Annotated in this window: 39 protein-coding genes and 1 pseudogene; 17 read left to right on the forward strand and 23 right to left on the reverse strand. The window is 50.5% G+C overall.

Annotated elements, in window-relative coordinates; genetic code table 11:
- Nucleotides 1–176: 176 nt before the first annotated feature.
- The 3 genes from PHQ97_04985 to PHQ97_04995 all read right to left on the reverse strand — a co-directional run bounded on the left by PHQ97_04985 (nt 177) and on the right by PHQ97_04995 (nt 2,246).
- Nucleotides 177–689 (reverse strand): GGDEF domain-containing protein, encoded by a 513-nt coding sequence (locus PHQ97_04985; protein ID MDD4392091.1) that lies wholly within the window; start codon nt 687–689, stop codon nt 177–179.
- 229 nt (nt 690–918) lie between these two features.
- Nucleotides 919–1,737: a nucleoside triphosphate pyrophosphohydrolase gene (gene mazG / locus PHQ97_04990; protein MDD4392092.1), complete on the reverse strand. Its 819-nt coding sequence runs from the start codon at nt 1,735–1,737 to the stop codon at nt 919–921.
- A complete protein-coding gene (locus PHQ97_04995) occupies nt 1,719–2,246 on the reverse strand; it encodes a CvpA family protein (GenBank protein MDD4392093.1) in 528 nt (175 codons plus the stop codon). The genes mazG and PHQ97_04995 overlap by 19 nt, the downstream gene beginning before the upstream one ends.
- 479 nt (nt 2,247–2,725) lie before the next feature.
- Between PHQ97_04995 and PHQ97_05000 the strand changes: the two genes are divergently transcribed.
- The 6 genes from PHQ97_05000 (at nt 2,726) to PHQ97_05025 (ending at nt 9,263) form a co-directional block, all read left to right on the forward strand.
- On the forward strand, nt 2,726–3,718 hold the full coding sequence (locus PHQ97_05000; protein MDD4392094.1) for a PhoH family protein: 993 nt from the start codon (nt 2,726–2,728) through the stop codon (nt 3,716–3,718).
- A 41-nt stretch (nt 3,719–3,759) separates the two neighbouring features.
- A complete protein-coding gene (locus tag PHQ97_05005; protein MDD4392095.1) occupies nt 3,760–6,162 on the forward strand; it encodes an HDIG domain-containing protein in 2,403 nt (800 codons plus the stop codon).
- Nucleotides 6,062–6,505: an rRNA maturation RNase YbeY gene (ybeY, locus tag PHQ97_05010; GenBank protein MDD4392096.1), complete on the forward strand. Its 444-nt coding sequence runs from the start codon at nt 6,062–6,064 to the stop codon at nt 6,503–6,505. The genes PHQ97_05005 and ybeY overlap by 101 nt, the downstream gene beginning before the upstream one ends.
- Nucleotides 6,506–6,576: 71 nt before the next feature.
- Nucleotides 6,577–7,296 (forward strand): pyridoxine 5'-phosphate synthase, encoded by a 720-nt coding sequence (locus PHQ97_05015; GenBank protein MDD4392097.1) that lies wholly within the window; start codon nt 6,577–6,579, stop codon nt 7,294–7,296.
- A gap of 44 nt (nt 7,297–7,340) precedes the next feature.
- Complete coding sequence (gene tsaE / locus PHQ97_05020) at nt 7,341–7,838, forward strand: tRNA (adenosine(37)-N6)-threonylcarbamoyltransferase complex ATPase subunit type 1 TsaE (GenBank protein MDD4392098.1); 498 nt, start codon at nt 7,341–7,343, stop codon at nt 7,836–7,838.
- A gap of 207 nt (nt 7,839–8,045) precedes the next feature.
- Complete coding sequence (locus PHQ97_05025) at nt 8,046–9,263, forward strand: aspartate kinase (protein ID MDD4392099.1); 1,218 nt, start codon at nt 8,046–8,048, stop codon at nt 9,261–9,263.
- 162 nt (nt 9,264–9,425) lie between these two features.
- Here PHQ97_05025 and pyrF read toward each other — a convergent pair whose 3' ends face one another.
- Entirely contained in the window at nt 9,426–10,160 is a 735-nt protein-coding gene (gene pyrF, locus PHQ97_05030; GenBank protein MDD4392100.1) for an orotidine-5'-phosphate decarboxylase, read from the reverse strand.
- Nucleotides 10,161–10,735: 575 nt separating this feature from the next.
- On the opposite strand from pyrF, the pseudogene PHQ97_05035 reads away from it, so the two are divergent.
- From PHQ97_05035 to moaA, 8 genes and pseudogenes are all read left to right on the forward strand, one after another.
- Nucleotides 10,736–11,704: pseudogene (locus PHQ97_05035) on the forward strand (IS4 family transposase).
- A gap of 118 nt (nt 11,705–11,822) precedes the next feature.
- A complete protein-coding gene (locus PHQ97_05040) occupies nt 11,823–13,187 on the forward strand; it encodes an HDOD domain-containing protein (protein MDD4392101.1) in 1,365 nt (454 codons plus the stop codon).
- Between the two features lie 169 nt (nt 13,188–13,356).
- Complete coding sequence (gene selA / locus PHQ97_05045; GenBank protein ID MDD4392102.1) at nt 13,357–14,787, forward strand: L-seryl-tRNA(Sec) selenium transferase; 1,431 nt, start codon at nt 13,357–13,359, stop codon at nt 14,785–14,787.
- Entirely contained in the window at nt 14,781–16,139 is a 1,359-nt protein-coding gene (locus PHQ97_05050) for a tetratricopeptide repeat protein (protein ID MDD4392103.1), read from the forward strand. Before selA ends, PHQ97_05050 begins: the two co-directional genes overlap by 7 nt.
- A 136-nt stretch (nt 16,140–16,275) precedes the next feature.
- Entirely contained in the window at nt 16,276–16,506 is a 231-nt protein-coding gene (locus tag PHQ97_05055) for a zinc ribbon domain-containing protein (GenBank protein MDD4392104.1), read from the forward strand.
- Nucleotides 16,503–17,438: a hydroxymethylbilane synthase gene (gene hemC, locus PHQ97_05060; GenBank protein MDD4392105.1), complete on the forward strand. Its 936-nt coding sequence runs from the start codon at nt 16,503–16,505 to the stop codon at nt 17,436–17,438. Before PHQ97_05055 ends, hemC begins: the two co-directional genes overlap by 4 nt.
- Nucleotides 17,439–17,442: 4 nt before the next feature.
- Nucleotides 17,443–18,972 (forward strand): uroporphyrinogen-III C-methyltransferase, encoded by a 1,530-nt coding sequence (gene cobA / locus PHQ97_05065; protein ID MDD4392106.1) that lies wholly within the window; start codon nt 17,443–17,445, stop codon nt 18,970–18,972.
- A gap of 96 nt (nt 18,973–19,068) precedes the next feature.
- Nucleotides 19,069–20,064 carry a GTP 3',8-cyclase MoaA gene (gene moaA / locus PHQ97_05070; protein MDD4392107.1) on the forward strand — a complete coding sequence of 332 codons (996 nt, stop codon included), beginning with the start codon at nt 19,069–19,071 and terminating at the stop codon, nt 20,062–20,064.
- Between the two features lie 209 nt (nt 20,065–20,273).
- Here the strand turns inward: moaA and PHQ97_05075 are convergent, their stop codons facing one another.
- The 13 genes from PHQ97_05075 to PHQ97_05135 form a co-directional block, all read right to left on the reverse strand.
- Nucleotides 20,274–21,581, reverse strand: a complete 1,308-nt coding sequence (locus PHQ97_05075) for a TRAP transporter large permease (protein ID MDD4392108.1) — start codon at nt 21,579–21,581, stop codon at nt 20,274–20,276.
- A complete protein-coding gene (locus tag PHQ97_05080; GenBank protein ID MDD4392109.1) occupies nt 21,578–22,078 on the reverse strand; it encodes a TRAP transporter small permease in 501 nt (166 codons plus the stop codon). Before PHQ97_05080 ends, PHQ97_05075 begins: the two co-directional genes overlap by 4 nt.
- 38 nt (nt 22,079–22,116) lie before the next feature.
- Nucleotides 22,117–23,142, reverse strand: a complete 1,026-nt coding sequence (locus PHQ97_05085) for a TRAP transporter substrate-binding protein (protein MDD4392110.1) — start codon at nt 23,140–23,142, stop codon at nt 22,117–22,119.
- A 59-nt stretch (nt 23,143–23,201) separates the two neighbouring features.
- Nucleotides 23,202–24,509 (reverse strand): phenylacetate--CoA ligase, encoded by a 1,308-nt coding sequence (locus tag PHQ97_05090; protein MDD4392111.1) that lies wholly within the window; start codon nt 24,507–24,509, stop codon nt 23,202–23,204.
- Nucleotides 24,490–25,092 (reverse strand): 2-oxoacid:acceptor oxidoreductase family protein, encoded by a 603-nt coding sequence (locus PHQ97_05095; protein MDD4392112.1) that lies wholly within the window; start codon nt 25,090–25,092, stop codon nt 24,490–24,492. Before PHQ97_05095 ends, PHQ97_05090 begins: the two co-directional genes overlap by 20 nt.
- 86 nt (nt 25,093–25,178) lie before the next feature.
- Nucleotides 25,179–26,996 (reverse strand): indolepyruvate ferredoxin oxidoreductase subunit alpha, encoded by a 1,818-nt coding sequence (gene iorA / locus PHQ97_05100; protein MDD4392113.1) that lies wholly within the window; start codon nt 26,994–26,996, stop codon nt 25,179–25,181.
- Nucleotides 26,997–27,329: 333 nt separating this feature from the next.
- Entirely contained in the window at nt 27,330–28,967 is a 1,638-nt protein-coding gene (locus PHQ97_05105) for a response regulator (protein MDD4392114.1), read from the reverse strand.
- 395 nt (nt 28,968–29,362) lie between these two features.
- A complete protein-coding gene (locus tag PHQ97_05110) occupies nt 29,363–29,833 on the reverse strand; it encodes an ATPase P (GenBank protein MDD4392115.1) in 471 nt (156 codons plus the stop codon).
- A gap of 334 nt (nt 29,834–30,167) precedes the next feature.
- Entirely contained in the window at nt 30,168–31,328 is a 1,161-nt protein-coding gene (alr, locus tag PHQ97_05115; protein MDD4392116.1) for an alanine racemase, read from the reverse strand.
- Between the two features lie 776 nt (nt 31,329–32,104).
- Nucleotides 32,105–33,112: an ATP-binding cassette domain-containing protein gene (locus PHQ97_05120; protein MDD4392117.1), complete on the reverse strand. Its 1,008-nt coding sequence runs from the start codon at nt 33,110–33,112 to the stop codon at nt 32,105–32,107.
- 43 nt (nt 33,113–33,155) lie between these two features.
- Entirely contained in the window at nt 33,156–33,851 is a 696-nt protein-coding gene (locus PHQ97_05125; GenBank protein ID MDD4392118.1) for an ABC transporter permease, read from the reverse strand.
- Between the two features lie 234 nt (nt 33,852–34,085).
- Nucleotides 34,086–34,979, reverse strand: coding sequence for a substrate-binding domain-containing protein (locus PHQ97_05130; protein ID MDD4392119.1), 894 nt, complete (start codon nt 34,977–34,979; stop codon nt 34,086–34,088).
- Nucleotides 34,980–35,138: 159 nt separating this feature from the next.
- Nucleotides 35,139–36,053, reverse strand: a complete 915-nt coding sequence (locus PHQ97_05135; protein ID MDD4392120.1) for a substrate-binding domain-containing protein — start codon at nt 36,051–36,053, stop codon at nt 35,139–35,141.
- Nucleotides 36,054–36,483: 430 nt separating this feature from the next.
- On the opposite strand from PHQ97_05135, the gene PHQ97_05140 reads away from it, so the two are divergent.
- Nucleotides 36,484–37,341, forward strand: a complete 858-nt coding sequence (locus PHQ97_05140) for a uridine kinase (protein ID MDD4392121.1) — start codon at nt 36,484–36,486, stop codon at nt 37,339–37,341.
- Between the two features lie 121 nt (nt 37,342–37,462).
- On the opposite strand, the gene PHQ97_05145 is transcribed toward PHQ97_05140, so the two are convergent.
- Nucleotides 37,463–37,675: a hypothetical protein gene (locus PHQ97_05145; protein MDD4392122.1), complete on the reverse strand. Its 213-nt coding sequence runs from the start codon at nt 37,673–37,675 to the stop codon at nt 37,463–37,465.
- A gap of 156 nt (nt 37,676–37,831) precedes the next feature.
- Here PHQ97_05145 and PHQ97_05150 point away from each other — a divergent pair, with 156 nt between their 5' ends.
- Entirely contained in the window at nt 37,832–38,221 is a 390-nt protein-coding gene (locus PHQ97_05150) for a PadR family transcriptional regulator (GenBank protein ID MDD4392123.1), read from the forward strand.
- Nucleotides 38,222–38,280: 59 nt separating this feature from the next.
- Here PHQ97_05150 and PHQ97_05155 read toward each other — a convergent pair whose 3' ends face one another.
- The 5 genes from PHQ97_05155 to PHQ97_05175 form a co-directional block, all read right to left on the reverse strand.
- On the reverse strand, nt 38,281–39,021 hold the full coding sequence (locus tag PHQ97_05155; GenBank protein MDD4392124.1) for a hypothetical protein: 741 nt from the start codon (nt 39,019–39,021) through the stop codon (nt 38,281–38,283).
- Nucleotides 39,022–39,090: 69 nt separating this feature from the next.
- A complete protein-coding gene (locus tag PHQ97_05160) occupies nt 39,091–39,684 on the reverse strand; it encodes a hypothetical protein (GenBank protein ID MDD4392125.1) in 594 nt (197 codons plus the stop codon).
- Nucleotides 39,681–40,349, reverse strand: coding sequence for an energy-coupling factor transporter transmembrane component T (locus PHQ97_05165; GenBank protein MDD4392126.1), 669 nt, complete (start codon nt 40,347–40,349; stop codon nt 39,681–39,683). Before PHQ97_05165 ends, PHQ97_05160 begins: the two co-directional genes overlap by 4 nt.
- 21 nt (nt 40,350–40,370) lie before the next feature.
- Nucleotides 40,371–41,765, reverse strand: coding sequence for an ATP-binding cassette domain-containing protein (locus PHQ97_05170; protein MDD4392127.1), 1,395 nt, complete (start codon nt 41,763–41,765; stop codon nt 40,371–40,373).
- Nucleotides 41,766–41,795: 30 nt separating this feature from the next.
- Nucleotides 41,796–43,802, reverse strand: coding sequence for a TonB-dependent receptor (locus PHQ97_05175; protein MDD4392128.1), 2,007 nt, complete (start codon nt 43,800–43,802; stop codon nt 41,796–41,798).
- A gap of 687 nt (nt 43,803–44,489) precedes the next feature.
- Here PHQ97_05175 and PHQ97_05180 point away from each other — a divergent pair.
- On the forward strand, nt 44,490–45,489 hold a 1,000-nt coding region (locus tag PHQ97_05180), incomplete at its 3' end, for an aconitase family protein (GenBank protein MDD4392129.1).

Raw genomic sequence — 45,489 nt, forward strand, 5'->3', positions numbered from 1 at the left:
ATCAAAAGTTGTGTTTGAGAGATGACTTTAGTCACAATATATTGACAATGTAACGCTATCTTGATGCTACATACCGTATCCGTATACACATGAAGGGCTGCAGGGATAATGAAGGGTCAAATCGTCATCGGACAGTCATAACGGCGGCCCGGTGTGAATAAAAACATACGGCCGCATTAACGGTTACCCGGTATATCCCCGCCCGGTCGGGAGCCTTCAAGCGAGCCCTTGGCCTCGTACAATCTTTCATCGGCTTTTTTTAAAAGAACTGCCGCGCTTGTGACATGGGCTTCCTCGGTTGAAGCGATACCGAAACTCATCGAAACGGGGATAGACTCATCTCCAATGGCCATGGGATGGCCCTGAAAATACTGTTCAATCCGTTTCATGGAATTTGTGGCATTCTGCATGCCGGTTTCGGGAAAAATAACGACAAATTCATCTCCCGCAAACCGGGAGACAATATCCGATTCACGACTCATCCGAAGCAAATTATCCGCAACATGCTTCAGCAGACTATCCCCCTGATCATGGCCATAGACATCGTTGATACGCTTAAAATCATCCATATCCAGAAAGGCCACAGAAAGCGGTACGTCATAGCGTTTTGCCCGACTGAACTCCCGTTTCAGCTGCATTTCCATAATCCGCCGGTTAAGCAACCCGGTCAGCGGGTCATGAAACGCCAGATATTTGAGTTTTTGGGCTTGATCATATCAAAAAAGTTATCTGTAATATCACTGCGTCCCGGTCCTGCCAGTATGTCCAAGCGCTGAATCAGATCAGAGACAGGTTGATTGACACGACAGATCATTCTGAATCTTCAAAAAAGCAGTTTGGATTTCAATCCTCATCTGACGGCTTTCACCGCTTCCGGAAAACCCGATTTGATTTTTCCTCCGGATTCACCACCTGCCCTCAACCAACCGCTGCCTTTGTTTTTTTCCACAACGCTTCCTTGTCGGCCCGGGAAACAGACTCCAGGGTTTTACCACTGTTCAGAATTTTTTCTTCCATATGTCTGAAACGCTTTTCAAATTTGTTAATGGAATCGATCAATGCCGTTTCCGGATGAATTCCGGCAAAACGGGCCACATTGGTGAGTGTAAACAACACATCGCCAAATTCCATGGCAATCCGGCCTTCATCCGGTCCTTCCGGCCCGCTTTGTTTCAGTTCATCCTTGAATTCATCCCATTCGTTCTCGGCTTGATGCAGTACTTCCGGCATATCATCCCAGTCGAAACCGGTTCTGGCGGCTCGTTCAGAAACCCGGTATGCCCTCATCAGCGGCGGAAGCCTGGAAGGAATCGAATCCAGAACGGATTGATGAGCGGCATGGTTTTTCTCGGTTCGCTTTATCTCATGCCAACGCTGCTTAATCTGCTCCACGCTGTCGACCTTATCACCGGCAAACACGTGGGGATGTCGCGAAATCATTTTCTCACAGTTCAACCGGGCAACATCCCTTATACTGAAGCAACCCGTTTCCTGATAAATTCTGGCAATAAACAGGACCTGAAACAGCACATCCCCAAGCTCCTCGCATATTTCTTCCGGACTGCCGGATTCTATCGCTTCGAAGAGTTCATACATCTCCTCTTTCAGATACAGCGCCATGCTTTTGGACGTCTGTTTTTTATCCCATGGACACCCGTTGTCTCCCCTCAGGGTTTCGATCAATCCGGTTAACCGGTCTATATAATGTTCGTTATCTCTCAACGGCTTTTTTCCCATTCTTTTTTAATTTCATCGATTTTTCCGACAAAATTCTGCTTCATTTTTTCCGGCACAATCAACACCATCTGCTCGGATATGCTGGTTACATGAGGCGCCAATCTGGAATTTTTTACAATCCGGACATTCGGGGGCAGGAATGCCGTAAGAATAATCAATAGAATTGAGGCGATCAGCACGCCTTTCAGAACCCCGAACACCGCCCCGAAAATCCGGTCAATCCAACCCAAAAAGGCGATATTCATAATATATTTAATGATAACGCCGAGTATGCTGATCACAATAAACACCAGGCAGAAGACGATTAAAAAACTGACGATATCCAGATAGGTACGGCTGTCAATCCATTCCCCCAGATACGTTGAAACCTGGCTGTAATAGGTGTATGCCGCATAAAACCCCCCGAACACACCGACAATCGAAGACAGCTCCTTGATAAGCCCTCTGAATATTCCCCGGATCAAACAATACCCCAGTATTACGATTATAACGATATCAAACGGATTCATTTTTTTCCCTCTTTATCTGGCAGACTCAACATCTTTGACAAAACTTTTTTTCAGTGGGTGACGTTCCGGAAATGATACAGGTTTTTAAAATTCTCTGTATGAACACCGGTTTACATATATTACGATCTTACCGATCCATAAATGAGAATTTTCACCCGAGGTCAATCAATCTGCTGACATTACCGCAGAACTTTAACAGACAAGCGCAGACTTCGAAAAGGTCATTTATGAATGAAAATCACTCTAATAGCAGCAGGCGGATTGAGTCAAGGTGTTTTTTACCAAAAAACCAGGGGCCACGAAACGCATTTTTTATCCGATTTAAACAACAAATTGAGGTTTGCAATCACAGAAACAGTTATGGTATGTATTGCCAAATATTTTCCTGAGAGTTAAATTGTTAACATGTATTTTACGTTAAACAGACTCCTCGATCATTCTCAGTCGTTTTTTACGGACAACGCCTGTATCGGAGCATCATGACAGAACTTATTGATAACCACAGCATCAAGCTGACATATTCAGATATCGAAATTGCACGACAGCTTTTCGGAGAACGAAACGGCAATTTAAAACTGATTTCCGACGCACTGGATATCAGCGTCCACGCCAGGGGAAATACGGTTTTCATTCAGGGAGATCCGGTCGTATCCGAACTTGCCGCAGACATACTGAATCAACTTTATCACTTAATCCATGAGGGATATCCGGTGTTTCCCCGGGATGTGGATTATGCCGTAAAAATTTTAAGCGAAAATAACAAGGCACAGCTGAAAGAAATCTTTCTTGACAAGGTGTACCTTACGGCCAGGAAAACGTTTATAACACCCAAAAGCCCTGCGCAGAAAGATTACATCGACGCAATACGGCAAAATGATATTGTCTTTGGCATCGGGCCGGCCGGAACCGGGAAAACCTATCTTGCGATGACCATGGCGGTGTCCGCACTGTCGAAAGGAATCGTCCAGCGAATTATTCTGACACGCCCGGCGGTGGAAGCCGGTGAATCGCTTGGCTTTTTACCGGGAGATCTGGCAGAAAAAGTCAATCCGTATTTAAGGCCTCTTTATGACGCCCTTCATGACATGATGAAATTTGAGAAAATTTCAAGTCTGATGCAACAGGGCACTATTGAAGTCGCCCCCCTGGCGTTCATGAGGGGACGTACGCTGAACGATTCCTTTATCATTCTCGATGAAGCTCAAAATACAACCACCGAGCAGATGAAAATGTTTCTGACACGGATTGGATACAATTCCAAAGCTGTTATCACAGGGGATATTACTCAGGTCGATCTTCCATCAGACAGGCCTTCCGGGCTCATAGAATCAATGCATATTCTTCAGGAAATTGAAGGGATACAATTTATCTTCTTTACGAAATCAGATGTTGTCCGCCATCGGTTGGTCCAGAAAATCATCAAGGCATATGAAGACCTGGAAGCAAGCAAGGGCAAACCCCATAAATTCTGACTCAGTTTAATGTATATCCACGCTGGTTTTTGAATATGAACATGAAAAAGTATAAAGAGCCCCTGACCGATTTTGTGTGTAACAGCACCTGCATTCGCTGGATTATCCTGATTTCGGTCACCCTGATGTTTACGGTTCTCAATTACCCGAATCTTGTAATCACAAAGCATTCGTATTCTATCGGCGATGTCGTGGAGCGGGATATCAAGGCCCCGAAAGATTTTTTTATCGAAGACTCCACAGCTACTGAACAAAAGAGAAGACAGGCGGCTGAATCTGTTCTGACAGTTTATGATCATGATACAACGCTTTCCGATAAACTGGCCCGCAATCTCGATGAGGCCTTCAGCCTTGTGAGATCCGTTTACGATTCTGACGACCCGTCTTCCCCGGAAAATTCAACGGAAGCTCCGGCAGAGTCCACAGGCGATACCGAAAGTAACCTGTCGAACCATAATCAGATCTTGCAGATGAAAGAGGCGTTTGAAGGCAAACTCGGCCTGCCGGTCAATGACGGGGCCTATAAGGTTCTGGAAAAGGAACGGTTTCCAAAAGAAATTCCCCAGCTTATTGCCCAGCTTCTTGCGGATATTCTGGATAACGGGGTCGTCTCAAACAAGGAACTTCTGTTAAAAGAAGCCGACAAAGGGATTACGTTACGAAATCTGGAATCAAAATCGGAAAAAACGCAATTCTTACTTAAGCATTTATACAGCCTTGATCAATCCAAAGCAATGGTCAGAATCATCGGACAGCCCCTGATGAAGGAGCTGAATTACAATCTGAGGAATCTGGTCGTAGATTTTACCCAATCGCTGATTCAGCCCAATATCACGATGAACAGAAGCGAAACCGAGGAACGGAAAAAGCAGGCGGCAGGAGCCGTCAAACCCATTTTATATCAGATAAAAGCGGGCGAGATGCTCCTGCGTGAAGGCGAACGGGTAACGGAAATGCAGCTGTTGAAGCTGGGCTCGCTTCAGGATCAGATCAACCAGAACCAGATGGTTGCAAATGTGATCGGTGCCGCTGGCATCATATTGTGTCTGTTCAATATATTTTATTTTGTATATTTCAGTCACCAGAAGGAATTCAACACTCAGCCAAACAAAAATCTGCTGTTTATCGCCACCATATTTATCCTTTTTTGTTTTATCACTGAAATTGTGCCATCGTATTCCATATCGTTCAACCGGGCGACAGAGTTTTCCCCGCACATGTCATCCGTTATCTTCGGCATTCCCTTGGCGTCATCGTCCATGCTGATCTGCATGTTTCTGGGCATTGATGTTGCCATGGCCTTTTCTATTCTGATTGCAACCGGATCGGCAATCATACTGCAGAACCGTTTTGAAGTTTTCATCTATGTGCTGCTCAGCTGCCTGATGGCGGCTTACTGGATTCATCACTGCCAGCAGCGCAAAATGATCATCCAGGCCGGACTTAAAATAAGCGTTCTCAACATGGTGCTGGCTATCGTCATCAATACTTATTCAGGCAACATATCCAGCTTGAAACTTCTGTGGGACACCGGCTTTGCTTTTCTGGGAGGCGTCGGCTCCGGCATTGTTACGCTGGGGCTTGCACCTCTGATCGAAGTCGCATTCGGATTTACAACCGAAATTACATTTCTGGAACTTGCCAATCTGGAGCGTCCGATTTTACGCCGTCTTATGATCGAAGCGCCCGGGACCTATCACCACTCCGTGGTCGTCGGAACCATGGTCGAAGCCGCCGCAGCTGAAATCGGGGCAAATTCTCTGCTGGCCAAAGTCTGCGGATATTACCATGATATCGGCAAAATCAAAAAGCCGCTGTATTTTATCGAAAACCAGATTAACTGCAAAAACAAACACGACAAACTGGCCCCGTCCATGTCCAGCCTGATCCTGATTTCCCATGTTAAAGACGGCGTGGAAATAGCAAAAAAATATAAACTGGGCCAGTCGATTACCGATGCCATCAAACAGCATCATGGAAACAGCCTGATCAGTTTTTTTTATGAAAAGGCCAAGCAGCTGAAAGGAAAGGAAGCGGTCAACATCGATAATTACAGATATCCGGGTCCCAGACCGCAAACACGGGAAGCCGGTCTGGTCATGCTGGCCGATGTGGTGGAAGCCGCTTCCCGAACGCTTGAAAACCCGACACCGGCAAGGATACAGGGACTTGTTCAAAAACTTATCAATAAAATATTTTCTGACGGTCAGCTTGACGACTGTGAACTGACCCTGAAAGATCTGCACCTGATCGCCAAAAGTTTTCACACCATATTAAACGGAATCCATCACCACAGAATAGAATACACGGAAAGCATCGTACCGATAACCGGAAAGGTAAAAGATGGCCATACTGATAAACAACAGCCAAAGCAAACTCCAGATACATCCGGAGACGATCAAAAAAAAGGCCAAAGTCATCTTAAACGCCTTGGGTTGTCCTGAAGGCGAGCTGTCCATACTGATCGTGGATGATATGCAGATCACACCGCTGAACCGGCAATATCTGCAAAGAGAAGGCCCCACAAATGTCATAGCGTTTCCCATGAGAGAGGGCGATTTTTCGGATATAACCCCTCATCTTCTGGGTGATGTCGTCATTTCAGTGGAAACAGCCCAGCGGGAAGGCCAGGAATCGGGAACAGATATGGAACAACGGTTTATGCAGCTTCTTGTGCACGGAATACTCCACCTTTTTGGCTATGATCATATCGATTCCGAATCTGATGCTCAACAAATGGATGAAAAAAGTTCGGCGCTGTTGACACTTATCGATCACATCGACTGATTCGCTATATTTGCCCCGTAGACGAAGTGGTCATTATTTAATATTTTTTATTGAACGACGGAGGTTAATCAATGGCTGGATTAGCTGTAAATGTTGATCATATTGCAACATTGAGGGAAGCCAGAAAAGGAAGTTACCCTGACCCTGTAGGCGCGGCCATTTTTGCGGAACTTGCAGGGGCAGACGGCATAGTGGTTCATTTACGGGAAGACCGGCGTCATATCCAGGACCGTGATGTAAGGATACTCCGGGATGTGGTTCAGACCAAACTGATTCTGGAGATGGGAGCGACGACGGAACTGATCGGAATCGCATTGAATATAAAACCGGACCTGGTTACACTGGTACCGGAAAAGCGGGAGGAATTAACCACCGAAGGCGGACTTGATCTTGTTGTACATCACAACGTCATCGCTGAAGCAGTCAATACCCTCCAAAACAATGGAATCCCGGTCAGCATTTTCATCAACCCCGATCCGGACCAGATCAAACTGGCACATCAGATCAACGCCAGTATGATTGAAATCCATACCGGAGAATTTTGCGATTCAGCAACACTGAAAAAAAGGACCCTGGCGTTTTCAAAGATTGTCGATGCCGCCAAGCTTGCCCACAAGCTCAAACTCGGAGTCAATGCCGGTCATGGCATAAATTACGATACGATCAAGGCGTTCAAAGGACTGGACGAAATCGATGAATTCAGTATCGGCCACAGCATCATTTCAAGAGCGGTCTTTGTCGGGATGGAGCAGGCCGTCAAGGAAATGATCGATCTGATAAACGCTCTGTAAAAAATGCTCAACCCATTTGACTGAAAGCTCACGACTGACTTTTTATGGATATCGCACCGACCAAACAGATTCAGATCATCACCCGCAGTCTTGATGAAACGCAGGCACTGGGGCAAAAGGCAGGTTCACTATTGAAAGCCGGTACCGTCATCGCTCTCACGGGAGATCTGGGCAGCGGAAAAACCACGTTTGTTCAAGGACTGGCCAGAGGGCTCGCAGTGGCGGACGACTATTATATCACCAGTCCGACCTTTACCCTGATCAATGAATATCCCGGACGCTGCCCCCTGTTTCATATTGACCTGTACAGACTGTCAGGTCCGGACGATTTTGAATCGATCGGACTTTATGACATTTTAGACAGTGACGGTGTCGTTGCGATCGAGTGGGCCGAAAAACTCTGCGGGGATGTCCCATCGGATTACGTCTCGATTGATTTAACCATTCTGGAAGACGATTCAAGACAAATCCGGATAACCGCCTATGGACAGGATGCCATTGATTTGCTAATACAACTTGAATCTGCATATCATGTCCATTGATAAGGCAGATCGTTATTTTTAAATTTCAACACCGTGAAGATCCGAACCTGACAGAAAAACCAGTCCTGTCACGAAGCAATCATAGCCAAGCTCCGGTAACAGAGGCAGTCTCCGTTACCGGAGCTTTTTATAAATCATTCAAAAAAACAGGCCGATGCCGGGACACTGTACGATAAAAAAATACAATCCACTTGTTAAGGGGTTAACATGAGTCTAATTGTTCAAAAATTTGGCGGCACATCCGTAGCGGATCTGGACCGTATCCGGAATGTTGCCAGACGGATCGCAAAAACCTATGATCAGGGTCACAATGTGGTGGTTGTTTTATCCGCGATGGCGGGAGTTACCAACAGTCTGATGGATATGGCCTACAAGATAACGGATTCACCGGCAAAACGGGAACTGGATGTCCTGCTGGCTACAGGTGAGCAGAGCACGATCGCCCTTCTGGCAATGACCCTCAATTCGATGAACTATCCTGCCAAATCCCTTCTGGGCTGTCAGGCGGACATCATCACCAACACCGCGCATGGCAATGCCCGGATTCTTGAAATCGGGGCACGGCGCATAAAAGAGCTGACCAACCAGCGCCAGATTGCCATTATTGCCGGATTTCAGGGCTGCGATTCAGATGGGGACATTACCACCCTTGGCAGGGGCGGATCAGACACGTCCGCTGTTGCGATCGCCGCAGCAATCAAGGCGGACACCTGCGAAATCTATACGGATGTGGATGGCGTATACACGGCTGATCCCAATGTCTGCAGCAAAGCCATGAAACTGAGCCGGATTTCCTACGACGAAATGCTGGAAATGTCGAGTCTGGGAGCAAAAGTTCTGCAGATCCGCTCCGTTGAATTTGCAAAAAAATATAATGTGACCGTTCACGTAAAATCATCATTCTGTGAGGAGGAAGGAACCATGCTTGTGGATGAAGATTCAGACATGGAACGACTGGTCGTTTCTGCTGTCACGCATAATAAAAACGAGGCCCGGATTACGTTGAAAAACGTTCCGGATCAACCCGGCATTGCCGCCAAAATTTTTACACCGGTTGCCGAAGCCGGCATCGTGGTCGACATGATCATCCAGAATACCCAGCCTGGCGGGCTTACCGACCTGACGTTCACTGTCCCTGAAACCGAATTCAACAAAGCGATGGAAATTGGAAAAATAGTGGCAAAAAAAATCAGGGCAAGCGAAGTGATGGGAGACAAGAATATTGTCAAAGTGTCTGTCATCGGGGTCGGCATGAAAAGCCATTCCGGGGTGGCGTCAAAAATGTTTTCGACACTGGCAAACGAAAACGTCAACATTATCATGATCAGCACATCGGAGATCCGGATTTCATGCCTTATCGAAGAAAAGTATGCTGAACTGGCGGTACGCGTGCTGCACACCGCGTTCGGGCTCGATAAAGAATAGGGTTAAAAAAGGGGTGACGGGGTGATGGATGAAACGGTTTAATACCGAGCAGATGGTATTTACGCTTTTTCTGACTGCTGTCATTCTGGTGGTTTTGATGGCGAGGCTTTTTTTTGCTCCTTAATCGGGCGGTCTTTTTGACCGCCCGACCATGTTAGAATTTCAGGGTTCCTCTTTCCTTAAAACAGAATCGATTTCCTCCGCAATTTTGTCAGCCGCATCCTTTGGGTCTGCGGCATCCCGAATCGGTCTTCCGACCACCAGATAATCCGACCCGTTTTGAATTGCCTCGGCAGGTGTGGTGATACGCCGCTGGTCATCGGCTTTCACCGAATCCCAGGCCGGACGGATTCCGGGGGTCACGGTCACAAAATCCTTTCCCAGAACCGGCTTGATCATCTGCACCTCCTGACCCGAACAGACCACGCCGGAACAGCCGGCGGCCCTGGCCATGAGCGCGCGTTTGATCACCAGCGTTGACAGATCCGTTGAAAATTCTTCCCTGAACCCGGAATCCCGTATATCTTCCTTTGAAATACTGGTCAATACGGTCACGCCCAGGATACCGACACTTCCGCCCCCCCCGGCGACAGCAGCTTCCAGCATCTTCGAAGATTCCCCGCAGTGAACCGTGGCAAACGTCACGCCATAGCCGGCAATGACCCGCATGGCCCGGGATACAGTAGCCGGTATGTCATGAAGTTTTAAATCCAGAAAAATCCCGGCATTTCCCGCAGACTTGATTTGTTTGATAATATCGGGTCCGCTCCGGATAAACAGTTCGAGTCCGACCTTAAACATTCCGACGTGGCTTGAAAGCAGTTCAATATACTGCCGGGCCTCGGTAACCGAGGGTACATCCAATGGGAAAATGATATAATCTTTAGCGCATTTCATTCACAGTCCTCCATGAGAGCGGATTGTGGCAATCCATTCTGGTTTAGGGTCACGGCCGGCCCTTGGTTCTCAGTCAATTCGGCTTTCTAATGGTTCACCGACCGGCCGGTAACCGTTCTGTGATATGGATCATTCAGCCTGAATAATCGGATAAACCCGCACCTGTCGATAACGAAAATATATTCCATACCGGTCTCAATAACAAACACGAATATCGCTTCCGACAAGGATTTTAAAGCCTTCCAATCAAGATTAGCAAAGAAATCTGTTGAAATAGACAAATTTTAGATGCTATAAGCATTTGTTTAAATGCTTTTTTTTGTTAATCTTATATACCCGTTCAGTAGTGTCCGGTTAGGTTTTTGCATGTAACGTGCTGAAAAAATTATCATCTAAATCATTTTTTTCTTGACATACAGGGTAAAAAATTTTTCGCGCCTCCTTGTTAGAATAAATAATAATAACAAGGAGATATAAATATTTTGCACCCAATCGAAACACCCAAGAAAAAAATTGATTCTAAAACCTTTTATTCGTTTGTTTTACCGATGCTCAAAGTATTACCTTATGCTCCAGAGCTTTTATCCAAAGGAGATCGACCGTTAAAAATGAACTTCGAAGATCAGTTGAAAACTATTATATATTTCCATTTACAGGAGCATGAATCCGGGCGTCATTTAATCCAGGACCTTGCTGAAGATGAATTTGCCAAACAACACATTGCCCCTGAAAACGGTATCGGTAAAAGCAGCTTTTTCGAAATTCAAAACACTCGCGGTCTTGAACAGCTGCAATTTGTTTTTGAACAACTCTGTAAACAAGCCCATGGTGTTTTGCCTAAAGACTTTGAAGAACTCGGTGATCTTGTTGCCATTGATGGTTCATTAATTGATGCGGTCTTGTCCATGTATTGGGCTGATTACCGGAAAGGCTCAAAAAAAGCCAAAGGGCATTTTGGATTTGATATCAATCGAGGCATTCCTAATAAAGTGTATCTCACAAACGGCAACGGTGCGGAACGTCCCTTTGTCGGTCGCATTCTTTCCCCGGGTCAAACCGGCGTTATGGATCGCGGATACCAAAGTCATAAGGATTTTGATCTTCTTCAGCAAGATGGCAAACATTTTATTTGCAGAATCAAAATTAAGACAACACGAACTGTCGTAAAGCAAAATCCTGTCGATCCAGACAGCTATGTCTTTTATGACTCTGTGGTTCTTCTGGGAACCCCGCGAATCAACCAATCTGAAAAATCCGTTCGGGTTGTCGGCTACAAAATCGATGGCGTTAAATATTTTATTGCTACTGATCGACATGATCTTACAGCTGAGCAAATTGCCACAGCATACAAACTCAGATGGAGAATCGAAACGTTTTTTAAATGGTGGAAAAAGCATCTGAAGGTATATCATCTGATTGTTCGAAGCGAATACGGCCTGATGGTACAAATCCTTGGCGGATTGATCACATATCTGCTGATGGCTATATACTGCCGGACAAAATTCAACGAACCGGTCTCCATTAAAAGAGTACGGGAACTTCGCGCCACAATTCGTAATGAATTGTACGGCACGCATTCACAGGTTGATGATAAAATTTTCAAAGAACACGAAAAATTATTCGCACATGCAAAAACCTAACCGGACATCATTGATACCCGTTATGAAAAAACTAAAAAGATATCATATTCCTGCCGGAAGTTATTATGTGGGCAAAAAAAGTTCAACATTGCTTCAGGCATATCTGGGAACCTGCGTAGGGGTTGCATTATATGACACCCGGGCCGGCGTGGGGGGATTGATACACCTGCTGCTTCCGGCCCCTGTATCTGCCGCCAGCACCTTTGACTCGCCTGAAAAATATGCCTCTACCGGACTCCCTCTCTTCCTCGAGGCCCTGTATGAGGCGGGAGCGGATCGGGACCACCTGACAGCCTGCATTGCGGGAGGGGCTCTTGTCGGCCAGGTAAACGAGCAGGACCTGGCACTGGATATCGGTGGCCGGACGGCAGAAGTTGTCATGCAGATTCTCGAAGAGGAGCATATCCGCATCGAGGCCTCTGAAACCGGCGGGGGATTCACCTGCTGTCTCGGTCTGAATATGCACAGTTTAACCCCCCTGATCGACCCGGTAATTCACGACTATCCGGCTCCACCCCGTGACATCTCACCGCCGGCATCCAACGACATTGATCGCGTCATCAAAACACTTCAGCCGATCCCTCAGATTGCATTGAAAGTAATGAGGCTGATAAACCGGAATGCATACAATATTGATGAGGTGGCCAAAGAAATATGCAAAGATCAGGTGATCAGTGCCAGAATATTAAAATTCTGCAACTCCGTGATGTTTCCCACGATATCCAGAATACGATCGCTGGATGAAGCATTGGTCCTCATGGGACAGGATTTTCTGGTTCAATCGGTACTGGCGCTGTCCATCAAGCAATTATTCAACCAATGCGATATGGGTTATTCTCTGTGTAAAGGCGGATTGTTTTATCACGCCATCGGGACCGCGGCTGTCGCCGGAAAAATAGCTCAGGCCACGGGAAAGGCCAGCCCGTCCGTCGCCTATACGGCCGGACTCCTTCATGATATCGGCAAAGTGGTGCTGGATCAATACATCGTAGCGGCGCATCCGCTGTTTTATCGGAAACTCATGGAAGAATCCGACATTCTGGACACTGAACATCATATCCTGGGTATCACGCATACCGAAGTGGGCCGCCGGCTGGCCGACCAATGGAAATTTCACGAATCTTTAAAGGAGGCGATCTATTATCATCACAATCCTGAGGAATCCGGCAATGACACCATTCTGACCCATATCGTATATCTTGCCGACCTGCTGATGTCCAGATTCAATACCGGTCTGGAACTGGAACGTATAGGCATTCAACATTTATCATCACGCCTTGAGATGATCGGTCTTTCCATTTCACAGTTGGAAGAGACGATTGATCTCATCCCCCGACATGCCTTACAGCCTTTTTCCGGATCGGCAAATAAACGGACGGATTTTTAAGATGGACCGAACCCGACGACAATTTCATCGGGACTGAGAACCGGGTAACGGATAAACCGGAAGCCCGCTTCACAGCGGCATTCACCCTTGGCATCTATCCCTTCAGCTGGCCTGAGAGGGATGATGTCCGGCTCAGAAAACAGATTTTTATACGAAACGACATTATCCTATGGAACTGAACCAGACCCGACAGGCAATGTTAAAGCAGCTACCCGGCATTGATCGTATCCTTGAACTGTCAAAAAATGATCCGGACCTGAGCCTGCTGTCAAAATCCATTGTGACTCGAGGCGCACGGCGCGTTGTTGACCGGCTCAGAGCAGCCATTCTTCACGGAGATGAAACCGTTTCATCCATCGCATTGACCGATGAAGCCATTATCGAATCGGTCAGATCTGCCGTATCAGCGGACATGTCCCCCAATCTGAAGCACGTGGTCAATGCCACCGGCATCGTGATTCATACCAATCTCGGACGATCTCTGCTGGCACCCGAGGCCGTTGCCCATATGGCCGTCATCGCATCCGGGTATTCCAATCTGGAATTCAATCTGGATACCGGAAAACGAGGGCTCAGATACGACTGCATCGAGGAGCTTATATGTGAAATCACGGGGGCACAGGCGGCCATGGTCGTCAACAACAACGCAGGGGCTGTCCTGTTATGCCTGGAAACCATGGCTTCCGGCAGGCAGGTGATTGTATCACGGGGAGAACTGGTGGAGATTGGCGGATCATTCCGCATCCCGGATGTCATGACCAAGAGCGGGGCCATCCTGAAAGAAGTGGGGACCACAAACCGAACCCATATGAAAGATTATGAATCCGCCATCGATCAGGATACCGGCCTTCTGTTGAAAGTTCACACCAGCAATTACACCATTCAGGGGTTTACGGCCGAAGTGCCGCTCCGGGATCTGGTCCAGCTCGGCCACTCCCGGCATATCCCCGTCATGGAAGATCTGGGCAGCGGGATGTTCATGGATTTTTCCCGCTATGGCCTGCCCAGGGAACCCACGGTTCAGGAATCGGTGGCTACCGGCGCCGACATCGTAACCTTCAGTGGGGATAAGCTTCTCGGCGGCCCTCAGGCCGGTATCATTGCAGGAAAAAAAGAGATTATCCGGGAAATCGGAAAAAATCCGCTGACCCGGGCGCTCAGAATCGACAAACTGACCCTTGCCGCGCTTGAAAGCACCCTTCGCCTGCACAGAGACCCTGAAAGAGCGCTTCGTGAAATCCCAACCCTTCGCATGCTGACACTGCCGATGGACACCCTGAAGGGCAAAGCCGAAACACTGGCTCAGCTGCTTGAGCAAATTGACGACCCCCGCCTGCAGATTCAACGGTTGGATCGACCCTCACGGGTGGGAGGTGGTTCGCTGCCACTGGTCGAACTTCCCAGCAAATGCCTCGGAATAACGATCGAACACATATCCGCCGGTTTCATTGCCGAATTTATGCGGAGGTATTCCTCCCCTGTCATCGGAAGGATAGAAGAGAATGTATTTGTCATGGATCTGAGAACCGTTCAGGATAATGAATTTCCCATCGTTAAAACCGCTTTTTCCACCTTGTTGGCCAAGGGGATATCATGTTAAAACACCCGCAGAATGTATATCACCACCGATGTTCCACCAGCGACTTTCTCTGTAATCAAGCCGATGCCCTCATGCCGGATCAGCAGACCGGCCAAAGCGGACTTAACGCACTGGAGGAACTGAACACGGTTTTTCCGGATCTTATGACCGATCAGGCCTTTATCGAATATGCCGATGAGCATCTGGCCGCCGTCTCAACGTTCACTGCCATGATCATCCGGATCGATACGACCGGATCACCGCACCCCGAAGCCGCCGTCACCCACCCGGATTCAAAACTGCTTATTGATATCGCCCGGTCCATTGATACCATCTGCCAGCCGGTAAACGGGATCTGGGGACAATTGAACCGCATCACATTTGCGGCCTATCTTCCGGGAACCGCTCCCGGCGAATGCGAAAAAATTGCCGGTCACATCCAGGATCACATCCGGCAGCACTGGCGCCAAAGCGTCAGCATCGGAATTGCAACCTACCCCACGATCCGTTTCAACAAAGAGCACATCCTTGAAAACGCCGAAAAAGCCCTGGACCATGCCACATTTTTCGGCCCGGACTCCGCAGTGATATTTGATGCGGTCAGTTTAAACATCAGTGGGGATAAATTATATCAGAACGGGGATATCAACGCCGCCATCGAAGAATATAAAACGGCGCTTCAGATCGATCCGGCCAATGTCAATGTTCATAACAGTCTGGGGGTCTGTTACGGGGTATTGAACGATCTGGACCAGGCACTTATGGAATTTGAGGAGGGCATCCGGCTTGCTCCGGAGGAAGTCATGCCTGTTTATAATGCCGGATTGATTCATATGCTCAAAAAAAACAAGGCACAGGCCCTGGAATACTATTTCAAAGCCGAACAGATGGGAGAAGATATATTTGAAATCAAATTCCAGATCGGAAGGCTTTATCTTGAAACCGGTCGGCCTGAAAAGGCGCTCGCCTATCTGAGCAGAGCCAGTGAGCTGAAATCCGAATCCGCTCCCGTATACCGGTATCTGGGGGAATGCTATCTGACGATGGGGCAGACGGACGAAGCGGTCTCTGCTTATAAAAAGGCTGTCAAAATCAATCCGAACGATTCCGATTCCCTTTCTGCGCTTGGCTATTTATTTGACATTCAAGACGAAAATATCGATATTGCCACCATGTTCTGCGAAAAAAGCATTGAATTATCACCCTCAAACGGTTTATTCAGATACCGGCTTGGCCGTCTTTATCTCAAGCAGAACCGGCCTGAACAGGCGATAGCCGAATTCCGGGCAGCCAGTGAACTGGGCCATGATGCGGCTGATGACATCCGGCAGATCGAAGAGAGTCCCGGCGTCCCCCGACCGGGCACGCGTTAAGATCCGTTCTCCCAACGCCCGGAACCGCTGCGAGGGTTGTCTTGACCGGATAAATGCTTATTGTCAGTGGCGTGCATCCGGAATCAAACGAACGAAGCTTTACACAAAAATACCAACGTAAAAAAAGGATTAAATCATGCCGATTTATGAATACCATTGTGACAGGTGCGGAAAAGACTTTGAATTTCTGGTCCTTGGCAAAGATCAGGCGGCCTGCCCCTTCTGTAAGAATAAAACGGTATCTAAACTGATGTCAACCTGCGGTTTTGTCAATAAAGGCAGGGGGGGTGAAACGCTTTCGTCTTCAGCCGCTTCGTCTTCATGCAGGGGATGTACAGCCGGCAGTTGCAGGAGTTGTGGACACTGATGAAAAACAAACTGATTATCGGAACCAGAGGCAGTCAACTGGCAGTATGGCAGGCCGAGTGGGTAAGATCCGAGTTGATGGTTCAACACCCATCCCTGACAGTTGCGCTTGAAATCATCAAAACAAAAGGGGACAAAATACTGGATGTCCCGTTAGCCAAAGTCGGCGGCAAAGGCCTTTTTATCAAAGAAATTGAAGAAGCGCTTCTGGAAGGCCGCGTCGATCTGGCTGTCCACAGCATGAAGGATATGCCGGCGGAAATACCGACGGGGTTATGCATCGGTGCGATTCCTGAACGGGAGACACCGAAAGACGCGCTGATTTCCCGAAACGGACTGAGCTTTTTACAGCTGCCCCATGGCGCCCGAATCGGGACCAGCAGTCTTCGCCGGGGGGCTCAGCTCAAGCATATGAGGCCGGATGTCCAAATCCGCTCTCTCAGGGGCAATGTAGGCACGCGGCTGGACAAGCTTGGGACCGATCAACTGGACGCGATCATTCTGGCGGCTGCCGGAATCAAACGTCTGGGGTTTGAAAACAGGATCACCGAATATCTGGATGAAGACATCATGCTCCCGGCCGTCGGTCAGGGCGCATTATGTATCGAATGCAGAGGAAATGATCCGGACGTTCACCAGCTCATCGAATATCTGAATGATCCCCTCACCCGTTCGGCTGTTCTTGGCGAACGCGCATTTTTAAAGCGTCTGGAGGGCGGGTGTCAAGTTCCGATTGCCGGCCACGGGACGGTTGTCAATGGCGAATTTTCCCTTTGCGGTCTTGTGGCGGAAATCGACGGTTCAACGGTGATAAAAGAAACCATTTCCGGCTCCTGGACCGAATCTGAAACGCTTGGGCTTGAACTTGCCAATCGTCTGCTGGCAAAAGGGGCAAAGGAAATTCTGGACAAACTTAATACGGATGGGTGCTGAAAATATGAAGACGGGTATAGTGTATCTGGTTGGGGCCGGACCTGGCGATCCGGAACTCATTACGGTTAAAGGATTGGAATGTATCAAAAACGCCCAGGTGCTCATCTATGATTATCTGGCGTCACCTGCGCTGCTCAAATATGCTGCAACCGATGCCGAATGCATATATGTCGGAAAAAAAGGCGGCAACCACACCCTGTCCCAGGACGGCATAAACGCCCTGATCGCCGACAAGGCCAAACAGGGTCTGATTGTTACACGGCTGAAAGGAGGAGATCCGTTCATCTTCGGCCGGGGGGGTGAAGAAGCCGAGGTGCTCATCGATGAAGGCATTGCTTACGAAATCGTCCCGGGCGTGACATCAGCTATCGCAGCGCCTGCCTATGCCGGTATTCCTCTGACGCACCGGGATTATACAGCCACCGTCGCTTTTGTCACCGGCCATGAGGATCCGACCAAAACCGAATCCAACATCGACTGGCAATCGCTGGCAAAAGGCATCGGCACCATCGTATTTCTGATGGGAGTCAAAAATCTTCCGAACATCACCCGAAGGCTTCTGGATAAGGGCATGGCGCCGGACAAACCCGTTGCCGTCATCCGGTGGGGGACCACCCCCAGGCACCAGTCGGTTACCGGAACCCTGACCACGATTGCCGAGGTGGTTAAAACAGCCGGCATCAAAGCGCCGGCCATCATCATTGTGGGCGATGTCGTCAAATTGCGGGAGAAAATGACCTGGTTTGAAACCCGACCGCTCCTGAGGAAAAAAATTGTGGTTACCCGTGCACGGGAACAGGCCAGCGATCTGGTCAAGCAACTGTCCGATCTCGGAGCCGAGTGCGTGGAATGCCCGACCATTGAAGTGGTTCCCCCCGATGACTGGAACCCTCTGGACACGGCTGTCGGGCGACTCAATACCTATGACTGGCTGATATTTACCAGTGTCAACGGCGTGCGGTTCTTCTTTGACAGACTCTTTGCAACCGGAAGGGACGTTCGATCCCTCGGGCATATACGCACCGCCTGCATCGGACCGGCCACCGCGGAAAAACTGCGGTCATTCGGTATCAAAAGCGACATTATCCCGGAAAGTTACCGTGCCGAATCCATCGTGGACGCATTCACCCGGGAAAAGATCAAGGGCAGGCATATTCTGCTTCCGCGGGCCATGGAAGCCAGGCCCATCCTGCCGGTGGCGCTGAAAAAAATGGGGGCGATTGTCGACGAAATCAGCGCATACCGCACCAGACAGGTGTGCGACCATGCCGGCACCCTGCTATCTGAGCTGGAAAATAACGCCATCGATATGGTGACCTTTACCAGCTCTTCCACCGTAACGAATTTCAAAGCGTTTCTGCCAGCCGAAAAGCAGCAGGCGTTGATGAAAGATGTTGCGGTCGCATGTATCGGACCCATCACTGCCGACACAGCAAAGCACGCCGGCTTCAATGTCGATATTATCGCTGAATCCTTTACGATACCCGGATTATGTGACGCCATTGAAACGTATTACAGCCGTCGTGAGTCGTGAGTCGTGGGGAAAAACCGTACGCTATTGCCCCAGAATTTTTATAAAAGGCAGGGGCCTATTATTTCAATCTGTTTCAAGAATTACAGGACTGATATCATGAATCCGAATTCCAGACTGATCGATACGTTCAACCGCCGGCTGAATTATCTGCGCGTTTCCGTTACGGATCGCTGCAATCTGAAATGTCTTTACTGTGTCCCCGCCCAGCCGTCAGATAAACTCATGCACCGGGAGGTGCTCAGATATGAGGAGATGCTTCGCATTATCCGGATCGGCGCCTCCCTCGGCATTACAAAAATCAGAGTCACCGGTGGTGAGCCGCTGGTCCGGAAAGGGATTTATTCCTTTCTCGAAGAATTAAATCAAATCGAAGGAATTAAGGACGTTTCTCTGACCACAAACGGGGTCCAGCTGAAAAACAACCTGAAAAGGATTAAAGAGGCCGGAATTAAACGACTCAATATCAGTCTCGATACGTTAGACAAAAAAAAATATCACTTCATTACCCGATCTGACCAATTTGACGAGGTATGGGAAGGTATCCTTCTGGCCCTGGAAATGGGATTTAACCCCATCAAAATCAATGCCGTCGCCCTGAACGGAATCAACGACGACGAAATAGAAAACCTGGCCGCCCTGTCCCTGTCCTATCCTTTGCATATCCGGTTCATCGAATACATGCCCATCGGCCTGTCAGGCCTGACACGCGAAAACTGTCTGGCGGCCGATGCCATCCTCAGTCGGATCAGACGCCTCGGCAAGTTAAATCCCGTAGCCCCGGGATTGAATGACGGACCGGCCGAACGTTTCAGGATTGAAGGGGCACCGGGCGAAATCGGCATTATTCGTCCCCTCACCCATCATTTCTGTGACAAATGCAACCGGCTGAGGTTAACCGCAAGCGGCCAGCTCAGGCCCTGTCTGTTATCGGACATACAGTTTGATATAAAAACGCCGCTGAGAAAAGGTTACCTGGACGAAGAACTGATCAAGGTATTCATGACCGCCACACAGGCAAAACCGTCAGAACACCACTTGAGGCCCCAGGATCATGACAAACTGTCCGGCCAGATGTCAGCCATCGGTGGATGATCTTTAACAAAACTTCGTGTCTGGAGCAGGAGCATCACCCATTTCTGTCCTTCAGCAGCATTGTTCGGAAAGGAACCATTTCACCACAGAGCGCACTGAGTACACTGAGAAAGAACGATCCGTGCTAATCCGCGTAAATCCGCGGCAAAATATTTATTACCCGTGCACGCTGAAACGCAAACATTTTGGTTATGCAACGATAGGGAAAACTATCGCATCATCAGCGCCGGCAGAAACGTGATAATTTCCGGAACCATCATGAGAAGGAGAATACAGGCCACGTACGCCGGAATGAAATACGCCACCCCCCTGAAAACATCCTCCAGCGGAACATCCGCTGCCATGGCACCCACGACATAGGTGGTGGCACCCACCGGCGGCGTGACAGCCCCCAGGGTGGTAACCACTGTCACCGTGACCGCAAACCACAGCGGATCGTATCCCAGCTCGATGGCTACCGGGAAAAATACCGGTATCGTAATCAGCAGCAGGGCCAGCGCATCCATGATGGCGCCGCCGATGATGTAAATACAGAATATAACCCCCATCACAGCGATTTTCGGCAGCGGCAGCGCAACAACCCACGAGGCGATATCAAACGGTATGCGGGTGACCGCCAGAAAACGGCCGAAGATGACCGCACCGGCCACAATCATGATAATCATGGACGATACCCGAAGCGTATCGGTTACCGACAGGATAAATCCTTTCCAGCTGAGCCGCCCTTGAATCACACTGATCAATACGGCCAGCAGCGAGCCGGCCGCCCCGGCTTCAGACGGAGTAAATACGCCCAGATACAGGCCGAGCATCACCAGCAGAAACAAAATCAGCATTTCATACGCACCGGAAAGCGACCGAAGCTTTTCAATGAACGTACTTTCAGGGCCGGAAGGCCCCCACTCAGGATACACCCGGCACAGAACATAAATCGTCAGCATCAGCAGGAGGCAAAGAAGAACCCCGGCGCCGATTCCCCCGTAAAACAGCCGGGCGATGGATTGTTCGGTGGATAGACCGATGACAATGAGCACCACGCTGGGCGGTATGACAACACCGAGCGTTGATCCGCAGGCTACCGCGCCGGTGGACAGCTTCGGATGATAATTGAATTTTTTCATCTGCGGCAGCGCCACCGTCGACATAGTGGCCGCCGTCGCCGCATTGGAGCCGCAAATGGATGAAAACGCCGCGCATGCGATGACCGTGGCCATGGCAATACCACCCCGGATATGGCCGACCCACCGGTAGGCACACCGATATAATTTTTCATTCACCCCGGAATAGAATGCAATCTGACCCATGAAAATAAACAGAGGGATAACGGTCAACCCGTAGTTGGAAAAGGTGGTCCACAGCTCCGAGCTGATCATGTTCAGCCCGGCCTTGAACGAGACCACATAACAGAATCCGAAAAAACCCACCAGCCCCATGGCAAATCCCACCGGCATGCCAAAAAAGAACAGCACGATCAGCAATGCGGCAATTCCTGCGACACCGATCAATCCAAGGCTCATATGTCACCAGCCTTTTCAACGACCAGTCCCCGGACGATATCTGCCAGCAATACCAGCGACATCGCTCCACATCCAAGGGCTACGGCAAAGATGAACGGATAATAGATAATTCCCAGGGATTCGGTCAGCTCCCCGGCATCCCGAAGCGTCAACCCCAGCCGGATGATCTGCCAGGTCAGCATGGAAAACAGCAGCATCCCTGCCCCACTGCTGACGGTCTGCACAACGCGGCGGATATTGGCGGGAAACCGGTTGACCAGAACGTCCACCGCAATGTGCCCTCTTCTGCTCTGGGTCGAGCCCAGCGCAAATGATGCGGCAACCGCCCCGAACAGGCCCATGAGTTCATAGGTGCCCATGATCGGCAGCCATGCCCACCGGAAAATGATATTTCCGCTGCCAAGTGCAATCATTGCGACCAGAAAAGCCCCTCCCATACCGATCAGCAGGCGATTCAAATATGTATTGATCTTATCCAGTATGCTTAAAAACGTCATAGCCTTATCTTCTTTACCTGTCTGTATCCGGCCAGTCGTCACCGGGTATGTTTTTTTATCAGCCCCTGGATATCTTCGACAATCTGTTTCCCGGGCAAACCTTTTTTCTCCGTATCCCTGACCCAATTCTCGGTAATGGGATCGAGCATCGCATCCCAGCGGAATTTTTCCTCCCCGGAAAGGGCGATCAATTCGATATCATAGGTTTTCTGAGCCCATTGGATGGATTCTTTGACATGGTTGTCCATATAGATGCCGGTCCATTGAGCCTGCTCAACGACCAGATCATCCATGACCTGTTGCACCTCTCCGGGCAGCGCATTCCACCGCTGCTGATTCATCACCACGGCAAACGGATAGATCACGGTCTCGGTCAGCGTCACATACCGGCATAATTCGGCAAACTTCAGGTCCTTGAGCACTTCAAGAGAGGAAAACAGGCCCTGCACCACCCCTTTCTGCAGCGCCGACGGTGTGGACGACATGGGCATCCCCACCTGATTGGCTCCCCAGGCTTTGAGAATACGGGCAGCCCCCCCGGATGCTCTCAGATCCAGGCCTTTGATATCATCGATGTTTCTGATCGGTTTTCTGGACATGATATTTGAAGGCGCTGTCGTGAACATGGTCAGCACCTTGACTTTTGAAAACGCTTCAGGTCTGTATTTCTGATACAGATCCAGCAGCAGCAGGCTGCCGACCCGTGCATCGGGAATGCCCAGAGGCAGCGCCGTGGCGTTGGTAACCGTAAATCGTCCCGGCTGATAGGCCATGCACAGGACACCTATATCCGCCTGGCCTGCAATGACCCCGTCTATCATGTTCTTGGCGTCCAGCAGCGTGCCACCCGGGAAGGTATTGACAACGACCTTGCCGTTTGTGCGTTTCTCCACCTCAGTCTTCCACCGCTCCATCTGAACGCAAGGAAATGTGGTAGCCGGCGGAAAATTGGCATAACTGAGACGAATGGTTCCGGCTGCGGCAGTCCCGGGCATCTGAATTGCCGCCATGCACACAATGATAAAAATTAATGCAACATAGCGCATATATCGGATCGTCTTCATCGGTAACTTTTCCTCTCCCTCATTAATCGGTAATTGATTGCGGCTGTATTCATCCCATCTTACCCGTTTTTTGGCCCTGAAGTCCCGTTTCGATGGTCGAATACGCGCCTGCATTTTCTCTCGGTCCTGGGCAATGTCCCATGATCCACGATCTGGATCTGGCTTCGCACCAGAATTTTCCGTCGAATCTCGGTTTCAATCTGACGCACCAGGTCCGGATCATCATTTCTGTCCCCGTTGATCTTTCTTTCCACGATGACCTGCATCATGTCGCGGCCGTTTTCTTTCTCCTTCAGGTGAATCTGAAATTCACTGCACACCCCGCCGACGTTATACAGAATCTGTTCAATATGACTCGGATAGATGTTGACAGCCCGGTAAATAAACATATCATCCGTCCGCCCCAGGATCCGGTCATGCGTGGGAAACGGAACCCCGCAGGGGCATGGGTCATCGAGCATACGGGTGATATCATGCGTCCGGTAGCGGATCAGGGGACTGGCTTCCTTGTGCAGCGAGGTAACGACCAGTTCGCCGGGCTGACCTTTTGGAACCGGTTTCAGGGTGACCGGGTCAATAATTTCGAAGATAAAATGGTCGGCCCAGTAATGGATTCCATGATGGTGCTCACAATCGAGGCCGGTTCCCGGTCCATAGAGTTCCGTCAGGCCGTAGATATCATAGATATGCTCAACCCCCATCAGCTCCTGTATCCTGGCTCTCATCGCATCCGTGCATCGTTCGGCGCCCAGAATGATTTTCTTGATCTTTACCTTTGCCCCCAGATTCCGGCGGTAAATTTCTTCGGCCATGAGCAGTGCCATGGATGCTGTGGCGCAGAACACCGTACTTTCCATATCTACAAGCATCTCACAATGCATGTCCGCATTGGCCGGCCCCAGGGGGACTGCCATGGCGCCAAGGCGCTCACATCCGGCCTGAAATCCGACCCCGGCAGTCCACAGCCCGTATCCGACGGCGATCTGAACCCGGTCGTTTCGGGTCACGCCGGCAAGTTCATAACACCGGGCAAACATATCCGCCCACAAATCCACGTCCCGCTGGGTATAGCACAGGACTTTCCTCTTGCCGGTTGTCCCGGACGAAGCATGGATCCTGACGATATCCTCGAATCCGACACTGCGCAACGGAAACGGGTACCCGTTTTGCAGATCCAGGGTATCGGTAAACGGAAGTTGGCAGATATCCTCCAGATGGCGGATATCCTCCGGAACCACGCCGTTGTGCTCAAATCGTTGCCGGTAAAACGGTGAATTTTTATAGACATGGTTCACGGTCCACTTCAGGCCGTCCCGCTGAATCGCCTCAAGCTTGTCCCCTGTCATATCATACGGTATAAAGCCCATCACAAACTCCTTCCTTGTTAATCCCCTGATTGTATCCGGTTTCGATTGCACGGACCGATGCATCCAGCATCGGTTTTTTCCGGGACAGCTGTGCCTCCAAAACGCTTCTGATATCCTCAACATCACAAAAAAACCGGTGACCGGCATCCGCTGCCTGACGGGATATCCTGGCCAGGGCAAACCCCAGCACGATCAGATTCGCGGATCTGGCCTGTCCGGATGATTGGGCCAGCCCATCGGCATCGATCCGGCAAATTGTTACGTCAAGATCTGTTTCCACATCGTGTTCGCTGTTTACGACAACCCATCCGCCCGGTTTGACATAGCTGCCGTGAATCGCAATATTTTCCGCTTTCAGTGAAATCATGCCATCGGCCTGATACGGCCGGATCATGGGACTGGCAAATGTGCCGATTTTCAGGTGAGATACGACCGTCCCGCCCCGCTGCGCCATCCCGTGCGTTTCCGATGTAAATACGGGAAGGCCCTTTGCAATCGCCGCCTCGGCCATCACCCGTGTGACGAACAGCACCCCCTGGCCTCCTACCCCGCTGATAATAATTTGCTGTTTTAAAGTATTCATATGATCTCCGATTGATTGAAAAAACACGCCCGTCGGTTCGCGGTTCCAGTCCGAAACGCCTGGAACCCTGTGTACCGGCTCTGCGCTCAGTTATTTTTTTGTTCGATTAACGCATGCTTCGGGCACACGTGAATGCACACCCCACACTGGCTGCATGCCATCGGATCAATGGTTACCCGGCCAGAATCCCCCTTCAATACAAGCGCCGGGCATTCAAAATGCCGGATACAGTACCCGCAGCCGTCACAGGCATCGGTCACCGCTACCGGAACGGATACAACATCCCGCGCCGCACCGCGCCGGTGAATCAGACAGGGATGCTTTGAAATGATGACCGCCGGCCCGTTTTCCCGGGCATACGATACGGCCTCTTTCAACAGACCGGTAAGCGCGTCCAGCTGGTACGGATCCGCCTCCCGGCAGAATCTGACGCCGCACCCGCGCACGACCGCATCGATATCCACGGTAGTCAGCGACTCGCCGCAGGCGCCGATGCCGGAGGCCGGTGTCGGCTGATTTCCGGTCATCGCCGTTGTACTGTTGTCCAGAATCACCAGCACGAAACGGACATTTTGAACCACCGCATCCACCAGGGCCGGTATGCCTGCATGAAAAAACGTGGAGTCTCCGATGGTTGCCACCACATCCGGAGGATCCGGCTGGTCTTTGTACGCATGGTAAAAACCGGCCGCCTGGCTGATGGCAGCACCCATGCAAAGGACCGTATCCACCGCGCCCAGGTTGAGTCCCAGCGTATAGCAACCGATATCTCCCGTATAAATGCCTTTGGGAACCGCCCTTTTGATGGCAAAAAAACTGGCCCGGTGAGGACATCCGGCACACAGGGTCGGACGTCTTCCCGGAACATCGGGCAGGCGGACAGAAGGTACCTCGACCCCGGCAAACCCGCCGATGATTTCCAGTATCCTCTCCGGCAGCAGTTCCCCGACCCCGGGCACCACCCCGTTTAACTTACCCTTCACCCGATGCCGGTCGGCAAGCTGCATTTCAATGACCGGATCGGTTTCCTCGATGACCAGTACGTCCTCATGGTGTTGAACCAGCTCCTCCATAAACCGGAGGTGCAGCGGATAGGGCTGAAGCACCTGATACAGGGAAATTTTTTCCATCAGCCCGGAATCCTGCATGACCTCCCGCACATAGGCGGCACAGACACCGGATGTCACAACGGCCTTTGAAGAAACAACCTCCGGATTCAGTCTGACCGGGGCGGTTTTCTCAAATTCTGCGATATCATTGAGCTTGGTCTCCAGCTGTTTATGAAGCTGATAACGGAATTTGGGGGTTGCCGCCCACCGGGTGGGATCTTTTTTGAAATCGGCCTTCGCATCCGCCAAAGGGACAGGGCCTGCCTGGATATCCTGGCGGCTGTGACACACTCGTGTGGTCGGCCGAAGCATTACCGGAATCTGAAATGTTTCTGAAATGTCATAGGCAAGGGCGGTCATATCCTTTGCCTGCGCCGGCGAATCCGGGTCCAGAACCGGAATTTTGGCCATCATGGCCATGAGCCGGCTGTCCTGCTCGGTCTGGGAAGAATGAGGGCCCGGATCATCCGCGCTGATGATCACAAATCCGCCCCGGGTACCCATATAGGCAGCGCTCATCAACGGATCCGATGCCACATTCAATCCCACCTGTTTCATGCTGACCGCACTTCGCAACCCGGTTATGCTGGCCGCGTACGCGATTTCAAATGCGACTTTCTCGTTGACCGCCCATTGGACATGCGCCGGAACACCCGTCTCGTTTTTCAAATCCGCCAGTGCCGGCAGAATTTCCGAAGCAGGTGTTCCCGGATACGATGTCGCCACCCTGCAGCCGTTTTCGGCAAGGCCCTGTGCGATGGCCTCATTTCCAAGCATCAATTTTCGTGTCTTCACCGGTTCCTCCATTTTCCGTATAAAAAAAGCCAGGCGTTTCAGAAGAAACCCTGGCTTTATAAAACAAAAAAGAACTGAGAGTCACTTCTGCATTATCTGCTGAAGCTACTCACAGCTCTGAATATGTTATGTATTTTTATTCAAAGTGATGAGAAAGCTCCAACAGCTTTGCCACCACCAGTACCACTGTCTGAATATCATCTGTTTACCTGTGTATGTGTAATGAATTTAATTTTGACGATACTGTTTTCCCTCACCTTACCGGTGATGTCACCCATTACTAAATTTTTATCCGGTTTGTCAAGTACCATATTCCGGATTTTTTTGTCGAATTTACGGCATGTCCAGAATTTCATTAATTTTCCCGGTCAGGTCCCGGATAGTATAGGGTTTCTGAATAAATCCGTTGCATCCCAGATCAAGGATGGTTTCCGCTTCTTTGTCAAGACTGTAACCGCTTGAAAGCAGGGCTTTCACATCCGGTTTCATCGTCTTCAGGCAAATATAAGTATCCATGCCTCCCATTACCGGCATGACCATATCCAGAATCACCAGATCGATCCGGTTCTTTTCCTGCTTGAAAATATCGAGGCTCTCCCGGCCATTGCCTGCGGTCAGCACCCGGTAACCCTTTTTCTCCAGCAGCTGTCTGGCGACATCGACTATCATGGCCTCATCGTCGACAAACAAAATCGTTTTCTGCGCTAACGGCGATTTTCGGACATCACGATCGGCTGTACACGCGGAGTGGTCCGATGCCGGCAGAAAAATGTAAAACGCCGCTCCCTGTTTTTCTTCACTGGAAACGGTAATTATTCCCTTATGGTTCTTAATGATGCCGTATACCGCCGAAAGACCGAGGCCGGTTCCCTTTCCCATCCCATGGGTCGTAAAAAACGGATCAAAAATCTTTTCCTGAATCGCTTTATCTATCCCGGGCCCGTTATCCCGGACACAAATCCTGACGTACCTGCCAGCTGGAAGATTATACGGCCGCACCTCCTGCTCGTCCAATATGACATTGCCCGTCTCAAGATGAAGCTCACCGCCATCTGTCATCGCCTGCCAGGCATTGATATACAGATTCATCAGCACCAGTTCGATCTGAGACTGATCCGCCTCAACCCGCCACATGTTTTCCTCAAGATGAAGACAAATGCGGATCTGTTTCCGGGTACGGCCAAATATCCCGGAGGTTGAGCGGACGATGTTGTTTATATCCGTCAGTTCAACATAGTATTTTCCTCCCCTGGCAAAACTGATCAGGTGCCGGGTGAATTCCGCGCCTTTTTTGATGTAGGTTTCGATCTTTTTCAGTTTTTCATGATGAGGACTGCCGGTGTCAATATCCAGCAGCATCAGGGACACATTACCCTGGATACTCATCAGGCGGTTGTTGAACTCATGCGCAATTCCGCCGGCCAGAATTCCAATGGATTCCAGTTTTTTCGTATTCAGAATTTCCTGCTCTTTTTTTTTCCGACGGGAAATATCGATGATGATCCCGCCAAATCCCGAACCGCAGCCCTTCTGCGAAATGACATTGACATAAAAGGCCACCGGAAAATTTCGTCCGTCTTTGCTTTGCGCCCGAAATTCGGTCTCGCCTGCAGGATTCCCACTGAGAGCCTCTTTCAGATGACGGCTCAACCTGTCATGATCTTCTGAGGCAATCAGCTGAAAAATACTCAGATGGCAATCGATGTCTTTTTGACCGTAGCCAAACATTTGAAAGGCTGTCTGATTCAGAAAAAGCAACCGCCCCCGGGTATCGGTCTCAAATACGGTCTGTGGCAGTGATTCCGCCAGACGTACATATCGGAGTCCGGCTGCCCTTCCATTTTGATCACGTGAAACCGAATCGGATCGTTGCAGCAATCCGACCGCATCCATTTTACCAGACTGCTGTTTCATCGCACCTGCATACATGGTCTCATCAACTCCCTTGATCGTTAAAGCGTAGCATGGCATTCATTACGAATACATCCGATCTGCGGTTAGTTATTTGGCTATAATGCTAAATCTGAAAACAAAACAACGAAAGCACCACTGTAGAATGAATGACGACTTAAGCAATGTCTTGGAAATCAATGACAGGAATCAAAATCTGAACGGATAAGAATATGAAACTGAGGTGTTTCGAAAAACGCAATCTGCGTTTCTAAGAAAAATCGATGAAGTTTTTCCACACTTTTTTTACGCAGTCTACATATAACCTTTTTAAATAATGTAACTTTTTAAGTTTTATAACCCTTTTCGAACTTTGTCCATAGGGGAAAAAATTCATTTTCCATGGGATATTTTCCTACCGGTTATGTGATGTTATCCCGATCGAACCCATATTTACTTTCAGCTTTCAGCGTCGTTTATTTTCTCAATGTGGCCCGCAGTCTCAGGGGATGCAGCAACAGTCCCAGCGCGGACACAATATCGGTGCAGACCACATCGGCAGCCAGCAGGGCTGAAACCGCCGCGCCTTCTTTCAGAATAACAGCAATCCCCAGCCGGGATTCTGCCAGCATCAGCCCGTCAATCCTCCCATTTCCGACACAGACGGTATGCTCCGACCCCAGTTGCCGGATGTAGTCCCGTTTCCGGATATCCTGACCGGTCTGGGTAATCACTTCCAGATGACACGGAACGCCATCTAAAAAAGAGCCAACATTTCCGAATGTATCGGCCGTGATCACGTGAATCCTTATCTGAGGAGCAAGCTCGATCAGACATTTTCTGACTTCCGGAATCAATTGCCCGTCGATTGCGATCGTACCGTTATAATCCAGAACCAGGTGCTCAAGATTCAGGTTGCCTGACCCCGGGATCGATATGGTTATCATCCGCACCCCATATGAAAAAAAGTGTTGCCGATATTGCGAATCAGGCTCTCTTCCTCCAGTTTATATTGATTGATCCATTTTCAGCGTTTATAACCTGATACAGCGGTTTACCGAAATTTCAAAAACCCCCATCAGATGCAAAGGGGCCCATGATGAACATACTCGATACCTTATGGCAGGTGGGGGGTGGCCATGTTCGAAGGCCGGTTCGGCGTTGTTCAGGGGAAAAAACAGGTAAAACAGTTTATCGAGTCGTATTTAACCTGATCCGTCAATTAAACCTGGGATAAAACGCTCAAAACGGTCTGGTGTGCCGGCGATCCGCCTGCCATCTTTATCTCAGATAGACCCGCTGAACCCGTCCCGAAATCATGGTAACGACTTCATAGCTGATGGTATGGATTTGAGAGGCAATTTCATCGACGGCCAGAACACCATCGCCCTGTCTGCCAAATACGACCACCTCGTCTCCGGGCGCCACATCCGGAATATGCCCGACATCGAGCATGGTCATATCCATGCACACCCGTCCCACGACAGGCGCCCGATGGCCCCGAACCAGCATATGGCCGCATGAGGATAAAAGCCGGTTCAAGCCGTCGGCATATCCGATATTGACCGTAGCAATGGTGGCAGTGCCCCGGGTCTGATAGCTGCTGCCGTAACTGATCTTAAAGCCTGCCGGGACCTTTTTCAGGTTGATGACCCTGGCCTTCAATGTCATGGCGGGTTTAAGCGCAGCTCCGGTTCTGTTCACTTCCCCGGAAGGATAAATCCCGTAGACGGATATGCCCGGGCGAACCATATCCAGATGGGTTTCCGGCATATCCAGCACCCCGGCACTGTTGGCGGCGTGCTTCAGGGAAAATTCCATTCCCTCGCGCCCCAGGCTTTCGATGCTGTCCATAAAAAAATCGAACTGACGGTGAGCATACGATTTATCCGCCTCGTCAGCCGTGGCAAAATGCGTATATATCCCCTCAATCTCAAGCCCCGGAAGCCTGAAAATCGAAGCCACGTCCTGTACCAGCTGACGGCAAGCCTCTCCGGGAGCAGCCTGCTGCCGATACGCATCGGCCAACAAGCCCAGACGCCCCATCCCGGTATCCACCTTCAGATGCACCCGAAGCCTGCGTCCCCTGCCGGCAAGAGCGCCGGAAAGCGCCTTTGCCATTTCATATGAATACACGGTCTGCGTCAGATCAAACCGGATCAGTTGATCAACGGCATCGACAGGACTATATCCGAAAATGAGAATCGGTGCGTCTATACCGGCGCACCTCAATACGAGGGCCTCTTCGACCCGGGCCACGCCGAGGTAGTCGGCCCCGTTCTGCAACGCCACCCGGGACACCTCGATTGAACCGTGACCATAGCCATCGGCTTTTACAACCGCCATCACCTTCGCGCCCGGCTCGGTTATGCGCCTGATTTCTCTGACGTTATGAGCGACGGCCTTTAAATCAATTTCTGCGAGAACAAGCAAAGAATCCAAAACAAATACCTCGAAAGAACCGATCCGAAATCCGCCCGAAAATAAGCCCGCAGCGAAAATCGTAACGGATGATTGATATCCAATATTATGGGATAAGGGCCTCGGCAAATCCGAAGCACATTATTTTTCCAACAGACCACGGACAGGCTGGAACTGGCGAAGATACAGACTCCAGGAGTCAGTAGCTGACCCTATCAGGCAGTTGGAAGGTTCCAATAGTTGTATGCTGTAATCGCACATCCGGCACATCCATTTAACACCTCAAAATTCCGGGCACCCGTTTCAGATGTCCGATCGGGCTATACTAAACCAAATTCGACAGCGCATCAAATAAATAATGACTCCACAAACTATGGCCGGGCTCGATCATAACTTCGGCCATAGTTCCGAAGTGTGGCCGCGGAGTCCGGCCCGTTGCCGGCGTACGACATTGCGCGATCCGGGGAAAAGATGCCGGGACTATTGAAGCGTTAAGAAGCGCAAACTGTTTGAGGCGCGCCGAATTTTTGCGCTTCAGCTTCATAGTTCAGCCATCCCCCGGATCGTGTTGGAGAAGCCGGCAATGGGCGGGACGGAGCCCGCGACAACGTGGCCGAAATTATGATCAAGCCCCTATGGCCTGTGAATTTAATACCCTCACTTTTTCACGCAACGACCCTCTCGGAAGCCGCCGAAAAAAGGTTGCGGCTGTTTCAGCGCAGCTGATTTTGCAATGACCGCCTGATTCAGGATGCACAGGACAGTAACGCGGAGGTTTTTTGGGTGTGTATCAAAAATTATTCAATTTTCACCGCATCGGCCGCAATCCGTATCCCCACCTGTTCGCCTGCCAGGGGTTGAATCCGGTGATAGCGATCGGCTGACATCAGAAGGGTCAGTGAAATCCCGGCATCCACCAGTAAGCGGATTTTCCCGTCCTGTTCGGATACCTGTCGGATACGACCGCGAACCAGATCATCCGCATCGCCGGGTGACGTGGATCTGACAATTTCCATTCTTTCGGGATTGATACGGATACGGACCCTGCCCGTTTTGTCAGAGGGCAAGGGGATGGTAAGAATATCTTCAATGGCACACCGGGTAAGATGATTCTCCGACCGGGTTATCACCGCCGAAAACAGATTATCATGAACCGTTGCGGCAAGGCGTCCGTGATCCAGATACAGGCTGTCGTGTGCCAACGACCCGAACTGGAACCGGTTGTGCGTGGTAAACACGATGGTACTTTTTTTCTGTTCATTGACCAGCTTGAGAATCCTGACGATGGCCATCTGGTTTTCCACATCCACGCTGGAAGTCGGCTCATCGCACAACAGCACCTGAGGGGAGAGCACCAGCGCCCGTGCCAGTGAGACCCGCTGGGTTTCACCACCTGAGAGCCGGGTGCCCTGCGCCTGGACAAAATCCCGCATCCCGACCAGCTCCAGTGCCTCATTGATGAGAAATTCGCGGTCATGCCCGGAAATCCGCCTGATTTTCAAACCGAATTCCAGATTTTTGTAAACCGTCGTTGTAAATAAAATGGGATGCTGGTCGACCAGAACCACATGCTGACGCAACTCATGAAGACTGGATGCGCTGTATTGGACCCGGCGGGAATCGTAAATCATATGACCGGAAGTCGGCGGTTCCAGAAACGCAAGAATGTTGAGCAGCGTGGTTTTCCCTGCACCATTGGCGCCCAGCAGGGAATAAATTTTTCCCCTTTCCAGCTCCATGGAAGAAATATCCAGAACCGTCCTGTCGCCATACGTCTTTGTCAGCTCAGAAATTCGATAAATCATACATCATTGCCCTGTCGTTCGTGACCGTTTTGCCGAAAACCCATCATACCCGGGTTCTTCCCTGAAAAAAATGAAACAGCATGTTAATACCGAAACTCAGCCCCATGAGGATGATCCCCAATGCCACCGCCAGGGTAAACTCCCCCTTGTCATATTCCAGCGCCATGGCGGTCGTCATGGTGCGGGTAAATCCTCTGGCATTGCCACCCAGCATCATACTGATCCCGACCTCGGATATGACTCTGCCGAAGGCCGCGATGACAGCGGCAACAAGACCGAACCGGGCCTCTCTGATGATGATGCCGGCGGTCTGCCAGCCACTTGCACCAAGTGTCAGGGCTGTCTTGCGGTACCGGTCGTCAATTCTGCTGACGGCAGCAATCGTGAAGGTGGCGATTACCGGAATGATCAATATGATCTGCCCGATGATGATGGCTTTCTGCGTATAGAGCAGGTCCAGAACACCCAGGACGCCCCGTCGGGAGATAAACATATACACAAAAAGACCGATCACGACCGTTGGAAGGGCCAGAAGGGTATTGAGGCAGGTAATCACAAAGTGCTTTCCGGGAAAAGACCGGAAGGCAATCAAAAATCCCAGGGGCCCGCCGATGAAACTGGCAAGCACGGTCGAAATACTGCTCATCTTGAGAGAAACACCGACAATGGCAAGAACCTGAGGATCAAACGACGCAACAAGAAGAAGCGCTGAATACACACTATCAACAAATAAATCCATAAAGCAACAGCATCAAAGGATATCAAAAAACCGTTAATACAGAAGGGCCCCAGCCCTTTGGATTAGTCTCCGCTATCAGGGCCAAGGCCCTTATTAAAAATCGACCCGGCCGGCTTCCGGATTTATGAACCCGCAGGTACTGACTGCGATCCCCATACGGGTTCATAAGTTACGAATTCACAGGCCATGAATCAACACCTGGCCCTTAACTGAATGGCACCGAAAGCAAATTCCTTACTTGGAAATGGCATCCGGATAAAACAGCTGCTGCCCCAGAAGTTTGTAATCGGCGATGAGCTTCTGCCCTTTCGGCGAAACCAGCCACTGAGCGAATTTTTCAGCCGCTTCATATTTCACATGGGGATACTTTGCGGGATTGACCGGAATGACGCCGTACAGATTCTGCAACGAGGCATCTCCTTCGCTCAGCACTTCCAGATCCAGTCCTTCTTTCCGGCCGAGTTTGTATTTGATGTAGGTCCCTCTGTCGGCCAATGCGTAAGCACGTTTTTCATCGGCAAAGGTAAGGGTTTTGCCCATGCCCTGTCCGATGGACATATACCATTTCCCGTCAGGCTGTATAAACCGGATTTCCCGGGTCTTGCCTCCGGAGGCGATCGACGTGATGCGCTCGATCAACGTCAGACCCGTCAGTTTCCACAACTCCTGCTCCTTGGTGTGGGTTCCGCTGTCATCCCCGCGGGAGACAAACACCGACCCGCTCTCGGCGATCTTTTTCAGCGCCTTTGCCACATCGGTCTCGCCTTTAATGCCTGCCGGATCTGCCGAGGGCCCGAGAATGACAAAATCATTATGCATGACCGCATAGCGTTTGGTACCCCAGCCTTCGCTGACAAATTTTTCTTCCCTGGCTTTGGCATGAACAAAAATCACATCCACATTACCGTCCTGCCCGTCACGGATGGCCGCACCGGTTCCCTTTGCGATCACTTTGACCTGAATACCGGTATCCGCCGTAAATTCCGGCAGCAGCACATCCAGAAGACCGGATGCCTGGGTACTGGTCGTCGTTGACATCGCAATCGTCTGATCCGCACTGAAAGCCGGCGTTCCCATCACACAGGCTGCCATGAGAAGCCCTGATAATACCGCAATAAAACGTTTCATTCTGTCTTCCTTTCTTTTGGTTTTCTTTTTTAACCATTTGAAATATAAACAAAAAGATTGCCTGACACCTCGAAAATCTCCGTTATCTGCCAGACGGCCATGTTCCGATATCTGTTGGCATATTGCCCATGCAGCAAAAGGGGTTTATCCACTCACGGACTATTTTCCTTTTCCCGGGAAAATCACCCTTCCGGACAGGCTGAGATCATACCCCGCATACTGATTGGCCATTGTCTTGAACTCATCGTCATGCAGAAGGCCGATAAACAGCTGAACGCCCTCGTCAAAATATCGCTCCTTATTGATGAGAAAGTCATAACGTTCCCAACGCAGGGGAATAAAACCGAGATCCAGGATATCGGCCACGGCCCGTATCCCCAGCCCCGCATCCGCTCGCCCGCTCATCACGTCGACAGCCACATCGATATGCTTTTGAACCTCATGATGATAGCCCTCGACTCCTGAGCCCTCTATTTCCATCTTTTTTAACTCGCCATCCAGCAGCAGGCGGGTGCCGGTGCCAAGTGGACGATTGACGATCCGAATCCCCGGCTGAGCCAAATCGACAATCCCGGAAATATTTTTCGGATTCCCTTTCTGCACCAGTATGCCCTGTTCCCGACGGCAGAAATTCACCACCGCCGGCATGACATCCAGTTCGGCTATCGCAAACTCAAAGTTGTAATCATTTCCATCTTCCACCAGAAGATGACTCGACGCCATGTGGCACAGGTTCTGCCGCAACGCCCTGAGCCCTCCCATACTTCCCAGATTGCCGAAGACCGAGACGTGTTCCGGATATAATTTGTTAAACAAAGTCATGGTCCGATCCAGGAGAGGATCGTTACTTCCGGTAATAATCAGTAATCCATGGTAAGGCGGGAGCTGGGTCATGGGTTTGGGATAATTGATCGTGCTGATCTCAATCCACTGTTCAACCAGATGCTGCGGAAACAGCCATTTACCCGTGACTTTTGTTGCGGGCAGGCCCTTTTCGGCCACCAGCGTATAGATCATTTTTTCGTTGACATCGAGAAACTTCGCCACTTCCTTTGTTGAAAGCATTGTTTTCATAACCGGCACCTGATGTTCGTTCATATATCGGCCCTTGACAAGCGGCCAAATTGCACAATTTTATACGTCTTGCGCTGTTAAAGGACGATATTATTTTAATATTCAAACGAGTTATCTTATATTTTTAAGTCATTTTATGTCAACATTATATTTTAGTGGAACCATATAACCTTTAAGTCTCCCTAAACGACCTTAGCCACCTGAAACCAACCTGTTTTTACATAACTTGACATGCTCATACGAACCCTATAAGTAGAGCAGCACAGAGACCGGACCAGACAAAGCACCGCCAACGGGCAAGCGGTGCCACCGTCTGTTACATCAGAGCAGTTGATCCAATTTGAATCGAAAGATATTGCGTGCCCGAACGAAAACCCAATAATTTTTTCCAGGTTCAAAACCGGCGTAAATTCTAACCGCAGGAGACGTTATGGCAAATCTGATCAAGGAAGAAGAAGATAAGGGCCGGCTGCATATTCAATCCAGCCTCATGGGAGAATCGCTGGTCAGCAAATCTTTTCTCAAAACAACCGAGGTCAAAGACTACTTCCGGATGCACCCGGACATCAATGTACTGAAAATCGGCGGACAGAGCATCATGGACCGGGGAGGCAGTGCGCTGTTCCCGATAATAGACAAGTTGATTGAAGCCAAGGAACGGCATAAAATCCTGCTTATGACCGGCGGCGGTACCCGTGCCCGGCATGCATACAGCATCGGGGTAGACCTGGGAATGCCCCCCGGCATCCTGTCCAAAATGGGGGACAAGGTATCCTGGCAAAACGCAGAAATGCTTTCGGTCCTGATGGCCAAACACGGTGGCATCCAAATCAACAACGGCGACAATCTGGAACAGCTCACCATGTTTTGCAAGCTCGGTTATATACCGATCACGTGCGGGGTTCCGCCGTACGGATTATTCGAACATCCGCCCGAGCACGGCTCCATTCCCCCTCACCGCACCGATTCGGGGGCTTTTCTGCTGGCAGAAAATATCGGGGCCCGCTCCCTGATTTATCTGAAGGATGAAAAGGGATTGTTTGAAAATGATCCGAAGAAAGTCAGCAAATCCGACCGGGCCAATCTCAGATTTTTTGACAGGATCTCCGCATCTGAGCTGCTGGAGCTGGATCTGGACGACTTGATCGTTGAACGGGCGGTGATCACCCTGCTTCAACGGGCAAAATCTGTGAAACAGCTCCAGATCATCGATGCTCTCAATCACCCGGAACATATTCTCCGGGCACTGGATGGAGAACATGTCGGAACGATCATTTATAAGGACTGATACTAAGGGCGGGCAGGCGCATTCGTAACGCTACGTTATAATACAACTGAGGCGTACGGTCAGCGTACGCCTCAATGATCTGAATGGATTCATTGTAATGCAATTGCAAAGCAGAAACACCCTATTCCTCGGCTTCGTCTTTGTCTTCCTTTTCGACTTTCAGAAAGACGATTTCCGAACCGGTGGCTTCGGCAATCTGATCCAGTTCTTTTTTACGAATGTGCTTGGAATAAAGTTTGATATCACCGCCACTGACACCGATGACACGAAAACGGGGTTTTTTTTCTCCTTTTTCGATTTTGCGTCTTTCCCGGACAAAAATTTTTGCACTCATGGAATTCTCCTTTAGCAATAGAGGGTAACCAGCAGGATGATCCGGTAAACGCTACCCGATGACCGGAAGCCTCATCACGGATTCATCAGATCAAAACCTGCCAGAACATAAGGACACATGCAACATATATCCTTCAAGGATATATGTCAATCGATTATGAAAGTCCAAAATAAATCACACCACCAACCCGGTACAGGAAAAAAGGAACGTTACATTCAGCCGTCAATTTTATTGAGCCTGAAGCTCAAACCATCGTATGGCTACGAATTGATACAGGATATTCAGACGTTTGGATTTGTGGAGGGACTCGCGCCGCCGGGAATGATATACCGGCATCTCAGGCAGCTGGAAGAAGACGGACTGGTGCACTCGGAATGGGAAACGGAGGGCACCGGTGCGGCAAAACGGATGTACCGGTTAACTCCGGAAGGCGAAGACATCCTCTGTCTCTGGATCCGGTTCATGGAACGACAGGTGGAACAGCTTCAACGGTTTTCCGAATGCTATCACTCGTGTGAATCATCCGCAAAGCCGCCGGCCGAATGATTGAATCCTGCCGACGGCTTTGCGTGAATCAAATTCTGTGCGGGTATCAGCGGACGTTTCTACTGCTCGCCGGTCTTCTTTTTAGGCGTTTTGCCACTGACAACCTCCCAGACACCTTCGCCGATGCATTTGACCATCAGCACCGCCTGATTGCCCAGAAGCCTTGGCCGAAGCCAGCCATTGGTGATCACCTGATCTGCAGGCGCCGGCCCGTTTGCATTTTTTTCCAGGGACACAATCCGGATATGTTTGTCCTCCAGGTCAGATACGGCTACCGTATCCGGAAAATCGCGAAGCTTTCCGAACTCGATGAACCGGCCTGCCCACCCGGATGCTGTCAGCCCTACTGCCGCCGCCGCGCCGATGATTCCATCGTTAGTGCCCCCATGGCCGGACAGATGTATACCGGCACCTGAAGTCGCCCGGAGCGCATCTTTCTGTGTCACCACGCGCCGGGTGCATGCAACTCCGAAATCCATCAAATCCGACATCCCGGGATCACCCTCACATGCCAGACATATTCCCGGATCGCTTCCTTCCAGATAATGAGCTTCAAGGTGACGGACGGCCCTTTCGATGATCGAGTCCAGGGGATAGGCGCGGGGCACATCCATGGCCACACAGGCCGAACTGTTATGCGACGTGTAGGGCACATCGTCATGGACCAGAAGCTGCAGGCGAACCACGGCCCACAGACGGATCTCTTCCGGCAGCTCATACCCGAACCACCTGGCCAGCTTACCGGTCCCCCGATCTGCATCAATGGTATCGGTATCATCAAACCCCAGCAAAACTCTCATAAAACATCTCCTTCTCGATTTAGTTCCTCAGTTCATCAGCGACCAGTCAGCATGTCCTCCGGCGTTCTGTTACTTTCCTTGATCTTTCATCCGCATGCCATCCCGTCCGGCAGATGGAATCAACCGGTTGGCGACCAGACGCCGCACCACCGTCGGCACCATGGCGCCCCCTATACCGCCAAAAATCATGTTCATGATAGACGCCAGGATCATATTCTGCAAGATCAACACATTTTCCATGCCCGCAAGGCTTTCGACCAGTCCAATGATGAAAGCACGGCTACCGGCGGCCAAAGCCCCTGCAATGATACAGGCGGTATAACGATACGCAAGCATCGGATACACGGCCGCGGCACAGTCGATAAACACTCCCGGCAGAAGAAACTTGAGGATCACCAGTGGACCCGATTTTGCGCCCATCCCCAGAACCAAGCTCAATATGCCGGCGATCATTCCTGTAAAGGTCGCAGCCCCCAGGCGCTGGACACACCCGCGGCCGAGAATCAGAAAAAACATGGTAAACACCATGCTGTGGCCGGTTATATGCAGATGAAGCCTGAGAACCGCCTTGGCAATGATGATAAAGGTTGCACAGAATGAAAGGCAAAGCGCCTCGCGAAGGGTAAACCGGTTCCACATCAGTTTATCAGCAGATTCTTTCATTCGATTTCCTCCCGGCATGAACCGGCCCGTTTTCCAAATCCCCTGGCCTCAGCTGACAATGCCGCATCTTCAGCCGTTTTCAAGGCCCGTATCATCAGGGGAATCAGTATGCAGTGAAACATATCCGGCCAGTTCCGGGGATTGATCAGGGAACGGGTCGTCACACGGGCGCCACGCAGTTGCTGCGCCATGACGATGTCAGTGAACTCCCGGGTAAAATACGGCACAAACCGGAAACTGATGAACACAAAAAACGCGATCCGCTCCGGCAGTATGCGTCGAAGGGTTTTCATCAACTGTGACGAAGAGGTTGTCCGCAGAAAAAGCGCACCCGGCATGAAAAACAGCAGTATCTGCAGCGACGTTCTGGCACCTGGCAAAAGGCCTGCGCTTCCATAGCGAAGCATGTACAACGCCACCACGATCGCCATCTGAACCAGAAAAGCGCGGATGTCTCTCCACAAATCCACCACTTTGAGCCGCGCAAGTCCGTAACCGATGAGATTAATTCCCACAAGCACCGTCAGGCCCGTAACCGTTTTGACAATACAGGCGGCCGAACACATGGCACATACCCCGGCCATTTTCCAGCCGGAACCCATCCGGTGGCATAGTGAATCACCGCTGCGGAACTGGTAGGCGAGGGTTTGAGATGACAGACTCAATGTTTTTATTCCGTTCCCATCTTATTGTGAAACGCTTTGAATGGACAGCTGCCCGGCATTCAAGACGAGTCGTTGATCCACCCTGCATTTGTCGTAAAGCCGGTTATGCGATGCCATCACCACGGCGATATCCCGATCCCTGCAAAGTCGGTTAATCAGGTTTACCATACGGATTCGCCGGGCAATATCCAGGCCTGAAAAAGGCTCGTCAAGCAGCAGCACCTGCGGTTCGGACACAATGACGGATGCCAGCGCCACCCGGTGCTGTTCGCCAAAACTCAGGGTCAAGGGCGATCGGTCTGCAAGATGCCCCACGTCGCAAAATTCCAGCGTCCGGATAACCTGATCCCGTATCTGCAGAAAAGGCAGCCGCCCGGATCGTTTTAAAGTAAACGCCACCTCGTCAAATACGGTATCTTCAAACAACTGCCGATGGGGATTCTGCATCAGCAGTCCCACCTTTCCCGGAAGCTGATGCGGCCGGGGACAATCCATCCCCGCGACTTGAAGTGTACCGGATTGGGTCCGTACAAACCCGCTGATGCATCTGAGAAGGGTGGATTTGCCGGCACCATTTGTTCCGTAAACGTGGACAAACTCTCCCTGCCGGACGCTCAGGTTAAGATGGTTGAACAGCAGATCGTTTTCCGGCCCGGTTAACACCAGATCGCTGATTTCCACCACCGGCGGCCCGCTGGTGTTACCCACACGGCCTGCTGCCTCGATACCATCGAACACCGCGGCCATTTCATACCCGGATGGAAACTGGCTCAGCGTCTGATGAATCGAGCCGTTTTTCATCAGCATATACCTGTCGGCAAGAAGGCGGTAGGGCTCCAGATCGTGATCGGAAATCAGCAGGGTATGGCCTTGTTCTTTGAGGCGGGTTAATATCTGTATCAATTTTTGTTTTCCCGGGTCGTCCAGCTGGCCGCAGGGTTCATCCAGCAGGATCAGTCCCGGCTTCATTGACAGCACGGAAGCGAGGGTCAACCGATGTTTCTGACCGGCCGAAAGCGCTTCAACGCTTCGGGCCTCCAGGCCGGACAGGCCAACGGAGCTCAGCGCATCTGCGACCGCAGCGCCGACAGCGCCACGGGACATTCCCAGATTTTCCGGCCAGAATGCAACTTCATCCCCCACCGTGCTGCACAGGATCTGGGTTTCGGCATTCTGGAACACCATGCCGGCATCCAGACCCGGCAGCGCCGGATGGATGAAGACATGCCCACACGTGCTGAAATCTTTCAAAAGACCCTGTATCGCCATCAGCAATGTGGTTTTCCCGCACCCGGACGGACCTGAAATACAGACACATTGCCCGCTTCCGGCGGAAAAGGATACATTGCTGATGGCTTCGAGAAAAGACCCGGGATAAATATAACTGATATGGCTCACCCGAAGGACCGGTTTCATGTCAGCAGACAGCTCTCGAAACACTTCCCGTTAAAACCGGTATTCGACACCGGCATACAGCGTCTGGCCTTCCCTTGGTGAGCCGTAACTTTCTTCATAATCCTCATCAAACAGATTGTCCGCCCCCACATAAAGACTCAGGCCGCTGTTCCGAATCTGCTGATTCAGTTTTAGATTGACGACCGTATAATCATTGAGCGCCTTTTTATTATCCGGTGGCGTCAGCGTGGCCAAATCCGAATAAAAGTACTGATCGGCCACATGCAGCAGGCTCGCATAGCCCGTCAGGCCGAAACCAAACTCATAGCCGGCTTCCAGGGTTATTTTCTGCTCGGGACGATGCTGCAACTCATCCTTGAGCGTTGCCACGGATCGGTCTTCCGAATCCATCCACGTATAGCCGGCTCTGAGCATCAGATTGTCGATGCAGCGGGTTTCCGCCGTCAATTCAATCCCCTTGAAGCGATACTCTTCGTTGTTCTGATTGAAGCCGGAGGCATCTTTCTCAATATAGTCATCCACATCGATCCAGAATCCGGTCACCACAAGACGGCTGTCCATCGGCAGATTCTGCTCGAAGCCCAGTTCATAATTCATGGATGTTTCCGTGGTCAGTTCGGTGTTCCCGCCACTGGCGGTATCATAAAGCTGCTTTATGGACGGAAAACGAATTTTCCTGGCAGCCGATGTCCGAAGCCTGGTATCTTTGAGAACATCATAGTACGCGCCGATCAGAAACGATCCCTCATCGTCGCTGCCGTTATCCGTTCTGTCGAGCCAGTGATGACCGTATCCGAGTGTAAACCCGAGCGAATCCAGCGGGTTGACCTCGTACTCCAGAGCCACCGAATATGTATCGAGTTTGCGGTCCTGAGCCAGATCCCCCGTGGTTCCCTTATTATCGGTAATTTCAAATCCGGAGGCTTCAAACTCCTGGCTGGCCATGGAAAGCCCCACCGTCAGCAGACCGGTCGCCCCCATGTCCCATCCCCCCTGAAGATTTGTCCCCGAAATGGTTGTTCTGCTTTCTTCGTGATAGGCCCCCTTAGCCGTCTGGCTGTCATACTGACCATCATCATAACGGTTGGTTTCCTCATCCTGCTGGTTGACATACGCCCATCCGCGCAAATTCAAAGGAGAGCCGTCATCCCAGCTGAATGACACCTGACCGCTGTTCCCCTCGACATCATCCACCCGTTCATATTTGAGACTCTTGGCAAAATCCGCGTCCATTTTATTATCAATGGTTGCCGGCGGTTTTCCGTATTCACCCTTCAGATAATTGTATACAAAACCCAACGAGAGGCTGTCGCCAGCCTTATAACCGAGATTGGCAAACAGACTGCCCCATTGCCGGTCGCTGTTTTCCCTCAGGTCACCGTCCTCATGCTTCGTGGCATCAAAATCACCTGACAGCGGATATCCGTCCGAATCCAGCAGGCTGCCGCTGACAAAAAAATCGACCGCATCCTTTGCACCGGACAGGTTGAAATTGCCCAGCCACCGGTTGCGTTCGGAGGCCTCGGCCGCCACTTTTCCCTGGACGCCTTCAGTTCCCTTTTTGGTAATGATGTTGATCACCCCGCCGAGTCCCCCCTCGCCGTAAAGTACCGAATGATTTCCGTAAGAAACCTTGATTCTAGCAATATTTTCCGTGGGAATCACCGTCGGGTCAAACTGCCCGTCATAAGTGGAATTAAACGGAATCCCGTCGAGCATCAGCAGTACATGACGGCCCCGAAGCCCCCTTAAATCCACCCGGGGCACGCCGTCGTTTCCGGTTCGGACATGAACGCCGGGCAGCAGATCCAGCGCCTCATCCAGGGTCCGGGCTCCTTTTTTCGAAATATCCTCGGCCGTAATTTCACGGACCGTTCCGATCGCTTCCACCCCTTCCCGGTCCCCGGTCACCACCACTTCACCCAGCGTATAGACATCCGCCCGGGTATTCACCGTTTCTGCCTGAGACAGCACCGGTAAGATCATGCAAAGTCCGAAAGATAATAAAACCATCTTCTTCCATACGAATCTTTTCATCCCATCCCCCCAGTAAAGCAATAAACCCCGTTGCCAAAACCTTTGGAACCCGGCCTGAACGATGATATGCCGCGCATATCGAACATAGTTATCATTTAAGATCATTATTCGCCGTTTTAAAACGCATATGTTTTTATATGTCAATAAAATATTTTATTATTACCAATAATAACCAATAACAACATTCGCCTTAATTCGATCACGCATCTCGTCAAGAGCGCCGCATTCACCTCAAACAGGGAGCCGTGAGACATATTGAACCATCCTCATTTTTTATCGTAACAAACAAACCTTTAATGGATTGATGTTTTTACCCGTATATTGTATTAATGTAAAAATACATTCCCGAAGGCTCGTGGCTCTCTTCACGGGGCATAAGGCATCAGGGGGCTACTGAAAACATAATCCATAGTTTGAAAAGATTTAACGTTCACGTCTTCATTTGAGTTAACCATTTTTAAAAAACGTACATTTATCAATCCAGACACAGCGGATTAATCCCAATATTCCATCAGCGTCATTCTTCAATTTTATCGGTCAGCCCCCCGGTTTCAGAGGGCCGGTTTCAGAAGATCCGTTTAGAAGAATTGGCCGGCGGATTTCACAGCAAAACAAGCACTGTGACCCCTTGGGACAACCCGTCAGTGTTCATCCCGTTATCCCTAAAAACATCGGAGCTTAATTTACATGGAAAAAAATCAGTTCACCTGGCGGATCACTATCGACGCTACTGACTACAGTTTTTTTGACATCACCCTGCTCGAAGAAAAAGGCCTTGCAAATATTTCCGGATTACCGTTTTCCATTAAAATACTCGTGGAAAATCTGCTGCGGAACCTGGACGGGAAAATCGTCACCGAAGCCGATGTGCTTCACATCGCCAGATGGCAGAAACATTATGAGCGGCCGGTTGAAATTCCCTATCATCCGGCCCGTGTGCTGATGCAGGATTTTACCGGTGTTCCGGCCGTGGTGGATCTGGCCGCCATGAGAGATGCCGTAAAGGCAATCGGCAAAGATCCCGGCAAAATCAACCCGATGATCCCGGTGGATCTGGTGATCGACCACTCTCTGCAAATGGATTATTACGGCAGCATGGATGCGGTCACCCGCAACCTCAAAAAAGAGTACCAGCGAAATACGGAGCGATATACCTTTCTAAAATGGGCACAGAAAAGCTTTGAAAACTTCAGGGTCGTCCCCCCCAATTCCGGGATCTGCCATCAGGTCAATTTGGAGCACCTGGCGCAGGTGGTCATGTGCAAAGTCTCTGACGGCAAAACAGTCGCCTTTCCGGATACGCTTCTGGGCACGGACTCGCATACCACCATGATCAACGGGATCGGTGTCATGGGATGGGGCGTGGGCGGCATCGAAGCCGAGGCCGTCATGCTGGGCCAGCCCTATTACATGACCATTCCCGAAGTTGTCGGGGTCCGGCTGACCGGCCAGCCGCCGGAGGGTATCACCGCCACCGACATCGTTCTTGCGATGACCGAAATGCTCAGGGCGCACAAGGTGGTTGAAAAATTCGTGGAATATTTCGGGCCGGGTATCGGCAACCTGAGCGTTACCGACCGTGCCACCATCGCCAACATGGCACCTGAATACGGCGCGACGCTCGGTTTTTTCCCTGTGGACAATCAGACCCTGGAATATCTTGAGCTGACCGGAAGATCTGCGCAGG

The sequence above is a fragment of the Desulfobacterales bacterium genome, from assembly GCA_028704555.1.
In the GTDB taxonomy this organism is placed as follows: domain Bacteria; phylum Desulfobacterota; class Desulfobacteria; order Desulfobacterales; family JAQWFD01; genus JAQWFD01.

Coding starts and splice junctions, on each gene's coding strand:
- mazG (MDD4392092.1), bottom strand. CDS start 1,737: ATGGGAAAAAAGCCGTTGAGAGATAACGAACATTATATAGACCGGTTA.
- PHQ97_04995 (MDD4392093.1), bottom strand. CDS start 2,246: ATGAATCCGTTTGATATCGTTATAATCGTAATACTGGGGTATTGTTTG.
- PHQ97_05000 (MDD4392094.1), top strand. CDS start 2,726: ATGACAGAACTTATTGATAACCACAGCATCAAGCTGACATATTCAGAT.
- PHQ97_05005 (MDD4392095.1), top strand. CDS start 3,760: ATGAAAAAGTATAAAGAGCCCCTGACCGATTTTGTGTGTAACAGCACC.
- ybeY (MDD4392096.1), top strand. CDS start 6,062: ATGGCCATACTGATAAACAACAGCCAAAGCAAACTCCAGATACATCCG.
- PHQ97_05015 (MDD4392097.1), top strand. CDS start 6,577: ATGGCTGGATTAGCTGTAAATGTTGATCATATTGCAACATTGAGGGAA.
- tsaE (MDD4392098.1), top strand. CDS start 7,341: ATGGATATCGCACCGACCAAACAGATTCAGATCATCACCCGCAGTCTT.
- PHQ97_05025 (MDD4392099.1), top strand. CDS start 8,046: ATGAGTCTAATTGTTCAAAAATTTGGCGGCACATCCGTAGCGGATCTG.
- pyrF (MDD4392100.1), bottom strand. CDS start 10,160: ATGAAATGCGCTAAAGATTATATCATTTTCCCATTGGATGTACCCTCG.
- PHQ97_05040 (MDD4392101.1), top strand. CDS start 11,823: ATGAAAAAACTAAAAAGATATCATATTCCTGCCGGAAGTTATTATGTG.
- selA (MDD4392102.1), top strand. CDS start 13,357: ATGGAACTGAACCAGACCCGACAGGCAATGTTAAAGCAGCTACCCGGC.
- PHQ97_05050 (MDD4392103.1), top strand. CDS start 14,781: ATGTTAAAACACCCGCAGAATGTATATCACCACCGATGTTCCACCAGC.
- PHQ97_05055 (MDD4392104.1), top strand. CDS start 16,276: ATGCCGATTTATGAATACCATTGTGACAGGTGCGGAAAAGACTTTGAA.
- cobA (MDD4392106.1), top strand. CDS start 17,443: ATGAAGACGGGTATAGTGTATCTGGTTGGGGCCGGACCTGGCGATCCG.
- moaA (MDD4392107.1), top strand. CDS start 19,069: ATGAATCCGAATTCCAGACTGATCGATACGTTCAACCGCCGGCTGAAT.
- PHQ97_05075 (MDD4392108.1), bottom strand. CDS start 21,581: ATGAGCCTTGGATTGATCGGTGTCGCAGGAATTGCCGCATTGCTGATC.
- PHQ97_05080 (MDD4392109.1), bottom strand. CDS start 22,078: ATGACGTTTTTAAGCATACTGGATAAGATCAATACATATTTGAATCGC.
- PHQ97_05085 (MDD4392110.1), bottom strand. CDS start 23,142: ATGAAGACGATCCGATATATGCGCTATGTTGCATTAATTTTTATCATT.
- PHQ97_05090 (MDD4392111.1), bottom strand. CDS start 24,509: ATGGGCTTTATACCGTATGATATGACAGGGGACAAGCTTGAGGCGATT.
- PHQ97_05095 (MDD4392112.1), bottom strand. CDS start 25,092: ATGAATACTTTAAAACAGCAAATTATTATCAGCGGGGTAGGAGGCCAG.
- PHQ97_05105 (MDD4392114.1), bottom strand. CDS start 28,967: ATGCCATGCTACGCTTTAACGATCAAGGGAGTTGATGAGACCATGTAT.
- PHQ97_05110 (MDD4392115.1), bottom strand. CDS start 29,833: ATGATAACCATATCGATCCCGGGGTCAGGCAACCTGAATCTTGAGCAC.
- PHQ97_05120 (MDD4392117.1), bottom strand. CDS start 33,112: ATGATTTATCGAATTTCTGAGCTGACAAAGACGTATGGCGACAGGACG.
- PHQ97_05125 (MDD4392118.1), bottom strand. CDS start 33,851: ATGGATTTATTTGTTGATAGTGTGTATTCAGCGCTTCTTCTTGTTGCG.
- PHQ97_05130 (MDD4392119.1), bottom strand. CDS start 34,979: ATGAAACGTTTTATTGCGGTATTATCAGGGCTTCTCATGGCAGCCTGT.
- PHQ97_05135 (MDD4392120.1), bottom strand. CDS start 36,053: ATGAAAACAATGCTTTCAACAAAGGAAGTGGCGAAGTTTCTCGATGTC.
- PHQ97_05140 (MDD4392121.1), top strand. CDS start 36,484: ATGGCAAATCTGATCAAGGAAGAAGAAGATAAGGGCCGGCTGCATATT.
- PHQ97_05145 (MDD4392122.1), bottom strand. CDS start 37,675: ATGAGTGCAAAAATTTTTGTCCGGGAAAGACGCAAAATCGAAAAAGGA.
- PHQ97_05150 (MDD4392123.1), top strand. CDS start 37,832: ATGAAAGTCCAAAATAAATCACACCACCAACCCGGTACAGGAAAAAAG.
- PHQ97_05155 (MDD4392124.1), bottom strand. CDS start 39,021: ATGAGAGTTTTGCTGGGGTTTGATGATACCGATACCATTGATGCAGAT.
- PHQ97_05160 (MDD4392125.1), bottom strand. CDS start 39,684: ATGAAAGAATCTGCTGATAAACTGATGTGGAACCGGTTTACCCTTCGC.
- PHQ97_05170 (MDD4392127.1), bottom strand. CDS start 41,765: ATGAAACCGGTCCTTCGGGTGAGCCATATCAGTTATATTTATCCCGGG.
- PHQ97_05175 (MDD4392128.1), bottom strand. CDS start 43,802: ATGAAAAGATTCGTATGGAAGAAGATGGTTTTATTATCTTTCGGACTT.